This window comes from Pseudoduganella sp. GW821-FHT11H04 (assembly GCF_058807935.1).
In genome coordinates, this window is record NZ_JBXARE010000002.1 from 245,512 (window position 1) to 299,864 (window position 54,353).

The window sequence follows — 54,353 nt, forward strand, 5'->3', positions numbered from 1 at the left end:
AAAGTGGCCATGAAGGTCCAGCGCCGGAAATAGATCGGCAGGTAGCGGCTCATGTACTTGTTGTGCTGCAGGGCCGCGTGGCGCTCGATCACATTGCGTGCCGCGCTGACGTCCTTGAACAGCCAGTCAAAGAAGATAAAGCGGTAGAGCAGGGTCCGGAAAGGCATCGCTTCGGTCGTCATATGCGTCTCCCTTGGGTGCCTGCTTATATTATCATTGCCCGCATCGTTCCTGCGGAGACAAGTGATGACGGAATATTTGCGCGGCGGCTGCCTGTGTGGCGGCGTTGAATACAAAGCAGACAAGTCCACGGTGCGCAAGGCGAGCCATTGCTATTGCACCATGTGCCAGAAACAGCATGGCGCGGCCGCAGGCAGCTATACCAATGTCGCCAGCGACAGCTTCATTTTCGAAAAAGGCGCGGAGCTGGTGACCGAATTTCACTCCTCCGAACATGGCCGCCGCGGCTTCTGCAAGGTGTGCGGCTCCACGCTGACCTGGCGCAGCACCCAGACTCCCGACCGCATCGCCATCACGCTCGGCACGCTGGAGCCGGAATACGATTTGCCCGTGCCGGACGAATTGTTCGTGGAGAATAAACCAGCCTGGCTACCCACCAAGTGAGCGCAGTTCTTCCTCGCTGAAGCCGGCCTTGCGGCGCGCCTCGAAATTGAATGGGCCGCGCACCGAGGCCTTATACTGCTCCACCAGCTCGGCGTAGGTGGCTACCGGGTCCAGCCCGCGCAAGCCGCACAGGTGCCAGTACCAGCGGTTGCCGATTTCCACGTGGCCGATTTCGTCGCGCAGGATGATGTCGAGGATGGCCGCAGCCGCCTCATCGCCGGCCTGCGCCAGCTTGGCGCGCAGCGGCGGAATCGCATCAAGGCCGCGCGCCTCCAGCGTGCGCGGCACCAGGGCCATGCGCGCCATCACGTCGCCGGTGGTTTTCTCCACCATTTCCCACAGGCTGCCGTGCGCGGTGTAGTCGCCGTAGGCGAAGCCCAAGGTGGCCAGGTGCGTCGACAATAGCGAGAAGTGGTAAGCCTCTTCTTTCGCCACCCGCAGCCAGTCCGTGTAAAACTGTTCCGGCATGGCGGGGAAGCGCCACATCGCGTCCAGCGCCAGGTTGACGGCGTTGAATTCAATATGGGCCAGCGCGTGCACCAACATGGCGCGGCCTTCCATCGTCGCCATCGATCGGCGGCCGACCAGGCGCGGCGCCACCAGCTCGGGGCGGGCAGGGCGGCCGGGGATGGTCGCGGCAGGCGTCGCCAGCTCGGCCGTTGCATCGAGCATCAGCGAACCTTCTGCCCAGGCCTCGGCCATGCCTGCAACGGCAGCTACTTTGGCGGCGGGATCGGGTTCGACCAAGCATTGCAGCGCGACGCTGCGGAGTTCAGGCTTTGCTTCCATGATTCAATATTGCACACAAGGGCCGACAGTATAGTGCTTCCTGGCCTGAGCGGGCCAGCGTGAGCCAGCGCACCGAACGCAGGCGCAGGCCTGGCGCAGAATGCCTGCATGGATACCCGAACCATATTATTTTCTGCCTGCGTGCTGTTCGGTGTCGCCGCTGCCGGCGGCATTGTGATGGCTCTGATACGCCTGGGGAAAAAGACCAATCCGCCGCACTGGATCGCCATGCTGCACGGCTTTCTCGCCGCTGCCGGCGTGACCTTGCTGGCCTACGTGACCATCTTCTCGCACACGCCTGACACGGCCCACTACGGCCTTATCGCGCTGGTGCTGGCCGCCGCCGGCGGCGTGTGGATGAACCTGGGCCGCCATCACCGCAATATGCTGATCCCGCAAAGCATCATGGTGGGACACGCCTTGCTGGCGGTGGCTGGTGTTGCGTTGGTGCTCCTGGCGTTGTAGCCGGCGTCAGTTGTAGTGCTGGTAGACGCGGGACGAGCCGTCAGGCAGCACCAGGTAGACGTCGTACGCATCCTTGCGCGGCCCCTCCATGCCCGGCGAGCCAAGCGGCATGCCCGGTGCAGCCAGCCCCTTTGCCTTGGGCTTTGCGGCGAGCAGGCGCTTGATGTCCGCGGCGGGCACATGGCCTTCGATGGCATAGCCTTCAACGACGGCCGTGTGGCAGGAACCCATGCGGTCTGGCATGCCCATCTTCTCCCGCGTGTCGGATGGGTTGGTAACATTGTGCGCCTCAACCTTGAAGTCATTGTCGCGGAGGTGCTTGACCCATGCTTCGCAGCAGCCGCAGGTGGCGCTCTTGTAGACGTTGATAATCGGCGTGGCTGCCATCGCCAGAGCCGGCACGGCCAGCATCGCGGCCAGGATTGATTGACGGATCTTCATGAAGCCATGGTGCCACGTACCGCGGCAGGGCAGAAATGACCTGGGTCAAAAATACTTCTAGACGACTGGTCTATTTCGCTCTAGACTGTGCCGCATGACCTCTTCCCAATACGCCGACGTACGCCAGGGCATCATCGATGTAGCCATGCCGCTGTTCAGGCATAAAGGCTTTACCGGTGTCGGCCTGACCGAGATCCTGGCCGCCGCCAAGGTGCCTAAGGGCTCGTTCTACCATTACTTCGGCTCGAAAGAAGCATTCGGCGCAGCCGTCATCGACGACTATTTCGACCGCACGCTGGCCCGCATCGACGAACTGCTGGCGCAGGGCGATACAGGCCGCCAGGGCCTGCTGAACTATTTCGAAGACTGGCGCGACTGTCAGTTGGGGGAAAACAGCCAATGCCTGGCTGTGAAACTGGGCGCGGAAGTGAGCGACTTGTCGGAAGCTTTGCGTGCATCCCTGCACCGCGGGACCAGCGGCATTACCTCGCGCCTGGAGCGCTGCATCGAGCGTGGCGCTGCGGACGGCTCGCTACCGCAAGGCCTCGATGCCAAAGTGCTGGCGGTGGCGCTGTATCAAAGCTGGGTAGGCGCAAGCCTGTTGGCCAAGATCAATCATGACCGCGGGCCGCTCGATACGGCCATGGCGGGTACGCAGCAAGTGTTGAACCAGACATAGTAAGCATTTTTTGCCCACATTCTAGACGACTGGTCTAATATTGAAAGGAGAAGCAAATGACGCAATCTGCCACCACCAACCGCCGCATCGTCCTTGCCGCCCGCCCCAAAGGCGCGCCGACTTCCGACAACTTCCGCCTTGAGCAGGCGCCGGTGCCAGCGCCGGGCGAAGGCCAGGTCCTGCTGCGCACCCTTTATCTCTCGCTCGACCCGTACATGCGCCAGTTGATGGACGAAGTGCCGCCGGCCTATGCGCCGCGCGTCGAAATCGGCTCGCATATGGTGGGCGGCACCGTCAACCGCGTTGTCGCTTCGCGCCATGCCGGTTTCAAGCCCGGCGACCTGGTACTGGGTAACGCCGGCTGGCAAGACTACGCGCTGTCCGATGGCAGCGACCTGCGTCCGCTGGGCGAGATGAAGCAGCCCTCGCTGGCGCTGGGCGGCCTTGGCATGCCTGCCTTCACCGCCTATGTCGGCCTGCTCGATATCGGCCAGCCCAAACCCGGCGAAACCGTCGTGGTGGCAGCGGCCACCGGCGCGGTTGGCGCCATCGTCGGCCAGATCGCCAAACTGAAGGGAGCGCGCGTGATCGGCATCGCGGGCGGTGCCGACAAGGTGGCCTTCGCCCGGGAGCAGTTAGGTTTCGACGTGGCGCTGGACCGGCACGACCCGCAGCTGGCGGACAAGCTGGCGCAAGCCGCGCCGGACGGCATCGACGTCTATTTTGAGAACGTGGGCGGCGCGGTGTTCGACGCGGTCCTTTCGCTGCTGAATGTTGGCGCCCGCGTGCCTGTCATCGGCGTGATTGCGCAATATAACCACATTGGTGCGCTGCAAGGAGCGGACCGCTTGCCGGCTGTAATGACGGCCATCCTGCAAAAGCGGATTCGCATGCAGGGACTGGTCATTCTTGATCATTATGAAACCCGTTACGAGGACTTCGCCAGAGACATGGCGGCTTGGGTCGGTGAGGGCAAGATTAAACTGCTTGAAGATGTGCTGGATGGACTTCCGCAAGCACCTCTAGGCCTGATCGGTCTGTTGCAGGGCAGCAATTTCGGCAAGGTCGTCGTTCGGGTCGCTGCAAGCTGAAATATATGCAAGTTAGTGGTAGCCGGGGCAATTTCCACATGGCATAATTGTTTTAGTTCTTAACAATATTCCTGAACAATTCATGAATGTGATCAGATTGATTGTGGCCTCTACAATGGCCCTGGCTGCAGCGGCGGCATTTGCATCGACCCAGCAGGCGAGTACCTGGGATAACCTGGTCGGAATGAAGTACGCCAAAGCCCGCAAGGAAGTAATCGACGCGGGCTGGCGTCCGGAGCACAAGAATGCTGCCCAAGAGTGGGAGCGCCAGCTGCAAGGCCAGTTCCCTGAGCTGCGTTCCTGCGACGGCGCCAGCGGCTATTGCACCCATTATTTCGTGTCGTACGACGGCGTCTGCCTGAAGGTGGTTACCGAGGGCGAAACCGTTGCTTCCTTCAAGGTACGCAGCGTCACCCAAGGCTGTCCTAAGCAGTAAGCATGACGTTTCACTTGCGGCGAGCCGTGATGGCCGACATGGCCGAGATCATGCGGCTCGAACGCGCCGGTTTTGCCGAAGCAATCCAGGAAACCGAGGCGACCTTCGCCGAACGCCTCTCGGCAGCACCCGAAGCTTGCTGGGTGCTGGCTGGCGAGGCAGGGCAACTGTACGGCTATCTTTGCGCCGAATTCTGGCCGCTGCAAGACGGCTTCGATGCAGGCCGTTTCGCCCGCGACCACGCTGCGGCCAATACCCACTTCACCGATGGCGAGGAAGTCTACGTCTCCTCAATGGTGGTCGACCCCGCAATGCGCGGCACCGGCTGGGGAAGGCGCCTGTTCCGCAATGCCCTGGCCGAAATGTTCGACCGCCACCAAAGCCTGCGCAGCACCATCCTGATCGTCAATCCCGAATGGCTGGCCGCTCGCCAGATTTACCGCGCCGAAGGCTTTGCCGAAATCGGCGAGATTGAAGGTTATTTCGCATCGACGGATGACGGTAAGCGCCTGCCAGCGATCGTGATGCGCCGCGCCTTGCGCTAACGAATCTGTGCATAATGGTCGCCATGCGAGTTGCGACCTTCAATGTCAACGGAATTGGCGCCCGCCTGCCGGCGCTGCTGCAATGGTTGAATGAAACCCAGCCGGACGTGGCCTGCCTGCAGGAGCTCAAAGCCCCGCACGAAAAATTCCCCGAAGCGGCGATCAACGATGCAGGTTACGGCGCCGTGTGGCACGGCCAGAAAAGCTGGAACGGCGTCGCCATCCTCGCGCGCGGCACAACCCCGGTCGAATTGGGCCGCGCCTTGCCGGGCGATCCGGAAGATGTGCAAAGCCGCTATATCGAAGCGATGGTCGGCAAGCTGATGGTCGTTTGCCTCTACCTCCCCAACGGCAATCCCGCACCCGGCCCCAAGTTCGACTACAAGCTCAAATGGTTCGACCGGCTGATTGCGCGCGGCGAAGAGCTGGTGAAATCGAAGCATCCCGTGATCATCGCCGGCGACTACAACGTGATGCCGACCGAGCTCGATGTCTACAAGCCCGAACGCTGGCTGGACGACGCGCTGTTCCGCCCGGAGACGCGGGCCGCATTCGCGCGCCTGGCGGCGCAGGGCTGGACCGACGCCTTGCGCACCATGCATCCCGGCGAAAAGATTTACACCTTCTGGGATTACTTCCGCAATGCGTTTGGCCGCGACGCCGGACTGCGCATCGACCACTTGCTGCTTAATCCCGTGCTGGCCCCGCACCTGCGCGGCGCCGACGTGGACCGCATGGTGCGCGGCCGTGAAAAGCCCAGCGACCACGCGCCGACATGGGTTGAACTAGACGATCCCCTCTAATCTTTCGTTCGTTGCTATTTCTCCACGGTATATTGGCCTCACTCCAGAGTTTTTCGTTTGACTAACCAGAGGAGGCACCATGCGCCAAGCACGCAAAGTATTACGATCCCCAACCCACGCCGACGCAGAGCCGATGAACGAGCTCAACATGACGCCGCTGATCGACGTCATGCTGGTCCTGATCATCATGCTGATCGTCACCATTCCCAGGGCGAATCACTCGGTCGGCATGGATTTGCCGCGCGGGGGGCCGGCATCCGAAACGATTGCACAAAACCTGGAAGTGGATTTCGATGGCACGCTATGGTGGAACGGCGCCCAGCTCGCCAGCCGCACGGCGCTGGAAGAGAAACTGGCGGCATTAAAAGGCGATGACAGCGTTCATTTGCGCTCCAACGGACTGGCGCCGTACAAGGTGGTGGCAGGCGTGCTGTCCTCAGCTCAAAAGCTTGGCGTACGCAATATCGCCATGGTCGGCAACGAGCGCTTCCAATAGCAAAAAAATAGGGCGCCTCAGGGCGCCCTTGTGCTTTGGAGAAAGCGGAAACATGAGTGTAAGGAAAAATGTATTTAAAATCCATACAAATGTCTCAAAATGTAGAAATGTGTTGAGTTTTGGATACACGGTTGTCAAATTCGCCAGTTCAGGTTCACCCCAAGGCTGGCCAGCACGATCAGCGCAAAGCCGGCTAGTTGCCAGCCGCTGACCAAGTGGCCGTACACCGCGAAGTCCCAGCCGACGGCGGCCGCCGGATAGATAAAGGTCAGCACCGCGATGGCCGCCGTCTCCATGCGGGGCGTAGCGCCATAGATCATCACGTAAGCGATAGCGGTCGGCACCAGCCCCAGGGTGGCCAGCCAGCCCCACTGCGCCGCGCTCAATCCGCCCGCAGGAATTGAGCAGAACGCGCCCAGGAGTAATGCACCCGTCGTGCAGTGCACGAGCGCCGTCAAATGCGGTGGCGTACCGCGCATCGTCTTAGTGGTCAGGGTCACACCCGCATAGGCGAGCGCGCCGGTCAGCGTGCTTGCGATGCCGAGCAGGTAATTACGGTCCATCGGCTCATCGAAACGCACCCCGCAAGCCAGAGCCAGCCCGCCGAAGCCGAGTGCCACCCAGGCCAGCTTATTGGCCGCCAGCTTTTCGCGCAGGATCAGCGCCCCGAGCAGCAGCACCATGAACGGCTGCACATGGAACACGATTGTCGCGACTGCGATGCCGATGCGCCGGATCGCCTCAAAGAAGGTGACCCAGTTCACCACCATCAGCACGCCGCTGAAGACCGCCAGCCTGAACGCAAGGGGCGTCATATTTTCGCGCCTGAACATTCCCTTCCAGCCGCAATACAAAGCCAGCGCCGCCGCGCCGATGGCGCAGCGGAAGAACACGGTGGTAACAGGATCGAGACCCGCCTCCTGGACGTAGACGCCCAGGGTGCTCAACATGAGCATGGCGATGATGTAGGTGAAAACGGGTTGTCGCATCCACCGGATCATCGCATGAAAGTCGAAATTGAAAAAAGGGGACGTACCCCTTTTTTCACGGACTTACTGCACGGTGAGGATGACTTTGACGCTGTCGTCGACGGCGGATTTTTCGATGTAGCCGATGGCCTGGACGTCGGCGGCGACGGCCTTCTTCACCTCGGCGCTGGAGCCGTATTCTTTCGGCGCCGTGCCTTTGCCGGTGAACACCAGCTTCGACCACTGGGACTTGACCTGGCTGCTGTCCTTGCCCAGAACCTTGGTGCTGAACTCATTGCGCAGCGGGCCTTCGGTGTGTTCGATCGGCGTGAACAGGGTCGATTTGCCAAGGAAGAATTGGGCCGCCTGTTCGCTGAACATGCGCGACGCCGGATTTTTTGGATTGACGATCACCACGATTTCGGCCGCCAGTGCGGGAAGGGCGGCACACATCATCGCTGCAGCGAGCAGCGGCTTGATTCGCTTGTCCATGGCTGCCTCCTCAGAACACGAAGTCGAGAGCTACCGCATACACATTGACCGGGCCATTAAACGTCGGCTTTGGATTGACGAAGGCCCCGCTGCCATCCTTTGGTTTGATGCGGTCAACCTGCACCTTCAGCGCCAGGGATTTGTAGAAGTCCCAGCGCACGCCGATCGCATCTGCCGATTGCAGCGCGGCCTTGGCGGCGCCGTCGCGGCCATTGATGCCTGCGGTGATCGGCGCCAGCGGTCCGGTAGTGGGCAGGCCCGCTACGTTGCGCGGCGATTTCTGCGTGATGTTGCCGTGGTAGTAGTAGGGCAGGAATTTGCCGAAGCGGTAGCCGGCCATGGCGTACCACGAGTTGGTGTCCTGGACCAGCATGGTGTCCGTGCGGCGCTGGGCGTATTCGGCTTGCAGCACGATGTTCTTCCAATCCATGGTGCCGCCAACGGAGGTGAAGGTTCCCTTCACGTCTTCCAGAGGCATCATGTTAGCGACGGAGGACAAACTTACGGCGCGCAGCGTGGTCACCAATCCGGTAAGCCTTGGATTGTCTTTCAGCGTGAACTTGGCCTGGGCGCGGCCAAAGCGCAGTGTGAACGGTCCGTTTTCCGCCACCACGTGCAGCATCAGCATCTTGCGGAACTCGATGCTGCCGGTGGTCAGGTCGTTGTCGGCGCGGCCCGTGCCCAGTTGCACGCTGAGCGCGGTGTCGCCGAAGCTGTGCTGGTAAAGCAAGTCCACGCCGTCGAAGGAGTCGAGCGTGACCTGACGATAAACTTCAGCCGGTGGGCGCAGCATGGTGTTGGCGTAGCCCACGTTGCGGAAGTCCGAAATCATGTAGATTGGCGCGCCCATGCGGCCTACGCGCACATTCAGTTCATCGTTGACCTTGAATTTGGCGAAGGCCCATGCGGCCTGCGCGCGGTAATGGTCGATGGCGTCTTTGCGCGCCAGCCCCTGGCCCGTGAACGACAGCCAGTCATTGACCTTGATCGTGCCCTGGATGCCGAAATTGGAATCGACGCCCGTGCGCCAATCTTTCTTTACGCCGGAGACCTGGTTGGGCCGGGCGAATTCTGCATCATCGGTGTCGCTGCGGGTGAGGGCGGCAGTGCCAAAGCCGCTGATGGTGACGGTGGGGCCGCTCTCCTGGGCCCCGGCCTGGAGCGCCAGGCCTGCTGTTGAAAGTGCTGCGATTGCGCGACTGATTTTCTTCATCGTGCTAGCCCTCCCTGTTGTTGTTCGGGTGAGTGTCACAGATTGGGCGATTGAACGCCACATTTCGTCGTATGCGCGCAACAATAAAAAAAGCCCGCAGCTGCGGGCTTCCTTTGAAGAAGGGCGCGAATTACTTGGCTTTGCCCAGTTCCGAACGGTGGCGCGAGTAGGTGAAATACACGACCAGGCCGATCACCAGCCAGATGCCGAAGGCCATCCAGGTGACCAGGGACAGGAAGGCCATCAGCGACAGGCAGAACAGGATTGCCAGGCCAGGAACGACCGGCACGCCTGGGCAGCGGAAGGCGCGGTGCAGGTCCGGACGCTTCTTGCGCATGATGATCACAGCCAGCGACACCAGGCAGAATGCAGCCAGGGTACCCATGTTCACCAGTTCAGCCAGCACGTTCAGCGGCACCAGAGCGGCGATGAAGCCGAAGATCAGGCCCACCATCCAGGTAGCGAAGAACGGGGTGTGGTATTTCGGGTGAACCTGGGACAGCTTCTTAGGCAGCAGGCCGTCGCGGGACATCGCGAAGATAATACGGGTCTGGCCATAAGCCATCACCAGGATCACGGTGGTCATGCCCAGGATCGCGCCCAGGGATACCCAGCCGGCGAACCAGTTTTCACCAGCGTATTGCAGTGCCAGCGAAACCGGGTGGTCGATGCCCAGGAACTGCTTGTAAGGCACGATGCCGGTCATGATCGCAGCAACGATCACGTACAGGATGGTGCACACAGCCAGCGAGCCGATAATGCCGATTGGCAGGTCGCGCTCTGGACGCTTCACTTCTTCCGCAGCGGAGGTGACAGCGTCAAAACCGATAAAGGCAAAGAACACCAGTGCCGCTGCGCTCATCACGCCGGTGGCGCCGAATGGAGCGAAGGGCTGCCAGTTGGCAGGCTGCACGTGGCCCGCGCCAACGGCGATGAACAGGATCACCACGCCGATCTTGATCACGACCATGATGTTGTTCACGCGAGCCGATTCACGCACGCCCCAACCCAGCATGGCGGTCAGCAGGATCATGATCAGGAAGGCCGGCAGGTTGAAGAGGGTGGTCACGCCGGGAACGGCGCCCGGCGCCGCGGTCAGCGCGGCCGGCAGGTGAAGGCCGATACCGGCGATCAGCGATTGGAAGTAACCGGACCAGGCCACTGAAACGGCGGATGTGGCCAGGCCATATTCGAGCATCAGGTCCCAGCCGATCATCCAAGCCACCACTTCGCCCAGGGTGGCGTAGCTGTAGGTGTAGATGGAGCCGGCAACCGGAACGGTCGAGGCGAATTCGGCGTAGCACAGGGCGGCGAAACCGCAGGCCAGTGCTGCCACCACGAAGGAAATCGTCAGGGCCGGGCCGGCGGTCAACGCGCCAGTGCCAGTCAAGACGAAGATGCCGGTGCCGACGATGGCGCCAATACCCATCAGTACCAGGTCCATTGGACCCAACACTTTTTGCAGGCCGCCCGGGGTACGGGTAGCTGCTACCATGTCGTCCAGATTCTTAGTCCGAAAAATGCTCACTTGTCTCTCCAATATCTTCTCTTTTGGGATCGCCAAAAAAAGGCTGCCGCATATTAGCATACGGGTTTGACGGGGTATGTTGTAGGATTGTAAATTTACGTTGTTGACCGAAAAGTACTTGCCCCACAGATGAAATATATGATACTCGCCACGGCCTCTGCCGCAGCCGTTTTGGCCGCTTTGCCGGCCGCTGCCCAGCCTATGCCGCCGCAGCCGAATACCCCTGCTTACAAGGCCTGCATGGCGGAAGAGGGCGAGCTGCGCCCTGTGCGGCAAGCTTTGTCACGCCGTTTCCGGGAGCATGAGGCAGCACTGGCACGCACTTCGTCAGAACTTGCCGCCCACGAAGCCGCCTCCGGGCGGGTCGAACGTACTGACCCTGCGGCCGTCACCGCCTACAATGCGCGCCAGGATGAACTGAACGCCCAGGCCGCGAACCTGAACGTCGAAGGCGCCAGCCTGGAAAAGGAGCTGCACGCCTTTAATGCCCGCGTCGCCGCCGGCAATATCCGCTGCGGTAATATCCTGGCGCCTTACCACGTACGCAAGAAGGAAAAATAAATGCGCAAACTGTTTTCCGCCGCATTCGCGCTGAAGCTGGTCGTCGCCGGCGCCACCGCGCACGCGGCGCCGCTGCCCGCGCCGGCACGTGCCGAGGTCGCCGCCTTGCTGGCCCGCCTGCAGTCGTCCGGCTGCCAGTTCAACCGCAACGGCAGCTGGTACAGCGGCGCCGAAGCCAAGGACCATTTGCTGCGCAAGCTGGAATATCTTGAAAAGAAGGACATGGTCAAGAACGCCGAACAGTTCATCGACTTGGGCGCGGCGACCAGCAGCTCCAGCGGCAAACCCTATATGGTCAAGTGCGGCGCTGCCGCCCCGGTCGAAAGCAAGGCCTGGCTCACGAGCGAACTGAAAGCAATCCGCGCGCGCTGACTTATTCGCCTTATGTATAGTGGGGCAAGGAGGACGCCCCTTTATGCAGCATGAATTAGTCAGCATTGAAACGCCCGCCGGCGCCGTGGAAGGCGCGCTGGACCTGCCCAGCAGCGCGCGCGGCGTCGTTCTCTTCGCCCACGGCAGCGGCAGCAGCCGCTTCAGCCCCCGCAATAATTTTGTCGCAGGCGCCTTGCGCAATGCCGGCATCGGTACCTTGCTGATGGACCTTCTCACGCCGGCCGAAGATGAGATATACCGCACCCGTTTCAATATTGGCCTGCTTACCGAAAGGCTAGGCCTCGCCGCAGACTGGCTCGCCGCGTCGCCGGCCGCGCGTGGCCTGCCGCTTGGCCTGTTCGGCGCCAGCACCGGCGCTGCCGCAGCGCTGCAACTGGCCGCCCAACGTAAGAACACGGTCGCCACCGTGGTCTCACGCGGCGGACGTCCCGACCTGGCCGGCCAGGAAGCCCTGGCGCACGTGACGGCGCCGACGCTCTTCATCGTCGGCGGCCGCGACGAAGGCGTAATCGAACTGAATGAAGAGGCTTTCCTCCATCTGCATTGTAAAAAACGCATCGACGTCGTTGCCGGCGCCACGCACCTGTTCGAAGAGGCGGGTGCGCTGGAGGAGGTTGCGCATTTGGCAAGCGATTGGTTTACCCAGCATTTAAAGGCTGAATGGTGAGAATGCGTGCATTTTTAAGCCCCTTCTCATCGCTATAATTTTCCCCATCTTTTGGGAGAGTCTATGGCGCTGCATTTGAAGAAATCGATGGTGTGGAACTCTGCAATCAGCAGCGGTCTGTGCGTGGCTGCGGCCATCGGGATCGCGCGAATGACTGAAGTACCGGATCGATTGCTTTGGCTGGCCGTGCTGGCGGCAGGCGTTGCCCTGATCACTTTCCTGCGCAGCGCCGCCAGGATCCGCCGCAGCACGCTGGCGCCCTTGCTGCAGTTGGCCTCCTATATACGGATTGAACGCGACAGCCCCTTGGCGCGCAAACAGGTCGACTGGAGCGTGATCGACGATTACTCGGTGCAGCTGGAAGCACGCGGCTTCCGTCCACTGGGCGATTTCACCGCCTACCCGATGCCTGAATCGTTGATCGGCGTAGCTGCCATGTTCACCGATGCCGAGGGCAGCATCATGATCGAGATCCAGCAACTGAAATTGTTGCCGGTTGCGGGCCGCGAATGCATGCGCGATGGGATCTACTTCAGCATCATGTCCCTGGTGGGCGGCAATATCCGCGTCATCACCTGCAACCACAAGGCGCAAGCAGCCACCTACCTGGTGCGCGGCGAGCACGATGTGATGACCGCAGAACCGGGCAAAGGTTTGCTTGAGCTGCTGGCGCTGCACCGCGATTCGCTGGCGCGCCTGCAACAGCAGACAGGCAAGGCGCCGGCCGAAGGCTTGACGGTGGAGCGCTATGTGCTGTCCATCCGTGAAGCGCAAGCGCAGGCCGAGCGCCGCGTGAATGCCATGAGCGGCTACGCCATCGCCGGCGTTGTGGACCAGTTCGAGGCGGCCGGCGGTTCGCGCTGGGCGCCGACAGTGGCCGACCTGCAAGCCTTGCCACAGCGCGCGCTGCAAGAGCTGGACCGGGCTTTCGGCGCCTCCGGCCAGCCTCCTGTCTTCCATGAGTCGTTGGTGCAGCACGCCAGGTAAAGGAACCCATTATGAAAATCAGCAATCGACTGATCGTTACCCTGGCGATCGCCCTGGTCGGCCTGTTATTTGTCGGCGCCCAAGGCCTGTGGCAACTGCGCGATGCAGAGCAGCGCATGTCGCTGGTGCAGACTCGTTTGATCCCGAGCGTCTCCGCCATCAATGCCGCCAAGGCGGCGGTGAGCGACAGCCGCCTGGCCGGCTACCGCCTGTCCGTGTTCTCCAACCTGAGCGACAAGACAGCCTTGGATAAGGCTTACAACGACGCCCATACCAATTTCGACAAGGTGCTGGCCGACTACGCTGCGCATAACATCTTCGACGACACCGATCGCAAGATGCTGGAACAGGACAAGGCGGCCATGGAGACCTACCGCCAGGCGTTAGTGCCGTTTCTTAACGCGTCTCATGCCGGCGATATGGACGGCGTACGCGCCACGCTAGTCGCAGGCTCGCCGCTGGCGCTCGGCGCTGCCGGCGTGAAGAAAAGCCTGGACGACCACGTCGCATACAACCAAAAGCTGATCGAAAAGGTCAAAGCCGAGAGCGACGCCGACTACTCCAAGGCGCTGACCATCCTGGTGGCGGTCACCGTGGGCGTGCTGCTGGTGGTGGCTTATATGGGCTTCCAGTTATTCAGTGTGATCACTGGTGGCCTGGATAAGATGCAGGGCACGATGGAAGGCGTCAGCAGCTCGCTGGACCTGACGCACCAGGTGGACGTTGAGCGCATGGACGAAATCGGCCACGCCGGCGTGGCCTTCAACAAGCTGCTGGGTGAAATCGGCAGCGTGGTCGGTACCGCACGTTCGGCGGCGGATGCTGTCAGCACGGCATCGCGCCAGATCGCGGCCGGCACCAGCGACTTGAATAACCGCACCTCGGCGCAAGCAGCTGCGCTGGAAGAAACCGCATCCAGCATGGAAGAACTGACTTCCACCGTGGGCCAGAACTCCGATAACGCGCGCCAGGCCAACCAGCTCGCGCAGAACGCATCGCTGATTGCAGTACAGGGCGGTGAAGTGGTGAAGGAAGTGATCGACACCATGGATTCGATCAATGCTTCCTCGCGCAAGATCGTCGACATCATCAGCGTGATCGACGGCATCGCGTTCCAGACCAACATCCTGGCGCTGAACGCCGCCGTTGAAGCCGCGCGTGCCGGTGAACAGGGCCGCGGTTTTGCCGTGGTAGCAACCGAGGTGCGCAACCTGGCGCAGCGATCCGCCGCTGCGGCGAAAGAAATCAAGGTGCTGATCGACGACAGCGTGGTGAAGGTCGATTCCGGCACCAAGCTGGTGGTGCGGGCCGGCGACACCATGAGCGACGTGGTGGCCAGCGTGAAGCAGGTGTCCGACATCGTGGCCGAAATCAGCGCCGCCACCGCCGAACAGAATGCCGGCATCGCCCAGGTGCACCAGTCCATCACTTCGATGGACCAGGTCACGCAGCAGAATGCCGCACTGGTGGAAGAAACCGCCGCTGCATCGCAAGCCATGCAAGACCAGGCCGAGATCCTGGCGCGCGCAGTGAGCGCCTTCCGCATCGATGCCGGCCACTTCAAGGCCGCTCCGGCGCTGCGCAATGCCAGCCGCCCATCCACTTCGTCTTCGGTGGCCGTGCGCCCGGCGCGTCCGCGAAAAGTCGCGAATGCGGCAGCCTCGGAAGAATGGGAACAGTTTTAATTTGTTAAAATTTTTAGAGCACACACTTTAAGCGCGATTCATCTATTCGTCACAAATTGACGCTATCTTCTGGTTTCTTTTTCAACCAGGAGAGAACCAGATGAAACTGAGCACCATCGCTGCCAGCCTCGCGCTGGCAGCATCCGTTGTAAGCCTTCCCGCCCACGCATGGCAGCAGGAGACGCACCGCCGCATCGTGCTGGACGCCATCAATTACATGAAGGCCAATCCTGGTACCACCAACTACAGCAAGCTGCTTGCAGGTGTAACGCGCGCCGGCTACACCATGGACCAATTCGCAGCAGCGTTGGGCCAGGGTGCGTATGACGTCGACGATTTCGCCGACACCTATATTTGCGGCGCGACCACCGGCAATTGCCAGCTGGCTCCCGTATGGGGCGCAGGCGCCAGCATCGTCAAATACACATCGTACTGGCACTTCCAGAACCACACCTCCGGGGCCGACGTGCACGGCAACCCGTTCGGCGGCTACAACTACGCCAAGCTGACCGTAGCCGGCGACATCGACAACATGGCCGCAAGCTGGCTGTATGGCGACTACCTGGACGACGGCGCGGGCGGCCTGAAAGGCTGGTTCGGCGACAGCAGCAAATACAATGCATACGGCATCACCGAAGCGCATTACCGCCTGGGCGGCTACTCGACCAACACGATGTACGCCGACTTTGAAGCCGCACCATTCCAGCCGATCGACAACCTGGGCCAGTACTGGTTCTCGCAATTCCTTGCGCAGCCAACCGCACAATCGCTCGGCTTCGTGCTGCACACCACCGACCTGCTGCAGCCGCACCACACCTGGACCACCTCCGCGCATGACCATTCAGGCTGGGAGCAGTGGGTGTACGACTACTACGACAGCGAGCACCTGAACGACTCCGCGCTGGTGACTTCCGCGCTGGCGGACTTCACGCCAGTGGCGCCGACCGGCAATGACATCCGCCCACTGCTCACGCAAGGCGGCACGTACTCGTACGCAAATGGCGGCATAGTGCTGTCGTCTACCGCGTACGGAGACCGTGCAGTGGTGGCGAAAAAGATGATCCCGCACTCGATCGCCATGGTTGTCCACGTGCTGAACCGCGCCGCCGAGCGCCTGGCAAACTGATGGCAGCGCGCCGCATCCTACGCTTGGCCGCTCGCGCCGCCGCATCTGCCGCGCTGCTCGCGGCCATGGCTGCAGACGCGGCGCCCGCCGTATCGCCAGTCGCCGCCCGCATCGATGGCGAGCCGCTTTACGCCGCCACCGTTGACACGCTGTGGCAGCAGCGCCGCGCTACCAAGCCATCGCTCACACGACGCGCCGTGCTGGACGACCTGATCGACATTCGCCTCATGTCCGCGCGTGCCAACTCAGTTGCACCAAGAGCGCAGGCCGCCGCCATGACGGTAGCCTTCGCCCCGGACGTCCTGGTGGAGGAACGCCTGGTCGCCGCGCTCAACGAAGTGTACGGAAAAGATATCAAAGCAGCGGTCAAGGCGCTGCCCCGCGCCACGCTGGAAAGCCTGGTGGTTTCGCAAGCGCCGATGCCGAAGCCGCAGCTGGAGTCCATCTTCGGCCGCCCCGGCCCGCTGCTGCTGGAAATCGCCCTGACGGAAGACCAGCAAGCGCAAGCCGCCAAGCTCGAAGTCATGCGCTACCAGCTTCCCGGCGCCGAGCCGGCAAGCATCACCATGTACGACGTGTATCGCCGGCAGAACGTCCAGGGGCGCCTGGCGCTATCGCAGCAACCGGCCAGCATCGCCCTCCAGCAAGCACGCCATATCCTGGCCAACGCTTTCGTCCTGCATTGGGCCAGCCAGCGCTTCGGCGCCGAAGTCGTGGCCGATCTGCGCAAGGCCATTGCCGACGGCGAGTCAGTGGTGACGCTGCAGGCACAGTTTGGCGTAGGGCTCGACACCGACGCGGGCAGCCCGGTGCTGAACCGGCTGTCGCGCGAAACTGAGGCGTCTGAGATCGAACTGTATTACAAGCAGCACAAAGACCAGTTCACCCGCATCGAAAAAGTGCGCGCCCGCCACATCCGCCTTTTGGACGAAGCGCAGGCGCAGCGCGCGGTCAAAGCCCTGCAAGGCGGCGCCAGTTTCTCCGCCACGGCCCGCAGCATGTCGCGCGCCGCCGACGCAGCTCAAGGCGGCGACTTAGGCTGGATCGGCGCCGACGGCAACAAGGACTGGCTGGCCAGCCTGTCATTCAGCCAGGAACCCGGAACGCCATCAGCCCCAATCCGCGCCCCGGTCGGCCCGAATGAAAACGCCTATTGGGAAATCGTGCTGGTCGAAGAAAAGGTTCAAGGCGTGCACCCGCTGGATTCGGAGACTGTGCGCTACCAGGCCAGCCGCATGATTGCGCTGCGAAAGGCTATGATGCAGTTGGGTGAAATGATCGAACAAGCGCGCAAGTCGGCGCAAATTGAAATCGTGGAGGCGCAATGAAACCCGGACCGCGCATAGCAATTGCCATCGTCGCCGTGATCGCGGCCGCTATCGCGGGACAATGGTACTTCGCCATCACCCGCGAAGCTCCGCCAGAAGCGGGAGAACGGGCCACCCCGCCACCCGCGCCGGCTGCACCGTCAGCCGCACCAACGCCCGCGCCAGCAAGCGCCCCCGTCACAGCAACAAGTGAAGGCGATGGACTGCGCCGCGTCACCATCCCCCCAGTCGATACGCGCACGCCAGCCTGGATTTCGATGGCACAATCCCGCGAATCCGGCGACGACCGCGCACCGCCAATCCAGGGCAGCACCCAGGCAGAGCACCCCGACGCCAGCCTGCTAGCCGACCACGACGCCTACGCCGCATACCAGCAAGCCCAGAAACAGCGCCTGGCCGCAGCCTACGTCCAAGCCGCAGCCCCCGAGCTCTCCAATCTCCAGGCCGACCTAGAGCGCGGCCGCGAAGCCGGCATTCCACCCGAGCAACTCGCCCGAGTCGCCGAAAAAATCCGCCGCATCGAACAGCAACGCCAAGCCGCCGCAGCAACACTCTCTAAATAAAAGTCGGGGTCAGGTCGAGCTTCTTGAGGACCTTCGATTTGTCCATTTGCTCGACCTGACCCCGACTTTTAAAGTTATACCAGCAGGCTTGCGAGGGGCTGGATGACTGGGGCTGCGGTCCAGTAGGCGGTGTGGGAGAGGGGATTCCAGCTCTTCGTCATGAAGTCGAGGATGCCTTGGCCGGCGTTGATGGCGCGGTCTTCGACCAGCGTTTCGTAGCCGCCTTCCAGCGGTTGCAGCGGCCAGCCCAGCGCGTCGTCCGGGTCGTATAAATTGAGCCAGCTGAAGCCGGGATTGGGCTTGGTGATCGGTTTGACGTCCATGCGCTGGTGAGCGGCGACGAAGACTGGAATATTGCACCCGGTCGTGACGAACGTGCGCACCGTGCGGCATTGCAGGAAGCTGCGCTGCTCGGCGGTGAGGCTGTCGGCCATGCGGCCCGGTTTCCAGATGCCGGCTGCGACCGTGCCGCCGCCGGCGCGCTTTTGTGCGTCGTAAATGAAGCTGGACATGACTTGGCAGCCCAGCGAATGTGCGAGCAATACGATTGGCGTGCCGGGCCCGCGCTGTGCGTGGATCGCCAGCAGGGCGCGGGCGATTTCTTCTTGCGCGAGCTCGTATACGGAGCCGTCGTATTCCTTGCGGTTCTCGAGCCCGGCCGCGTCGGCAAAGCCGAACAGGATGAACTTGCGCAGCTGTTCGTAGCGCACCTTGGATCGTTCGCGCGTGCGGTTCCATACGTCCTGCTCATTGGGTTTGAGCAGGTGTTGGTAGTACACGCTGTGTACGTCGACGTTGACGAAGGTATCGCCCATCTGGTGTTGCAGCGCGCGCCGCATGTCGTCGGCATAGTCGAGCGGCTGCTCGCCCATGCCGTGGATCGTCAGTAAAGCTATTTTGCTCATGCCGTCGCCGTTGCTGGTTCGCCGCGGAAGCGGTAGCCGATGAACAGCACCAGCAGCCAGACCGGGATCAGGTAGACCGAAATACGCAGGCCTTCGGTCATGAACATGATCACCAGGATGCCGGCCAGGAAGGCAAGGCACAGGTAGTTCGTCAGCGGGTAGCCCCAGCTCTTGAATTCAGTTTCGTGGCCGTCCGCTTGCTTCTGGGCGCGGAAGCGCAGGTGGATCCAGCTGATCATGCCCCAATTGATTACCAGCGAGGACACGACAAGGCCCATCAGCAGTTCGAACACCTGGCCTGGCATGAAGTAGTTCAGTACTACGCAGATGCCGGTGGCGAGGGCGGAGGCGCCCAGCGCTGCCAGCGGTACACCGCGCTGGTTCACCTTCAGCAGCGATTTAGGTGCATTGCCTTGCTTGGCCAGGCCGTACAGCATGCGGCTGTTGGAGTACACGCCGCTGTTATAGACCGACAGGGCGGCAGTCAGCACCACGACGTTCAAGGCATTTGCGACCCAGTTGCTATTCAGGGCGTGGAAGATCATGACGAAAGGGCTTCCTCCAGTGGCGACTTTTTCCCATGGGTAGAGCGAGAGCAGAACGCCCAGTGCGCCGACATAGAAAATCAGGATACGGTAGATGGCCTGGTTGGTGGCTTTTGGGATGGTTTCCGACGGGTTGCTCGCTTCGGCGGCGGTAATGCCCACCAGTTCCAGTCCGCCGTAAGAGAACATGATGACGGCCATCGCCATCACCAGCCCCGATACGCCATTCGGGAAGAAGCCGCCGTGCTGCCACAGGTTGGCCACAGTGGCTTCCGGGCCGGCATTGCCGGAGGCGAGCAGGTAGCCGCCGTACAGGATCATGCCCACCACGGCCACCACTTTGATAATGGCGAACCAGAATTCCATCTCGCCGAAGGCACGCACATTGGCCAGGCTGATGGCGTTAATCACCAGGAAGAAGGCGAGGGCGCTGACCCAGGTCGGGATGCCGGGCCACCAGTACTGTACGTAGATGCCAACCGCCGTCAGTTCGGCCATGCTGACCAGGACGTACAGCACCCAGTAGTTCCAGCCTGACATGAAGCCGGCCAGGTGGCCGCAGTATTTGTCGGCAAAGAAGCTGAAGGAGCCTGCCACCGGCTCGTCGACCACCATTTCGCCGAGCTGGCGCATGATGAAGAAGGCGATGAAACCGGCGAGCGCATAACCAAGCAGCACGGACGGTCCGGCCATCTTGATGGTTTGCGCGATGCCCAGGAATAGGCCTGTGCCAATGGCGCCGCCCAGTGCAATCAGCTGGATATGGCGGCTTTGCAGGCCCCGTTTCAGTTCTGTCATGTATGGCGTCCCGGTGTGGATTTGGTTAAAGGCCCTGATTCTACATCCTCACACGGCAACAATGTCATTTTCGCACTGCCGGATTTTTCGAGGCTTCTCCTTGATCTGGATCAAACAAAATGTGCGAGGCCTTGGATATGCTGCAAATATGCTCACATTAAGATTCCTCGGCGCCACCGGCACCGTTACTGGCTCTAAATACCTGCTGCGCTTCGGCGATGAACAGGTACTGGTTGATTGCGGCTTGTTCCAGGGCTTCAAGCAGCTTCGCTTGCGGAACTGGGATGCTTTCCCAGTCCTGCCGGCGGCCATCCGCAGCGTGGTCCTGACCCACGCTCACCTCGACCACAGCGGCTTTTTACCGGTGTTGGTCAGTGCCGGCTTCCGCGGCAAGGTGTATTGCACTGAGGCCACGCGAGACTTGTGCGAGATCCTCTTGCCGGACAGCGGTCGTCTGCTTGAAGAGGAGGCACTGTATGCGAACCGCCACAACTTCTCTAAACATAAGCCGGCCTTGCCGCTGTATTCCGAAGCCGATGCCTTGCGCGCGCTGGAGCACCTGGAAGTGATCCCGGTCGGCCAGGAGTTCTCGCCGGCGCCGGGCATGACGGCCCGCTTCCAGCTGGCTGGCCATATCCTAGGCGCGGCATCGGTGGCGCTGCGCTGCAACGGCCGCAGCATCATGTTCTCCGGCGACGTGGGACGGCCCAACGATCCGATCATGCGGCCGCCAACTGTGCTGGGAAAATGCGATTACCTGGTGGTGGAGTCGACCTACGGCGACCGTCGCCACGACCCCGCCGACCCTAGCGGCCAACTGGCCGATATCGTCACCAAGACGGCGGCACGCGGTGGCGTGACCGTGATTCCTTCCTTTGCCGTGGGCAGGGCGCAGGAACTGCTGTATGAAATCTGGAAGCTGAAGCAGGCTGGCGCCATCCCTGCCGCGCTGCCGATCTATCTGAATAGCCCGATGGCGGTGGATGCGACCCGTCTGTACATCAAGCACTGCGCCCAGCACCGGCTTGACGACTCGGCGTGCGAGGCGCTTGGCCACGTGGCCCATATCGTCAACAGCGTGGAAGAGTCGATGGCGCTGAACCGGCGACAGACGCCGATGGTCATCATTGCGGCCAGCGGCATGGCGACTGGTGGCCGCGTGCTGCATCATCTGAAGGCTTTTGCGGGTGATGCGCGCAACACCATCCTGTTCGCTGGTTTCCAGGCGGCGGGTACGCGCGGCGCTCGCATGCTGGCGGGTGAAACGTCGGTCAAGATCCATGGGGAATATATCCCGGTGCGGGCGCGTGTGGCGATGATCGCCAACCTGTCGGCGCATGCCGATGCCGATGAAATCATGGGCTGGCTATCGCATTCTGCCGCTTCGCCGCGCCAGGTGTTCATCACTCACGGCGAGCCGGCGGCGGCCGACGCACTGCGCAGGCGCATTTCGGAACAGCTTGCATGGCCATGCCGAGTGCCGGACTATCTGGAAGAAGTGGTGCTGGAGTAGGGGGGGATGTCGTGGCGGCCATGCTCGAAATTTCTCTCGCTGCATTGGCCAGCGCCTTGCTGGCGGCGGGGGTTACAGCCTGGTTAATGCTGCGCCGCGTAACGGGTATTTCGCGCTTGCTGCGCCAGCGTATGCGCAGCGCTGCTTCGCGCGAGCACCTTGTGGCCAAGGTTTTCGACGCTACTTCGGAAGGTATCCTTGTGGTTGATCGTGATATGCGCATCGTAGAGGCCAATCGGGCCTTCGCCTCCATGAGCGGCTATGAGCGCCAGAAGCTGATCGGCCAGCATCCGCGCATCATGCAGTCCGGCCGGCAGGATGCGGATTTCTATAAGAATATGTGGCAAGGCTTGCAGGGCAGCGGCCAGTGGCAGGGCAAAGTTTGGGACAAGCGCTGCGACGGCTCCTTGTTCGCCGCCCACCTGACCCTGAGCGCGGTGCGCGACGACAAAGGCAGGGTGCAGTACTACTTCGGCCTCTTCACCGACATCACGGAGGAATGCGCGCGCCAGGAGAAAATCGAGCAGATGGCTTTTATCGATCCGCTCACCCGCCTCCCTAACCGGCGTTTGATGGAAGACCGCTTGCAGCAGGCGCTGGCCTTTGCCGCGCGCACCGAAAAGCTGGTGGCGGTCTGTGTGATGGACCTGGACGGCTTCAAGAGCGTCAACGATACCTTCGGCCATGAGGCGGGCGATGCGGTGCTGGTGGAAGTGGCGGGCCGCTTGCAACAAGTGGTGCGCGCCAACGATACCGTTGCGCGGTTGGGCGGCGACGAATTCGTGCTCCTGCTGGCGGGCCTGAGTGACGTCGGGGAAGCGGAAGAAATCCTGGAACGGGCGCTGGCCGCCGTGCGCGCGCCGGTGCGGCTGGTCGACGAACAGCCGGCTTTCGTGTCGGCCAGTATCGGACTGGCCGTGTTCCCGCATGACGCGCAACTGGCGGAAGACCTGCTGCGGCGCAGCGACGCGGCCATGTACGCGGCCAAGCGGCAGGGGCGCGATCGCTGCAAAAGGGCGCAGGCCCGCTGCTGAAAACTACAGGCTTTCCATGACGGTGCGGCCGTTCAGCGGCTGGACCGGGCGGGCATTGTGTTTGTAGGCCTGGGCGAAACGCTTCAATTGGGACTCCGAAATCTCGACCGGCGTTTTCAGTACGAACCAGTTGACACCTTCGCTGCACGGCGGGGTGGTCAGCGAACCGGCGAAGTTGTAATAGCCCTGGCTTTCCGGCAGCAGCTTGCCGATATCGATGTTCACTCCGGCCACTTCCTGCGGCGCGCCTTTTTCCTTCGGCAGGGCATCCCACAAGGTCTGCACCAACTGGTTATCTGCTCCTTTGCGGAACAGCACCGCTACCACGGCCAGCTTGCCTTCTTCGTTCTTATGCACCAGGTGGGCCACCAAGGGATAGCTGCGGCCATTGATCTTTTCTTCGCTTGGCTTGTGGAAGTGGAATTGCAGCAGTTCGTGACGCTTGCCCTCGATCGTGAGGCTGCTGCCTGCGGCATAGTTCACCTGGATCGTGTGGCCGTTGTCGAGGATCGTCAGCGGCGACGAATTGTATGCAAATTCGAGCGCCGGCAGCTTAGCCTTGCTGGTCTTGCGGATGTCGATCGGCGACTGCTGGCGTCCCAGCTCGCAGGTGCTGAAATCTTCTTTGGCGAAGGCCGCGGCAGGCAGCAGGGCGGCGCATAGCAGGAAGGTGACGGCGTGTTTCACTGTGTAGTCCTCTCAGGTTGTCCAACGTTGAAAGCGGCAGATCGTAGCACCGCTTTCCGCCGCACGTTATTTCGTGAGATTGATACAGGTCATTCCCGGCGCAAGGACTATTATTTAGGCTGTTCGCAAGGAGCCAAAAGGAGCGAGATATGGGATACGCACTACGCGCCAAACGGCTTGGCATCGACACTTACCAGCAACCGGTGGCCTACCTGCGGCGCGACAGCGCGGTGTGCAGGGCGGAGGGATTCGAGGCGCAGTCCCGCATCGAGCTGCAATGTGGCGAGCGCGTTGTGGCCGCCATGCTGAACGTGGTCGATGGCGAGTTGCTGGACGGGGAGGTCATCGGCCTGTCGGAGGCGGCCTGGGAAGCGCTGGGCGCAGCGCCGGACATGCCAGTCACTGTGCGCCACCCGGCGCCGCTGGCTTCTTTCGCCGCAGTGCGCGGCAAGATCCACGGCCGCCCGCTGGACGATGTGGCGGCGCGGGAAATCATTGCGGATATCGCCGGTGGGCGCTATCCGGACATCCACCTTTCCAGCTTCATCACCGCCTGTTCAGGCAACCGCCTGGACCTGGCCGAAACCATTGCCCTGACGCGCGCCATGGCCGCCGCCGGCCAACGCATGCACTGGCCTTCACGGGTCGTGGTGGACAAGCACTGCGTCGGCGGCCTGCCGGGCAACCGCACCACGCTGCTGGTCGTGCCCATCGTCGCCGCTTGCGGCATGACCATGCCCAAGACTTCGTCGCGCGCCATCACTTCGCCGGCCGGCACCGCCGACACCATGGAAACCCTGGCGCCGGTGGCAATCGGCATCGACGCCATGCGCCGCGTGGTGCAGCAGGAAGGCGGCTGCATCGTCTGGGGCGGCAGCGTGACACTGAGCCCGGCCGACGATGTGCTGATCCGCGTCGAGCGCCCGCTGGAACTCGATAGCGACGGCTTGCTGGTGGCCTCGGTGCTGTCGAAAAAGCTGGCGGCCGGCGCCAGCCATGTGCTGATCGACATTCCGGTCGGCCGCACCGCCAAGGTGCGCTCCGAACAAGCGGCGCGACAGCTTGCGGCGCGGCTTGAAGGGGCCGGGAAGGCGTTGGGACTGGCCGTGCAATGCGTGCTAAGCGACGGCAGCCAGCCGGTCGGCGTCGGCATCGGTCCGGCGCTGGAGGCGATGGATGTACTGGCCGTGCTGCAGGGTGCAGCCGATGCCCCGCAGGATTTGCGCCAGCGCGCCCTGACGCTGGCGGCAGGCGTGCTGGAACTTGGCGGCCGCGCGGCACCTGGCGCCGGCATGGCGCTGGCGGAGCAGACCCTTGTTTCAGGCGCGGCGTGGAAGAAATTCCAGGCTATCTGCGCGGCGCAAGGCGGCATGCGCCAGCCGCCGGTCGCGGCCTGTTCGCATGTGCTGGAAGCGCGCCATGCGGGCCGCGTGGTGGCGGTGGACAACCGCAAGCTGGCTACTTTGGCCAAGCTGGCCGGCGCGCCGCGGGCGGCGGCAGCCGGAGTTCGCTTCTTTGCGTCGCTGGACAGCGAGCTCGAAGTGGGGCAGCCAATCTTAGCGATTCATGCCGACACGCCGGGCGAACTGGCATATGCGCTGGAATTTGCCGAGGCCCAGAGCAACCTGGTGACGGTCGAGCTTTAGCGGCGAGGGATGTCGTTGCGGGCCAGGATGGCGCGGTTCAGGCGCTCCATCGTTTCTGCCGGCACGTCGCGGCTGCAAACGATATAGCGTTTCAGTCCGGGCGGCATGTCGGGGAAGTCGATCAGCACCAGGGTTTGCAGTTCCGGATACCTCAGGCGCAGATAATTCCAATCCTCGCGATCGACGAACAGGTAATCGGCGCGGCCGAAAGCCACCATGCGGAACATGGCCGACGTCTCCACGGTGCGGCGCATGACGCGGTTTTCGCTGCTGGCGATCAGGGCGTCGAGTTCCTGGCCGTAGGACACGCCATCGATCACCGCCAGGGTCAGGGATTTGTCCGCTACCAGCGACTTCAAATTGGTATGGGACCTGATGCGGGGTACCACTGACGGCACGGCCAGTATGGCATGCGGCTGGTCGGTATGCATTGGCAGCGAATACTGTGCGACTGCCTCGCGCTCGGGCAGGCGGTACCAGCTGATGGAGCAGTAATTCTGGATGCCGTGGCTGAAATTGGCCCAGATACGCTTTTGCGGTTCGTTGACGAAACGTGCGGGTACTCCGGCGGCGGCGAATACCTGCTTCGCGCGATCGAGCATGAAGCCTTTCGCGACGCCATTTTCAAAATAATAGTAGGGTGGTTTCTCGCGCCAGGCCACGGTCAACGGCGCGTCTGCCACCGCGCTTGCCGTGCTCACTGCCGCAATCACTCCGATTAAATATTTCTGCCACATGCTGCCATTATAATAGGATCAAGCCCGCAGAAAGGAGTAGCACGATGTTCAGCCGTCCCCACGTAGCACCCCGCATGTTTGACGACCCTTCCGCAGCATTGGCCCAGGTCCGGGCGATATACGACGATAGTATCCGCTTTTTGCGAGAATCCCTGCAGCGCTTTGTCGAGGGCGAGACCCCCACCGAGCGTGTGCGCGCCTGTTACCCCTACGTTAGGGTGCAGACCGAGACCGTGGTGCGTGCCGATTCGCGCCTGTCGTACGGCTTTGTCGCCGGCCCAGGCGTCTTTGAGACCACGCTGACCCGGCCCGACCTGTTCGCGGGCTACTACACCGAACAATTGCGCCTGCTGCTGAAGAATCACGGCAAGCAGCAGATGCAGATCGAAGTGGGCCTGAGCGCCCAGCCTATCCCGATCCACTTTTCCTTCGCCGAGCATGACCATATCGAGGGCAGCCTGAGCGCCGAGCGCCGCATGCTGATGCGCGACGTATTCGACTTGCCCGACCTGGCCGCCATGGACGACGGTATCGCCAACGGCACGTACGAGGCGCCGCCCGGCGAGGCCCAGCCGCTGTCGCTGTTCACCGCACCGCGCGTCGACTATTCGCTGCAGCGCCTGCGCCACTACACCGGCACCTCGCCCGAGCACTTCCAGAATTTTGTGATGTTCACAAACTACCAGTTCTACATCGACGAATTCGTGCGCATGGGCCATGAGCTGATGGCGAGCCCGGATAACGATGGCTACGTCGCCTTCGTGGAGCCCGGCAATATCGTCACGCGCCGCGTCGGCCACGCCATGCAGCCGGGCGACGACCTGGGCGCCGCGCCGCCTCGCCTGCCGCAGATGCCGGGCTACCACCTGGTGCGCGCCGATGGCAGCGGCATCAGCATGGTGAACATCGGCGTCGGCCCGGCCAACGCCAAGACTGCGACCGACCATATCGCCGTGCTGCGACCTCACGCCTGGCTGATGCTTGGCCATTGCGCCGGCTTGCGTAATACGCAGCAACTGGGCGATTACGTGCTGGCCCACGGCTATGTGCGTGAAGACCATGTGCTCGATGAAGACTTGCCGCTGTGGGTGCCGATTCCGGCGTTGGCCGAGGTGCAAGTGGCGATTGAGTCGGCGGTGGCGGAAGTTACGCAACTGGGCGGCCATGACCTGAAGCGCGTGCTGCGCACGGGCACCGTGGCCAGCACCGACAACCGCAATTGGGAACTGCTGCCGCAACGCACGCCGGAGCGCCGCTTCAGCCAGAGCCGCGCCGTGGCGCTGGACATGGAAAGCGCCACCATCGCCGCCAACGGCTTCCGTTTCCGCGTCCCATACGGCACGCTGCTGTGCGTGAGCGACAAGCCGCTGCACGGCGAAATCAAGCTGCCAGGCATGGCCAACCAGTTCTACCGCGACCGCGTCGACCAGCACCTGCGCATCGGCATCCGTTCGCTGGAAAAGCTGCGCGGCCTGGGTTCGGATAAGCTGCACAGCCGCAAACTGCGCAGCTTTGCCGAGGTGGCCTTCCAGTAAGCTTAGCGGCGCAGCCAGTCGTCCAGGCGGATGGCGCCGAGCCGCGGCTTGGCGCCGATTGCCGGCACCAGGGTGGCGTGCGCCAGTTCGGAACCGAAGTAGCGGGCCTGGGCATCGGCCACGATAGGCCGCGCCTCGCCGTCCGCTTCCATGACGCGGCGCACCGCCTGCTCGATGGACATTTGCTGCGGCCCGGCCAATTCCACGGTGGCGTTCAGCGGCGCTGCCAGGGCAAGCCTGGCCAACGTCTCCGCCACGTCATCCGCCGCCACCGGCTGCATCAGCGCTGGCGGCAGGCGGATTGCGCCATCTACCTCGGATGCGTGGCCGATCACGTTTACGAATTCCATGAATTGCGTGGCGCGCAAGATAGTGTAGGGCACGCCGCTCTGCTTCGCCGCTTCTTCCTGCGCAAGCTTGGCGCTGAAGTAGATATTCTCCGGCAGCCGCTCGGTGCCGACAATCGACAGCACAACGTGGTGGCGCACGCCGGCTTCCTTCGCGGCCCTGGCTAGATTTCGGCCGGATTGCTGGAAGTGCTCGATCACCTCGGCTGCTGCATAGGAGGGAGAATTGCCCACATCGACCAGCACTTGGGCGCCCTCCAGCGCAGGGGCCAGGCCTTCGCCGCTGACCGCATTGACGCCGCTCGCCCGCGAAGCCGCCAGCACTTGATGACGGTTTGCCCGCAGCAGCTTGACCAGTTTCGCGCCAACCAGTCCGCTCCCTCCGATCACTACAATTTTCATGGTCTTCTCCAGCTTGTCGAAACATCGACAGTACAACCTGCCGAAAGCGCCAATCGGCGTACGTGGAGAATACCCTTTATCTCCTGCCAACTATGTTGGCGGCTTGGCGACGATGCGGCGCACCGCATATAGCCCGAGGATGTCGATCAGGGTGTGCGCCAGCATTGCTGCGATCAAGCCGACATGGGTGTACACCAGGCCAAAAACCATGCTCATGCCGAAAACGCTGCCAGCCTGCAGCAAAGCCGCACGGTCGAAACGCCCGAAGTCGTAGGCGCTGGCGTGCAAGAGAAGGAAGAGCAGGGAGCTGAGCCAGATGCCGACCAGCGGTTGCAGCGCGGCGCGGAACAGCATTTCCTCGCCGATGCCGGCGGCCAGTGCAATCCATACTGGATTCAGGCCGCGCAGGTCGAGTTGCCCATAGCTGTCGGCGGTGCGTTGCACGGAGTCGGCGCCGGGCTTGCGCAGCGCACTGAGAAAGGAGGCTGCGCCCACGAGCAGGCCAAGTGCGGCGCCGATCAAAACTTGTTGCGGCCAAGGCAGGCCGGCCAGCAAGGCTTCTGGCAATGCAGCGCGTTGTATGAAACGGATCAGGAGCAGCGCCACCAGCATGATGACCAGGCAGGTCAACAGCTGACGGCGCAGGGGAATCAAATCATGCTTTCGAAGATGATCTTCCAGTCGCTGCCTTCGCGCGCCCAGTATTGGCGCTTGCGCTGTGTCGAACGGTTTTTGCCGATCTTCGATTCAAGGGTGAAGGTGCTGACCAGCATATCGTTGCGGCTTGGGTAGCGGAAGATGGTCACTTCGCTGAGCGAGACACTGAGGTTGTTGACGCTGGCCAGTGGGCGCATATCTTTTTCGTACCAGGTTTTCAGGTCTTCGCCGTTGGCGGACTTGAACTTGGACGAATAATTCTTCAGCAGGCGCTTGCTGTCTGCGCTCACCAGGTCGGCGCGCCAGGATTCGACCAGGCGGTTGGCGGTAAAGCGCTCGGCATCCCACTTGGCCTTGGTGATGAACTCCTGGTGGTCGGCGATCACCACCGGGGTCTTGCCGATATCGACCGTGCCTTCCAGCTTGCGCAAGTCTTCGTTGGTCAGCACCACGCAGCCGTCGGAAGCGAGCGGAGGGCGGCTGTAATTGTCAGCCGGCGTGCCGTGCAGGAAGATGCCGCCGCCGCTGCGGCCATTCAGGCGGTCCCACTCGTTCGGGTAGTTGATGCGCAGGGCGCTGGCGCCGTAAAAGTCCGGCAGTTTTGGACCGGCGACGCGGCCAGTGATGTAGTACACACCCAGGGGGGTTTTCTGGTCGCCTTCGCGGAATTTGTCGACACCCAGCTTGCCCTGGCTGACGTAGTAATCGGTGAGCAGCTTCAGTTGGCCGTTGGCATTCTGGTAGACGTACAGGCGCGACTGGGTGGCGTCGACCACCAGCACATGGCGCATGTCGGCGCGCAGCTGCAGCACGGAACGCGGCGCCAGTTCCGGGCCGGGACGCGCCACCAGGGTTTGCAGCCGCACGCGCGCTTCGTCGCGCAAGTCTTTCAGCTTGTCGGAAGGACCGTTGATGCCAGCGCCCATTTGGGCCACCGGCTGGGTGTGCATCAGCAGCAGGTCGCCGCGGATCATGTGCCCGACGCGGAAATTAGGATAGGCCTGCACCAGGGCGTCGGCTTTGGCCATCGCTTCCTGCAGCTGGCTTGCGCGCAAATCCTTGTAGATTTCGAGCAGCATGATTTCCGCATCCTGCCGGGCGCGCGGCGATTCGGCAGGATGGATCGATTTGGCCATGCCGATGCCGGCTGGCGTGAACAGGGTGCACGCTGCCAGCAGCGCTACAGCCGCGCTGATGCTGGCTCGCTTCGACTTCTTCATCAGCCCCCCGACTGCTCTTGCTTGATCAACCAGTTCTTGCCTTGCTTCTCGAGCACCAGGGTCTTGCGGCCGGTGGTGCTGAGACGGTCCGACACATACTTCTGGCGGAACTTCACGGTCGCGGTATTTCCGTTGACCGAGATTTGAGGCGACTCGACGGTCACCTTGATATGACCTTTGCCCTCGATGCGGGCAGTGCGGTCAGCTTCCCAGGACTTGCGGTTCTGGCCCTTCGGTACCTGGAAATTGCCACTGTAGGCGTTCAGGTAGCCTTTCATGTCCTGCGAGCTCCAGGCCTTGGCCCAGTTCTCTACAGACTTGATCACGTCGGCACCGTCGGTATCTTCTTTCTTGGGTGCTTCCGGCTTTGGCTCAGGTTTGCTTGCGGCCTTTGCCAATTGTACCGCCGGGGCAGGCGCAATGGCTGCCGGCGCTACAGGGATCGGTTTCGCTTGTGCAGGGGCCGGCGCAGGTGCAGGAGCCGGAACCTGTTTAGCCTGTGCCACGACAGGCGCCGGGGCTGGAGCAGGCTTCGCTGGCGCAGGCGCGGCCACTGGCGGCGGCATCACTTTGGCCGGTGCCGGCGCGGCTTGCGCGATCACAGGAGCCGGAGCAGGGGCGGGCGCAGGCGCCGCCTTGGCTGGCGCGGAAGCCGGCGAAGCTGCAGCCAGCAGCGTTGCAGGCTCTCCCTTGGGCGTGAGCGTGCGCACCATGGCCAGTTTCGACTTCTGCGGCGGTTGTTGCCCCGGGTCCGCCAACTGCATCGCCTTGTCATAAGACTGGCTGGCCAGCTTGGCATACACATCGCCCAGGTTTTCATGCGCCGTGGCGTAAGCCGGATTGGTGCGGATGGCGCGTTCCAGCGCGACGCGAGCCTTGTCGTAATTCCCGGCCGATGCATGCAAAACCGCCAGGTTGTTATAAGGCTCAGGTAATTCCGGATAATCTTCCGTCAGTTTTTGGAAAACATTAATGGCATCGGCGCTTTTGCCCTGTTCGGACAAAATCATTCCTTTGATAAAACGCAATTGAGCATCCTTGGGGTGTTGCGATAGTGCAACATCAACCTTGGCTAAAGCTGCGGGTAACTGCCCGGCGCGCATCATTTTACTGATGTCGGATACCTCATCTGCTTGCGCTGAAAAGCACGCTGCCAAGAGCGCCGCCCCTAGCGCAAGGGCTGTACGAGAGGAAAATTGCGATGCCTGCATTTATTAATTTGCCGACCGGAAATAAAGCCTAATTTTATCAAATATACGGTGGCTGAATATACTTAAGAAATGGAACTAAGCATTACACAGGAAGACGCCGGGCACACTGCGGAAGGTTTGCCGCTATTTATATTCACCCTTTGTAACCGGCACGGGATGGAAGTGCGCCTCAGCACCCTCGGCGGGGCCATTGCCAGCCTGCGGGCGCCAGACCGTCACGGGCGCCTGGCCGACGTGAGCGGCGCTGATGTGAGCGATTGCGGCATCCACCTGCTGCCAGCGCCGGGACGCGCCCTGCACCGGTTGCCCTGGCATGCCGTGCCGCTCGTCGAGGATGCCTCCGTGGGACTGCGCCTGGTCAGTCCCGGCCCGCAATCCGTGGTTGCCACCTATGTGCTTGATGACGCCAATGGACTCTTGTTGCATTGCCATGCCCCGGGTGCCGCGCAGTCGACGCTGAGCCTGCGCGCAGCCTTCAATGTGGCAGGCGAGGGCGACGCGGGGCGGCAATTGCTGATGATTCGCGCTGGGCGCGTGGTGCCGGCCGGAGCCCATGAGCAGGACGTAAAAGGCACGCCCTGGGATTGCCGTCTTCCGCGCCCGGTGAGCGATCTGCCGGGCCAGGCGCGTTACCTGCTGGACCCCGGGCGTGGTGAAAATGCTGCACTGCATTTGCTCGATCCGGATAGCGGCCGCCTACTCGAAATCTTCACCGATGCCGGCAGTGTGAGACTGGGAGCCAGTGATCCGCCATCGCAGTTTTGGCTGGAACCGCTGATGGCTGTGTCTGAGGGTAAGTTGCTGCTGCGTTGCAGCGCAGCAGCATGAGGTAAATACAATGTTACTATCTAGACTCTGCCATCACTGAGCCTAGCCCATGAGTATCGTGTTTTCCAGCCTGAATCATGCGCAGCGCGTGCCCCTTGCTGCCGAGATCCACTCGCGCCCCTTCCTGAAATTGGAGGCGCCAACCCTGCTGAGCCACTTCGCCGTGATTGGCGAACAGGAGCAGCAAGCGTTGCTGGCGGATCTGTGCGGCCATTTCGGCGTGGCGGCGCCGGCTGAGGGTGGAAAATATTTCAGCCACGACTTCGGCCGCTTCCGCCTGAAGTGGGAGCTGCATACCGAATTCGCCACCTTTACTTTCGCTGAAACCGTGAACAGCATGCCAATGCCGGAGGAGGCTTTCGCCAATATGCCGGTGCGCCACCTTCCAGAGCAGTGGCTGCTGCGCCTTAAGGGCAGGGTGCTGGTGGCGGCGCATGTCCTCTTGGGGCGCCCGGGAGGCAAGCAGCAGGCCTTTGCGGAGAGCCTGCAGCGCCTGTTCCAGGGTGCTCCGCTGGCGGGTAGTCAGGTAATGAATGGCGGCGAGATGTGGACCGATTTCGCTATCCACGCGGATGGCTTCAGCCGCTTCGTCATTTGCGACGCCGGCATGCACGAACAGCAGTCCGGCCGCCTGGTGCAGCGCGTGCTGGAAGTTGAAACCTATCGCATGATGGCGCTGCTTGGCCTGCCGGTGGCGCAGACGGCCACGCCCGAACTGAACGAGGTCGAGTCCGAGCTGGCGACGCTGGCCGGCGCCCTGGTGGAAGCGGATGGCAAGGTCGATGACGGCTCCACCGAGCAGGCACTGCTCGACCGCATTACCCACCTGGCGGCGCGTATTGAAAAGGTATCGGCCGATACCAGCTATCGTTTCGCTGCGTCCAAGGCTTACTTTGGTCTGGTCAACGCGCGTATCGATGAATTACGTGAGCTGCGCATCGAGGGCACGCCGACAGTGGAGGAGTTCATGGAGCGCCGACTCGCGCCTGCCATGAAAACTTGCGAAGCCGTGGCCGCGCGCCAGCAGGCGCTGGCAGTCCGTATCGCCAACAGCAATGACTTGCTGCGCACCCGCGTCGGCATTGTGCAGGAGGCGCAGAACCGCAAGATCCTGCAATCGATGAACAAGCGCGCCGCGCAGCAGCTGCGCCTGCAGCAGGCAGTGGAAGGCCTGTCGGTAGCGGCAATCTCCTACTATGTGGTGGGCTTGATCGGCTACACCGCGAAGGGCGCCAAGGTGCTTGGCGTGGGCGTGAATCCAGAACTGCTGATGGGCGTGATGGTGCCGGTGGTGGCGATTGGCATGTGGCTAGGCCTGCGCGCCATGCACAAACGCTTGCACCACGCATGATGCAGGCCGCCCGGCGCCTCCCAGCATTCGCACAAGCCGCCGTGCTTGGCGCAGCATTAGCCGCGACACTGACCGGCTGCGTCATCACGCCGAGCGCAGCCCCGGTCGGCCCGGCGCCGTCATCGGTTAGCGCGTTGCGCTTCATCGGCGAACAGCGCGTGCCGCACCGTGCGCTTTACGAAGGCACCATGCTGGGCGGTTTTTCCGGCCTCGATTACGACGCAGCCCATGGCCGCTGGGTGATTGAATCCGACGACCGCTGCGCGCACAACCCTGCGCGCTTTTACGAAGCGGAATTCGATTTTGACGCCAACGCCTTCCACGCCGTGCGTTTCGTCGGCGTGCATCACTTCATCAACTCGGACGGCATGGATTACGCCGCCAGCCCGGCCGGTTGCGCCCAGGCCGACGTCGAATCAATCCGCATCGACCCGCTTGACGGCAGCATCTGGTACGCCAGCGAGGGCGATCGCCGGGCCAACCTCGATCCATTCATCCGCCACGCCACGCGCGATGGCGGCTTTCTGGCCGACTTGCCGCTGCCTGAAAACTTCAAGGTCCACAAGAACGAAGAGCGCGGCTCCCGCTACAACGCCGTCTTCGAAGGCATCGCTTTCGCGCCTGATGGCCGCAGCCTGTGGGCCACGCTCGAATGGCCGCTGTATGAAGATGGCCCGATTCCGACCGCCCAGCACGGCGCACTGGCCCGCATGACGCAGTTCCAGCGCGACGGCAAAGTGCTGCGCCAGTTTGCCTATCCGGTGGACGCGATTCCCGCCGAACCCGGCCCGGGCAAGGAGGCCGAAAACGGCGTCACGGAAATCCTCCCACTGCCCGATGGCGAGCTGCTGGTGTTGGAGCGCGCTACCGTGCAGGGCGCCGACGGCGTGCACCGAAATTACGTGCGGATTTATGCTACCGACACGCGCGCTGCGAGCGACGTGAAGTCGCTTCCAGGCTTGACCGGCGCCACATTCACACCCGCCCGCAAGCGGCTGGTGCTGGACCTGGCCACGCTCGGCCTGCCGCGTATCGACAACCTGGAGGCAATGTCCTTCGGCCCGCGCCTGCCCAACGGCCACGCCACCCTGGTATTGGCAAGCGACGACAATTTCGGCAAGACCCAGGTCACCCAGTTCCTGTTGTTCGAAGTGCTGCCCTAGGAATTGTTCCGGATAATGGAATAGTTAATTGCCATTTGCGGTGATTCTAATCATCGCCAACATGGATCAAACTCTCATCATTACTTGAGAGGAGAATCCATGAAACTGTACTACCACCCAATTTCCGGCCACGCCCACCGCGCCCACCTGTTCCTGTCCCTGCTGGGCCTGGACTTCGAGCTGGTCGAGGTCGACCTGCTGAAAGCCGAGCAGAAAACCGAAGCCTTCCTCAAGCTCAATCCCTTCGGCCAGGTGCCGGTGCTGGAAGATGAGGATGCCGTGATCGCCGATTCCAACGCCATCCTGGTCTACCTGGCCAGCCGCTACGGCGATGCCGGCTGGCTGCCGAAGGACCCGGTCGGCGCCGCCGCCGTGCAACGTTGGCTGTCGGTTGCCGCCGGTGAAATCGCCAGCGGCCCCGCCACCGCCCGCATCATCAACCTGTTCAAAAAGCCTGTCGACCCAGCCGACGCCATCGCCCGCGCCCATCGCATCCTCGGCCTGGTGGACAGCAGCCTGGCCGGCAAAGCGTGGATCGCCGCTGCGCAGCCAACCATCGCCGACGTTGCCCTTTACAGCTACATTGCCCGCGCGCCGGAAGGCAATGTGGACCTGGCGCCGTACGCCAACGTCACCGCCTGGCTGGCCCGTGTGGAATCACTGCCGCGCTTCCAGCCCTTCATCAAATCACCAGTCGGGTTAGCAGCATGAGCGCGCCCTGGCACGCAGGTGAAATCGCGCTGCAAGCCACGATCGGCGCGGTCGAACGCATGGACGAAATCGGCCGCAAGGTGATCCGCAATTACATGCCGGAACAGCACCGCGACTTTTTTGCGCAGCTCCCGTTCGCCGTGTTCGGCAGCGTCGACGCCGAGGGCCGGCCCTGGGCCACCCTGCGTGCCGGGGAAGAAGGATTCATGCATTCGCCGGACCCGCAAAGCCTGCAGCTCTTGCTGCCGGCCGAAGCGGACGATCCGGCACAAGCGGGCCTGCGCGACGGCGCCGCCGTCGGCATGCTCGGCATCGAGCTGCACACGCGGCGCCGCAATCGCCTGAATGGACGGCTGCGCGCGCTGGGCGATGGGCGGTTTGAAATCGCCGTCGCCGAATCGTTCGGCAACTGCCCGCAATACATCCACAAACGCGATTATCGTTTCGAGCGTTTGCCGGGAGAGTCATCGGGCCTGCCGCCGCGCCGACTGCCGCAACTGGATGCGCTGGCGCGCGACCTGATCAGCCGCTCAGGCACTTTCTTTGTCGCCACTTACTCCGGCGAGGGCGACGAAATGCGCGTCGACGTTTCGCACCGTGGCGGCGAACCGGGTTTCGTCCGGCTCAGCAGCAAGGGCAAGCTCATTATTCCCGACTATGAGGGCAATCGCTTTTTTGCCACTCTCGGTAACATTCTGCTGAATGGCAAAGCTGGTTTGGTGTTCCCGGATTTCGACAGTGGCGGCCTGTTGCAAATGAGCGGCGCGGCGCGCGTCGTCGTGGAAGGCGAGGAAAGGCACTGGGAATTCGAGCCGCAGCAGCTTGTGTGGCGGGAAGATGCGTTGCCAATCAGATGGGCGCTGCTGGCAAAATAGTTCTGCTACCATCAGTGGCATGGACAGGGCTTCTCTCGCTTCGCCGGGAAGGACCAGGCTGGACGCATTCACTGCTGTGTATGAGGACAGCCCCAACTTGGCTTTCATGATGGACGCCGAAGGCATATTGCTTGCTGCGAATGCTCACGCACGGCGCCTGGCGGGAGACCTTGACGCTGGCCGCAAGGCCTTTGATCTTTTCCGCAACTGGTCGGCAGTCGAATTGCGCGACGATGCCATGCCGGAGGCCAGAGCACGCGGCATGTGGCGAGGCGAACTTGCCTTGCGTGAAAAAGAGGGCGACGGCAAGCCGGTTGCGCTGGCGATGGAATACTATGCCGGCCACGAAGGCCAGCCCGAATGCTTCCGCTGCCTGATCACGCCCTTGCCCGAAGCCGATTCCTACGGCTCCCGCCTGCGCTTCAAACGCTTGTTCGACTATCACCCGCATCCCATGTGGGTATACGACGTTGCCACGCTGCGTTTCCTGGTGGTGAATCGCGCCGCGATGACGGTGTACGGCTACAGCGAAGAAGAATTCCTCGAAATGACGATCGAGGACATTCGCCCCGCGCATGAAATCGAGCGGCTGCGCAACGACCTGTCTACCACGACGGCATTGGCGCAGCAATCCGCCGGCTGGACCCATCGCCGCAAAGATGGGCGCTATATTCAGGTGGAAATCTCTTCCCACCCGCTGCTGATGGCCGGCCACAAGGCGCGCTTCGTGTTCGCCCACGACGTGACCGAACGGCTGCGCATTGAAAGGGCGCTGCATGAATCGCGGGAAATGACACAGTTGGTAGTCGACCATATTCCGCACCAGATCTTCTGGAAAGATATGGACCTGCTGTACCGCGGATGCAATGACGTATTCCTGCTCGCCGCCGGCATGAATTCACAGGAAGACGTGGTGGGCAAGAGCGACTTTGATTTTCCCTGGGCGCACAATGCGGAGCGTATCCGCAGCGACGACCAGCAAATCATACGCAGTGGGATCCCGCAACTTAACCGCGAAGACCACCTGCTGTTTGCCGACGGCAGCGTGCACTGGTTCCTGATCAATAAACTGCCTTTGCATGACCAGGCCGGCAAGACGATCGGCCTGCTCGGCACCATCGAGGACGTGTCCGAACGCAAGCAGGTGGACCTGATGCTCCAGCTGCATAACCGCGCACTGGAATCGAGCGTGAACGCCATTGCGATCACCGCCATTCGTGACAGCAGCGACGAGATCGATTACGCCAACCAAGCCCTGGCCGAACTGACCGGCTACGCGGCCAATGAACTATCCGGCCGCAGCCTCGAACAACTGCTGGCTGACAATGATGATGCCGCCGCCCGCACTGCCCTCCATGAAGCCGTGCACGGACAGAGCGATGTGCAGCTGATGCTGCGCGGGCACCGCAAGGATGGCCGCGCCTATTGGGCGCAGTTGCATGTGGCGCCGGTCGGCGGCCTGCAGGGCCAGCACACGCATCGGGTCTGCGTGCTGACCGACATGACCTCCACCATGGATTACCAGGCGCAGCTGGAACACCAGGCCAGCCACGACGCGCTGACCGGCCTGCCGAACCGCAACCTGTGCGGCGATCGCCTGGCACAGGCGATCGGCTACGCCCAGCGTTATGGGCATACAGTGTGGGTGGCCTTCATCGACCTGGATAACTTTAAGCAGGTCAACGACAACCTTGGGCACGAGGCTGGTGATGAATTGCTGCGCACTGTGGCATCGCGCTTGCATGGCTGCATACGCGATACCGACACTGTGGCGCGCATGGGGGGCGATGAATTCGTGCTGGTGCTGCTGGATGGCCACGAAGCGACGCCATCGCAAGCGGTGCTGCGCAAGATCCTGGACAGCATTGCGGCGCCCATGCAACTGGCAGGGCGGGAGCATGCGGTCACCTGCAGCATGGGCGTTTCGCTTTATCCAGCGGATGCCACGGATCCGCAACTGCTGATGCGCTATGCCGATATCGCTATGTACCGCGCGAAGGAGAATGGCCGCAACCAGGTGCAATTTTACGAGCCGGCCATGCACGCGCGCATCGTGGAGCGCGCCGCCATCGAGAACGAATTGCGCGGCGCTTTGGTGCGCGGCGAAATGTTCCTGGTCTACCAGCCAAAGATGAACGTAGCCACCGGCGAAATTTCCGGGGTTGAAGCGCTGCTGCGCTGGCAGCACCCGACCATGGGGTTGATTCCGCCGGGCCGCTTCATCGGCGTGGCGGAAGAAACGGGCCTGATCGTGGCACTCGGCCGCTGGGTGATCCACACCGCCTGCGTGCAGAACAAGGCCTGGCAGGAGGCGGGCCTGAAGCCGCTGCGCGTGGCGGTCAACGTGTCGGCGCGGCAGTTCCGCGACAAGAGCCTGGCGGACGAGGTGGTGGAGGCCCTGCGCAGCACCGGCCTGCAAGCCCAGTACCTTGAACTGGAGCTGACCGAGAGCATGATGATGGAGAACCCGGACGAAGCCGTGGCCACCGTGCAGCGGCTGAAAAAAGTTGGCGTAGCGCTGTCGATTGACGATTTCGGCACAGGATATTCCAGCCTGGCTTACCTCAAGCTCTTCCCCATCGATTACCTGAAGATCGACCAGTCCTTCGTACGCGACATGCTGGGCGATCCCACGGTGGCCGCGATTGTGCGCTCGGTGATTTCGCTGGGCCACAGCCTGGACTTCCGCATCATCGCCGAGGGTGTTGAATCGGAAGGACAGTTGGCCTACCTGCAGCGCTATAACTGCGACGAAGCGCAGGGCTACCACCTCAGCAAACCGATCATGCCGGAAGCGTTCGCCTCCTTGCTGCAGCAAGAGCAATCGCGCCAGCCCGCGCTGAGGCCAACTGAACACCGGGCGACCTTGCTGCTGCTGGACGACGAGCCGAATGTGCTGTCGTCGTTGATGCGCCTGTTGCGCCGCGACGGCTACCAGATCCTGCCGGCCCACAATGCGCAGGAAGCGTTTTCCCTTCTGGCCACCCACGAAGTGCAAGTGGTCGTCAGCGACCAGCGCATGCCGGACATGAGCGGCACCGAGTTCCTGAGCCGCGTGCGCAAGCTTTATCCGCGCACGGTGCGCATCATCCTTTCCGGCTACGCCGAACTGGAGTCGGTGCTGAACGCCATCAACCGCGGCGAAATCTACCGCTTCTACACCAAGCCCTGGGACGACCAGGCCCTGCGCGAGAATATCCGCGACGCCTTCCGCTACCATGAGTTGATGCACGGCGGCGAAGGCAATGCCCCGACGGGCACTTAGGCGCCGGCCAGGGCGCTGAAGGCGTCAAGCAGGGTCCGGGCGCGGAAGGGTTTCAGGACGATGCGCGTGATGGCGCGTTCGCGCAATGCTGCCAAAAGCACATCGTCGCAGCGCGATGCCAGCACGGCGATCGGAATGCGCGGGCGGCTGGCGCTGTGGCCCTGGCGCACCAGGTCGAGCAGGGTGAAGTCATAGGCGTCGCCGGCGTCGATGGAAATCAGGGCGCCGTGGAAGGCGCGCTGGCCCAGGAGCTGGCGCGCCAGCGGGGCGTTGGCTGCTTCCTGCACTTCGGCCAGGCCCATTGACCGCGCAGTCAGGGCGACGGTTCGACGCAGCACGCTTTCCGGTTCCACCAGCAGCATTTGTTTGAGTTCAGCCACGGCTGTTCTCCAGTTCCTGGATCACCAGACTGCGCAGGGTGGAAAGGATGGCCAGCGCCATGGGGTCGAGCTTGCGAGGCTTGGTATCGATGATGCACAGGGTGCCGAGCGCCAGGCCGTTGGACAGGATCAGCGGCGCTCCTGCGTAGAAGCGGATATGCGGCGCGCCGGTCACCAGCGGGTTGTCGTGGAAGCGCATGTCGAGCAGGGCGTCCTCGATCACCATGATTTCTGCGCGCATGATCGCGTGGCCGCAAAAGGAAATATCGCGGCCCGTCTGGCAAGTGTCGCCCAGGCCCACAGCGGCCTTGAACCATTGGCGGTCGGTATCGAGCAGGGAAATCAGCGCGATGGGCACCTCGAATTCCTCGGCGGCGAATGCGACGATCTTGTCGAATCGCTCCTCGGGTGGCGTGTCGAGCAGCAGTAGTGCAAACAGGGCTGCCAGGCGCTCGGCCTCGTTCGATGGAGTGGGGGCGGCGATCATGGGAAATACTGTAGCACGCTTACAGTTGCACGCTTACACTTTTAGTACCCCTATTTTTTTGGATTTCTGGCAAGATTAACTCAACAGAATAAGAATGGGGTTGCCGATGGCAAAGCGATGGCTGAAGCGTCTTGCGCTAGGTTTGCTGGCGCTACTGTTGGTAGTGATTTTTGGGGTGTGGTTCTTCCTGCGCGGCAGCTTGGCCCAGCTGGATGGACGGCGCAGTGTTAGCGGACTGGCCGCCACGGTGACCGTGGCGCGCGATGCCAATGGCGTTCCTTCGATTACCGGCAGTCACCGCGATGACGTGGCTTATGCAACCGGCTACGTACATGCGCAGGACCGCTTCTTCCAGATGGACCTGCTGCGCCGCAAGCCTTCCGGCGAGCTTTCCGAATTGTTCGGCGATAAGACGCTGGAGATGGATCGCATCAACCGCCTGCATCGCTTCCGCGCCCGCGCCGCACAGGCAATCCAGGCAATGCCTGCGGCCGACCGGCGGCTGCTGGAACGTTACACCGCCGGTGTGAATGATGGCCTGAACGCGCTGGGCACCCGGCCCTTTGAATACGGCCTTGTGGGCATGACGCCGCGTCCCTGGGCGCTGGAAGATTCCTACCTGGTGGCATCGGCCATGTATATCGACTTGCAAGTGACGGGCATAGGCCGCGAGCTTGCGCGCGGCTGGCTGAAAGAACATGCGAGCCCGGCGCAACTGGCCTTCATTCTGCCGGAAACAACTCAATGGGATGCGCCGCTGGACGCCGCCAGCCCGCCGGCGCCCGATGCGCCGATTCCTCCCCGCGCGCCGGACTGGTGGGGCAAGGGTGTGGCGCCCGAGCCAGCCACGCTGGCCGCGGCATCCTTCGTCGATGGCGTGGGCAGTAATAATTGGGCGGTGTCGGGCAAGCGCAGCCGCAGCGGCGCCGCCATCGTGTCGGACGATATGCACCTGAACATCAGCCTGCCGGGAACCTGGTATCGCATGCTGCTGCATGTGCCGGGCCCGCATGGCAGCACGCGCCGCGTGGTCGGCGTCAGCATCCCTGGCGTTCCGGCAGTGGCGGCGGGCAGCAACGGCGACATCGCCTGGGGCTTTACCAATAGTTATGGCGACTATATCGACCTGGTGGAAGTGGCGACAGCAAAGGATCGTCCGGGCCAGCTCAAGCTGCCGGGCGGCTGGGAGACCCCGGTCGAGCACAACGAGATCATCCTTGTCAAAGGCAAGCCCTCGGTCGCCTTGAAAGTGCGCGAGACTTCGCTGGGCCCGGTGATGCGTGCTGGTAGCCGCGACTATGCCTTGCACTGGGTGGCGCATGACCCAAAGGCGGTCAACCTCACACTGCTGCATATGGAGGAGATGGAGAACGTGAACGAAGCGCTGGCGTTGGCGCCCAAGATCGGCATGCCGGCGCAGAACCTGGTGGTGGGCGACAGCAGCGGCAATATCGGCTGGACCATCGTCGGCCCGCTGCCGCAGCGGCCTGCAACGCCGGTCGATGCAAGTTTTCCTCTGGCGGCCAACGGCAGCACGCGCGGATGGCAAGGCTTGCTGCCGGCGGCGTCCTATCCATCGGTGCGCAACCCATCGAATGGCCAGTTGGTGACGGCCAATAACCGCCAGTTGCTTGGAGCCGATGCGCTGAAACTGGGCGACGGCGGCTATGACATGGGCGCCCGCGCCAGCCAGGTGCGCGATAGCGTGGCGGCGCTGGGCGACATGACCGACGAGCAGGGCGTCTACAGCGTGACGCTGGACGACCGTGCGCTGTTCATCTCCCAATGGCGCGACCGAGCATTGGCCGTGCTGGACGACGACGCGGTGAAGGGCAAGCCGCAGCGCGCCGAACTGGCCCGCCTTCTGAAGACCAATTGGACTGGCCACGCCAGCGTCGATTCGGTGGCATACCGCGCCAGCCGTTCCTTCATGTGGTCCCTGTATGAATTACTTTACGGCGGCGCCAATATCGAATTAGCGAAATTGAACAAGGATACAAATATGCGCGCCGCGTCCAGCCGCTGGCCGGTGGTGCTGGGCCGCTTGCTGGATGAGCGTCCAGCCGGCTGGCTGCCGCAAGGCTACGCCAGTTGGAAAGCCTTGCAGCTGGCGGCGCTGGACCGGACCATCGAGTACATGTCCAAGGAAGGCAAGCCGTTGGCATCGGCCACCTGGGGCGCACGTAATACGGCTAGCATCGCCCATCCGATTGCCGGTGCGATGCCGATGCTGAAGAAGTGGTTGAGCGTTCCGCCCGACCAACTGCCGGGCGACAGCAATATGCCGCGCGTGGCGGGACCGGCTTTCGGCCAGTCCGAGCGCATGACAGTGTCGCCGGGCCATGAGGAGCAGGGCTTGTTCAATATGCCGGGCGGCCAGAGCGGCCATCCGCTTTCGCCCTTCTTCCTGGCCGGCCATGCCGACTGGGTCTCAGGCAAGCCTACACCGTTGCTGCCAGGCCCAGTCGTCCACACCTTCACATTTACGAAGTAGCGGTCTTCTGCCGCAGGAAGTCCACGGTCCGCTGCCAGGCCAGCCTGGCAGCCGCTTCGTCGTAGCGCGGGGTGGTGTCGTTATTGAAGCCGTGCTCGACGCCGGCGTAGACATGGTGCTCGTAATGGGCGCCAGCGGCTTTCAGTGCTGCTTCGTAAGCCGGCCAGCCGGCGAGAATGCGGGCGTCGTTGCCTGCGTCGTGAATCAGCAGGGGCGCCTTGATCTTCGGTACATCGGCGGCCGAAGGCTGCTGGCCGTAGAAAGGCACTGCCGCCGCCAGGTCGGGCACCATCGTCGCGAGATAGTTGGCCATGCCGCCGCCATAGCAGAAACCCACCACGCCTACCTTGCCGTTGCTGGCCGCGTGCGACTTCAGGATTTGTTCTGCGGTGAGAAAATCGGCGCGGGTTTTGGCCTGGTCCAACTTGCCGAACAGTTCGCGCGCCTTGTCTTCGTCGCCCGGGTAGCCGCCGAGGGGGAAGAGGGCGTCCGGCGCAAACGCCAGGAAACCGTCGAGCGCCAGGCGGCGCGTAATGTCCTCGATATGCGGATTCAGGCCGCGGTTTTCATGCACCACCAGCACTGCCGGCAGCTTGCCCTTGGCGGCCGCAGGCTGCACCAGGTAGCCGCGCAGCGTGCCATAGCCGTTCGGGGAAGGATATTCCACATAGCCGGCCTTGATGCGCTTGTCGCCGGCCGCCGCCAAAGGCGCGGCGAAGCTTGGCGCCAGGGTTGCCAGCAAGGTGGCGCCGGTCGCTCCGGCCACCGCATAGCGCGTCGCGCGCGAAATAAAATCGCGGCGGCTCAACTGGCCATGTACATATTTGTCGAACAGCTCCAGTACTTCGGGATCAAAGTCCTTGGCGGTAAGGCGTGTCATCGCGGCATTCTCCAGGTAAATTAGGCTGTCAAGTCTACTCCGACCGGTGCATAATGGGAGTTCGACTCTAGCCAGAACTCGCTATTGATGAGGCAAGCAATGATGAACGATTTTGCAGCCGCTTCCAAGGCCACGATGCAATTCCTTCGGCAGCGCCTGGGCTTCAAGTTATGGATGGTCACCCGCAACGACGGCAAGGACTGGATCGTCCTCTTTGCCGAAGACCACGGCTACGGCGTCAAGCCTGGCCAGGTCTATAGTTGGGCGGAGACCTTGTGTTCACGCATGGTGGAAGGACAGGGGCCCCACATCGCGCCCGATGTGACGAAGGAACCCTCCTACGCCGAAGCTCCGATTACGCAGCAGATTGCCATTGGCGCCTATGTTGGCGTGCCATTGCGGCGGGCCGACGGCACGCTGTTCGGTACCCTGTGCGCCATCGATCCGGAGCCGCAGCCTGAGCGCATTCGAGAAGACAAGGACATGGTGGTGCTGATGGGCGAGCTGCTGGGCGGCTTGCTGGAGGCCGAACTGGCCGGCATCGAAGCCGCACGCAAGGCTGAACGCATTGACGTCGATATCACGCGCGACGAGCTGACTGGCCTGTATAACCGCCGCGGCTGGGACATGCTGGTCTTGCGCGAGGAAGAACGCTGCCGCCGCTATGGCCACCCGGCCTGCGTGGTATCGCTGGACCTGGATGACCTCAAGTTTTATAACGATACCCAAGGCTATGCTTCCGGCGATGCGCTGCTGATCCGCTGCAGCAAGGCCCTGAAGGAAGTCACGCGCGGCTCCGATGTGGTGGCGCGCATGGGCGGCGACGAATTTGCGATGCTAATGGTGGAATGCGATTACTTCGATGCCCAGGCCATGCTGCTGCGGGTTCAGGAAACGCTGGCCGGATACGATGTGGGCGCATCGATCGGGATGGCTATGCGCAAATCCGGCATCGACCTGGAGGAGGCCCTCGCCATTGCCGATGCCGAGATGTACCGCGCCAAACGGTCACGCAAGGTTTTGAACTAACTCTTCCTGTGCGGCAGGTTTGGCGGCTGCCGCTTTCCCCACGCCGAACAGCGGCTGCAGCAGCGGCACGCGGCGTACTACCTCGAACACGCCAAAACTGATCGCCAGGGTCAACACCGCAATCAGCAAGCCCTCCGTCACCGGCGGAAGGCTGGCCGCGCGTAAAGCCATGGCCAGGCAGATGATCAGCGTCTGGTGCAGGATGTAAACCGGGAACACGGCTTGTGTCAGGTAGCGGCGTTTGGCGCTGTCGAAATTCAGGTGGCGATGGCCGAAACCGCAGACAGCGACGATCCCGCCCCATTGGCACAGGGCGTAGATGACACGCGCCACGGGAAGCCAGGTGATCTGGAATGGTCCGTTCATCGAACCGAAGCAGACAACGGCAGCCCAGCTTGCAAGGAAGAAGCCAAACGCGGCAAAGCGCGCGTCGTCCAGCCGTTGCCAGAACTCGCCTCGGCGCGCCATCGCCGCACCCAACAGGAAGACCGGCAAGCTCATGGCGTGGTTATGCCAGTCTGCCACCAGGTTGTGGGTATGCGGCCAGTGCGACAGCAGCAGGATGCGGCCCAGGGCCAGCACGGCTACCGGGAGTACGAACAGTTTCCACCCATGCAGCTGGCGCAGCAGCCAGGAACTGGCGGCCTGCACGCGGTGGCTGCCGATGGCGGCCAGGATCAGGGTGTACACCCACAGGTAAGGCAGGAACCACAGGTGATTCCATGTCGGCAGGTCAAGGCAGCCATTGTGGTCGCAGAAGCCGTGGTGGGCCCGCACATAAAGCTGCATGAAGTCGAAGTAGCTGCCTTGGTAAGCGACATCGGAAACCACCTCGAAGTACGCTTGTGGAGGCACGATAAAGAACATACCGAAGATAAGCGGGATCAGCAGGCGTTTGCTGCGTTCCTTCGCCAGTCCCTTGCCACCGAGTTTTTCCAACAGGAAAGCAGCTGCCGCGCCCCCGATCAGGAATAACAGCGACATGCGCCAGGGAGAGGAAAGCATCATGAAAGGTTCAATGGCATCGCTGGGATGGGGCGTCTTTACATGCCAGTCCCAGGTCACGTAATACATGCCGGTGTGGTACAGCACCAGGAGGAAGAAAGCGCCGATGCGCAGCCAGTCGAGGAAGAACAGGCGTTTGTTTTGCATGATGGTTGGGCAAGCAGGGTTGGACATGCAGCCAGCTTAGGGGCGGGCGGCTTACCAGGCGAGCAATAGGTGGTGAACGGCATTTGGCTGGGGCGAACGGGCTTTTGAGCGGCCGGAGAGATACCTCCAGGGTCACCGTTCAGGAATTTCTTACGGCGCCACCGAGAGCGGTGATCAGTTCGGCTTTGTAGTTGCGGCCGAGCGGGACTAAGTCACCGTTGCGCAGGACGAGTTGGCCCTGCTGGTCGATCTTGTCGATCAGGGACAGGCGCACGGCGGCGCGGCGGTGGCAGCGCATGAAGTCGGCGCCCAGGCTTTCCAGCAGATCGGTTAGGGTTTGCCTTAGCAGCGGCGCCCCCTGCGGTGTGTGCAAAGCCACGTAGTTGTCGGCGGTCTCGAGCCATTGGATGTCGGCGACCGGCACCACGCGTGTGCTGCCGCGCTCGCTGACCAGCAATTGCTGAAGCGGTGCGCCTGGGAGCCCGGGCGATTTTGTGGCTTGCGTGGCGCGGGTTGCCATTCGGTCGCGCAGGCGCTGCATGGCGCGCTGCAGGCGCGTGGCGTCGAAGGGTTTAAGCAGGTAGTCGATGGCGTTGGCGTCGAAGGCTGGTACCGCGTATTCATCGAAGGCGGTGGCGAAGACGACCAGCGGCGCGGGCTCGGGCAGGGAGGCTGCCACCTCGAGGCCGCTGACCTCCGGCATCTGCACGTCGAGGAAGATGGCGTCGGGCGCAAAGCTTGCGACCTTCTCAAGCGCCTCCACGCCATCGCGTGCTTCTTCAATGGCTGTGATGCCTTGCTCTTGCACCAGCATCCGGCGCAGCTTGTCGCGCGCAGGGCGCTCGTCGTCGACGATCAGGATGCGCATGGGATCCTCATTTCGGCGCGCACGCCCGCAGGTTCGAGCTGCACCAGCGCCAGGCCGGCTTGCTCGCCATACAGAGCCTGGAGTCGCTCGCGCAGGTTGCGTACGCCAATCCCGCTGCTGCTTACCGAACCAGTATTCGCTGCGGCGGTCAGCCGGCCGGCATCATCGGCGACCGCGAGCACCAGCATGCCGTCATTGCGTTTCGCCTTGATGGCGATGTTTGTCACGCCGCGCCGCCGTTCGACCGTGTGCTTGAATACGTTCTCCAGCAAAGGCTGCATGCTCATCACTGGCACCAGGCACTCGCCGCAGCTTGCATCGATATCCCAATCAATCTTCACACGATCAATAAAGCGCTCTTCCATCAGCCGCGCATAGCCGCGCAGCAGCCGCAATTCGGTCGACAAGGGCGCCTGCTGCTGCCCGCTGACGTCCAGTGTCGCGCGCAGCACATCGGCCAGCTGCACCAGCGTGGCATCGGCACGGTCAACGTCGGAGTGCATCAGCGAAGAAATTGTATTCAGTGCGTTGAACAGGAAGTGCGGCTGCATCTGTTGCGTGAGCTGGTGCAGTTGGGCCGTGCGCAATCGCGCGTTGGCTTGTTCCGCGGCGCGGAACGACAGGATGCCAAAGGTGATCAGCGTGAAGATCACGACGAAGATCGAGATCTTGATGTTCTCGTACAGGAAGGTCTCGCCCCAGGGTTCGTGTCGATACTCCATGCCGAGCGCCGCATACACAGCGTGACGAATGCCGAATGCCAGAGGCGTGAACAGGATCCACCACACCGGCAGCCAAAGCGCCTGCCGCGCAAACCAGCTCGCCGGAGTTGAGAGCAGGCCATCGTAGCGGCGGGTGCTGAGGCGCTGGGTCGCCAGCAGTAGCGACGCCACGAGCATCGAAGACGTTTCCCAAAGAATGGGCTGCCAAAGCGGCCCATTGCCTTCGTGGCGCATGAACTCCTGCACCGCAGTGGCCACCATCATGGCCCAGAACAGCAGCCATGCAATGGCGAGCGAGAGCGTGGCGCGCCGGTTCATTTAGCCTGCTTCTGGTGGCGTGCTTCGACGAGGTCAATCTCGCGCACCAGCTTACGTGCCGTTTCGTCGGAAATATGGTGATGACGCGCCAGGTCGAAAATCGCCTGGCGCTCCGCTTCCATCGCAGCCAAACGCAGTTCGCGCTCAGCGCGGTCAAGCTTGCGGAAATGCTCTTTGTTCTGGTCTTCATCCGACCACGCGACATTCAGGCGGTACTCGTACAGCGCGATCACGCGCGCCGCAGCCTGTGGCAGAACGTCCGGATGATGTGCATCGGCCAGCGCCAGTTCGGCGCGCTCGATGGCCGCAATCGCTGCTGATGCCGCCTCGCGCCGCGCCATGTCTTCCTGCTGGCGCTCGGCAGGCTCCTCAGGGAAATACATCCCGCCCAGCAAACGAGGCAAACCAATGCTGGCCGCCAGCAGGGAGATCAAAATCACCGAGCTGGCCAGCAAGATGGTCAGGTCGCGCGCCGGGAACGGATCACCATTGGGCAGGACCAGCGGCAAAGTCAGCACGCCAGCCAGCGTGATCGCGCCGCGCGCGCCGGCAAGCGCTGTTGCCAAAAGCAGGCGCCAGTGCGGCCGTCCGCCATTGCCCGCTCCAGCTTTACGGCTGCGGCGATAAAGCGTAACGCGCAGTGTCGCCCACACCCACAGGAAGCGCAGCGCGATCAGCCCGAAGCTGATCGCAAACGCATACAGCACCAGCCACCACGAATTGATGTGGCCACTCTGTTCGAGGGACTCGCTGGCGCCGCGCAGGATGTCCGGCAATTGCTCGCCGAGCAGCACGAACATCACGCCGTTCAGCGTGAACTGCACCGTGTCCCACACGGCGGTGCGCTGGATGCGGGTGGCGGCGAGCGCCTGGCCGCCCAGCTCCACATAGCTCATGGTAATGCCGGCCGACACCGCGGCCAGGATGCCCGAAGCATGCATGCGTTCCGCTACGAGGTAGGCGCCGAAAGGAATCACCAGGCTGACCAGGATCGGTGACCCCGAGGGTTCGCCGTAACGTGAGGTGAGGCGGCCTTGCAGCCATGCGACGGCTGCGGTTACGGCAACGCCTGTAGCGATGCCGGCAGCGGCCAGCCAGACGAAGGTCAGCGATGCGCTGGTCAGCGAAAAGCTGCCGGTCAGCGCAGCCGCCACGGCAAAGCGGAAGCACACCAGGCCGCTGGCATCGTTCAGCAGGGCTTCGCCCTCCAGGATGTGCATCAGCCGTTTCGGGATCGGTGCACGCGAGGCGATTGAACCGACTGCAATTGGGTCGGTCGGCGACAGGATGGCCGCCAGCGCAAACGCCACCGGCAGCGGCATGGCTGGAATCATCCAGTGAATGAGGTAGCCCGCGCCAAGCACCGTGAAGATGACAAGCCCCAGAGCCAGTTCAAGGATCACGACGCGGTCGCGGAACAGGCCAGTGTTCGGGATGCGCCAGCCATCGAGGAATAGCAGCGGCGGAATAAACAGCAGGAAGAACATTTCCGGATCCAGCTGGATGCCGTGGCCGGACCAGGCGGCAATGCCGGCGCCCAGTCCGATCTGGACCAGGGGGAGGGGAATGCCGCCGGACAGCATCCGCTTCAGGTAGGCGCTGGCGATCACAGCCAGCAGCATTGCTAAAACTATCTCGATAGAATCCATGCGCGCATTATAGGGTGATGCCATTCGAAAAAGAACTTGTCACTCATAAAAGTGGCTGTCATAATAGCGCCTTCTGCGGGAATAGCTCAGTTGGTAGAGCGCAACCTTGCCAAGGTTGAGGTCGAGAGTTCGAGACTCTTTTCCCGCTCCAGAATTCTTGAAAGGACGCCATCGTGCGTCCTTTTTTGTTGTTTCTGCCTCTAATCGCTCCCGGATGTTTTAAAAACGCCGGTATACTGCCGAAACATTCCATACCAAAGGGAATGTCATTTAAAGCACATTGGAGCGATCGCGATGAATTCCGTTCAACAAGAAGTTGACGAGCGTAGTAACCTCACAAACTCCAACAAGTTCGAGCTGCTGCTGTTCCGCCTGGGCGTTGACAGCACCAGCGGCAATTCAGAGCTCTATGGCATCAACGTCTTCAAGATTCGCGAGATCGTTGCGATGCCGACCGTGACTGCAGTCGCGGGTTCGGAGCCGCATATGCTGGGCGTAGTCAACCTGCGCGGACAGATTATTCCTGTGATGGATTTGCCGGGCATTGTCGGCGTGAAGCCGAAGACTGGCCTGAACATCATGCTGGTGACCGAGTTCGCTCGCACCACCCAGGCCTTTGCCGTGGAGTCGGTGGACGAGATCGTGCGCCTGGACTGGAGCCAGGTGTTGAGCGCTGAAGGCAGTCACGGCGGCGGCATGGTGACCTCCATCGCGCGCGTCGACGGCGACGTGCAAAACACCCGCCTCGCCCAAGTGCTGGACGTGGAAACTATCCTGCGCAACCTGACCCCGAGCGACGGCAAGGACATCGACGAAAACACCGTCGGCCGCCTGCCACTGAAACCAGGCACCTTCATCCTTGCCGCCGACGATTCGGTGGTGGCGCGTAACCTGATCGAGCGCGGCCTGGAAGCGATGCACGCGCCGTTCGTGATGCTGAAAACCGGTAAGGAAGCCTGGGACAAGCTGAACCACATCGCCGAAGGCTGTAAGGCCGAAGGTATCCCGGTTGAAGACCGTGTGGCCCTGGTGCTGACCGACCTGGAAATGCCGGAAATGGATGGCTTCACGCTGACCCGCCTGGTGAAGCAGGATGCGCGCTTCTCCAAGATCCCGGTGGTGATCCACTCTTCGCTGTCAGGCAAGACCAACGAAGACCACGTGAAAGGCGTCGGTGCCGACGCTTACGTGGCCAAGTTCGTTGCGGAAGAACTGGCGGAGACCATCCGCCGTGTGATGACTAAGTAATTTCGCGTTAAAGTTCTTTTAATTGGCGACTGTGAAATCTCACATGGTCGCCAATGAAGCTCGAAATAAAGTAGTAGCCATGATCGTAGCCCGCATGCCGGCGCAGCTCCAAAGGCTGACCGGCGGCGCGACACGCATCCTCGAACACTCCCGGATATAACTGCTCCTCAAGGAACTTGTCGGCCAGGCCCTGGTCGATCAGGATGCCATTGGGGAAGGGCGCTTCGTCTTGCACGGACATCAGCGCGCTGGCGTCATGCTGCAGCCAGGTTTCCTTGTCCGATCCCAGATACCCGCTGAAGGCTTTCTGTCCCCATGGGCAGTGCACCGGCGCCGCGATCGGCGCGAAGGCCGATACGCTGCGGAACAGGTCCGGCCTGCGCAGGGCCAGCGTCAGCGCACCATGCCCGCCCATCGAATGGCCGAAGATGCCGATACGATTCGGGTCCACCGGCAGTTCATCGATCACCAGCTTGCGCAGTTCGTGAATATAGCTCTCCATGCGGTAATGCTGCGACCACGGCGCTTGTGTAGCATCGAGGTAGAATCCCGCGCCTTCGCCGAAATCCCAGCTCGCCGATTCACCTTCAATGCCAGCGCCGCGCGGGCTCGTATCAGGTGCTATGAGGATGATGCCTTCGCGCGCCGCATGCTGCTGCGCACCGGCCTTGATGGCAAAGGTCTCTTCGGTACAGGTGAGGCCCGCAAGATAGAACAGCGCGGGCAAAGGCCCCTGCGCTGCCTGCGGCGGAATGAAGATGGAAAAGCGCATTGGCAAGCCAATCGCTTCCGAATCGTGGCGATAGAAGCGCTGCATCCCGCCATGGCAAACGTGTTCGCTGATCATGTCCATGCATGTCATTGTAGCGGAGATGAGTGCGACGCGTTTTTCACAAATGCAATATAGTTCGGTTTGGAGGACACGTCTATGACCGATTTGTTAGTCATCTCTGACGAACTCGCATGGCCTTGCGCCATGCTGCTTGCCTGGCTCGCAGGTGAGTTCGTCCATCGCTGGACCAATCTGCCGCGCATCAGTGTGTACGGTTTAGTGGGCTTCCTGCTTGCGCAGGCTATGCCCGATCTTCTCGCGCCGGACGGCAGCAGCCAGGTAACCCTGCTTGCCAATATCGCTTTCGGCCTCATTCTTTTTGAGTTTGGTTACCGCATCAACCTGCGCTGGCTGCGGGTCAATCCCTGGATTGCGATCAGCGGCCTGGCGGAATCCGCGCTTACGTTCGCCGCGGTGTTCTTAATCGCTAACTGGCAAGGCATGCCGCCGTTGACGGCTTTGCTGCTCGCATCACTGGCCATGTCCACATCGCCGGCTGGCGTGCTGCGCGTGATCAATGAGGAACGCAGTTCGGGGCAGGTGACCGAGCGTCTGCTGCACCTGGTGGCGATCAATTGCGTGCTGGCCCTGTTTGTGTTCAAGGTGGTCGTGGGTTTCTGGGTATTCCAGACCTCCGGCAGCCTGACGCAGGCCGTGTCGCGCAGTGTGATTGAATTGCTTGCGTCGGCGGTGCTGGGCGCGGCGGCGGGCATGCTGGTGCCGGCTTTGCTGCGCAGCCTCGGTACGCTGGCTCGCGATGGTACGGTGGCTTTTGCCATGGTGGTCGTGCTGCTGGTGTCAATTACGCAGGCCTCGGACCTGTCGCCGGTATTGGCGACGCTTACCTTCGGCTTGACGGCGCGCCATCGCCGCGTGACCTTCACTCGCACGCAGCGCAACTTCGGCGCGATCGGCGAGTTGTTGACGGTGCTGCTGTTCGTGTTTGCCGTGTCCACGCTGGACTGGCAGCGCGTGGTGTTCGGCGCTTCGCTGGGCATCCTGCTGGTGGTGGTGCGCTTTGCCACCAAGACTATTGCGGTGGCGGTGTTTGCGCACGTCGCCGGTATTTCGTGGCGCAAGGGCGCATTGATTGGGGTCGCTTTGTCGCCGATGTCGGTGTTCGCCATCCTTCTGCTGGAGCAGACGCGCTATATGGGTATTGTGCTGGTGGATGAACTGGCCGCGCTGGCTGCCATGACATTGTTCATGGAAGTACTGGGGCCGATCGTCACGCAGCGTGCGTTGATCCGTGCGCGCGAAACGGCAAAAGAGGAGGGCTGATATGCCGTTGGAAGAATTCAAATCGTCGCAGCCGTTGACGATGGGTGTGGAGCTGGAGCTGCAGCTGGTCAGCCTGTCCGACTTTGACCTGACTGCGTCGAGCCCGGACCTGCTGCATCTCTTGGCGCGTAAGCCGTTCCCGGGACATGTGACGCCGGAGATCACCGAGTCCATGATCGAAATTAACAGCGACGTACACACCAATCACAACGAGCTGCTGGCCCAGTTGCGCGAAACGCGCGATACGCTGGTGCGGGCGGCCGACACGCTGAACATCGGCATCTGCGGCGGCGGCACGCACCCGTTCCAGCGCTGGTCGGAGCGCAAGATTTTCTCCAAGCCGCGCTTTAAGGAAGTGTCTGCGCTGTATGGCTATCTTGCTAAGCAGTTCACGATTTTCGGCCAGCACGTGCATATTGGCTGCAGCAGCGGCGACGATGCGCTGTACCTGCTGCACGCGCTTAGCCGCTATGTGCCGCACTTCATCGCGCTGTCGGCTTCATCGCCTTACGTGCAGGGCAATGACACCCTGTTCAACTCCGCACGCCTGAACAGCGTGTTTGCCTTCCCAATGAGCGGCCGCGCGCCGTTCATCCTGAAGTGGGACGAGTTTGAGCACAGCTTCTTCTCCAAGATGGAGCACACGGGCGTGATCAAGTCGATGAAGGACTTCTACTGGGACATACGACCAAAGCCGGAATACGGCACCATCGAACTGCGCGTATGCGATACGCCGCTGACGGTGGAGCGCGCCGCCGCCTTGGCTTGCTACCTGCAGGCCCTGTGCTCCTACCTGTTGGAGCGTAAGGAGGACCCGCCCGCCGAGGATGACTACCTGGTCTACAATTACAACCGTTTCCAGGCCTGCCGCTTCGGCCTGGATGGAACGGTGGTGCACCCGAAGACTTACGAAAGCCTGTCCCTGCGCGAAGACATCCTCACCACCCTGCGCCGCATGGACTTGCACGCCGAAGCCCTCGGCGGCAGCGCAGCCCTGAACCACCTGATGCAGGTGACCCACATGGGCAGCGACGCCCACTACCTGCGCGCGGAATTCGATTCATCGGGCAGCGTGGAAGGCGTCGTCGACGCGGCGATTGCCCGTTTCAGGGGGAATTGAGCGGATTCCGGGGCTTTTTCTTGTGATTGGCCCCGGGCAAGTCCGTCGTATAATCAGGCACGACCTTTCATTCAAACAGCTCATGAGCGATAACAGTGTCCTGGGGATTTACACCTTCGAAGGCGTTTTCGAGGGGAAGGCGGTGTATGAATACGCGTACCCGCAAGAGCATGCGCTGCACAAGTGCATGCTGTTCCTGCTGCAGGAAGGGGCGGATGCCCTGTGGGATTCGGCGATCATTGAATGCAGCAAGTTCGGTTTCGAGAATGTGGCGATGGATGCTTTCAGCATCTTGCAAGCCGATATGCTTGAAAAAGCGCCTTTCAAAGACCTGCACGCTCATATTGAAGAAGCCGCGTCCCTTGGTAGTTCATTGGTCTTCTACGCCAAGCCTTGAGTTCTTTCCAGCTGCACGGATTTGACAGTCTGCGAGGGCTGCTTGATGCAGCCCAGTGCGCGGAGTTGATCGCGCAGCTTCCTTCCATCAGCGGCGCCGGTTCGCGGGCTTTGCTCGCGCAACCCTGGTGTTCCCGCCTGGCCGGGCAACTGCTCGGCGGCCAAGCGTTGGCCGACATCCTTCCTG

The 54,353-nt window shown here is 62.2% G+C and carries 56 protein-coding genes and 1 tRNA gene (2 of these 57 only partly in view); 34 read left to right on the top strand and 23 right to left on the bottom strand.

Going from position 1 to position 54,353, the window contains the following annotated elements; genetic code table 11:
• A protein-coding gene (locus tag AC1RTP_RS04880) for a hypothetical protein (RefSeq protein ID WP_498605224.1) crosses the window boundary here: on the bottom strand, positions 1-182 show its 5' portion. Its footprint begins 148 nt before the window's first position; 182 of the gene's 330 nt are visible here — the first part of the coding sequence; it begins with the start codon at positions 180-182; the stop codon falls past the left edge of the window.
• 64 nt (positions 183-246) lie between these two features.
• Between AC1RTP_RS04880 and AC1RTP_RS04885 the strand changes: the two genes are divergently transcribed.
• The gene (locus tag AC1RTP_RS04885) at positions 247-624 is read left to right on the top strand and encodes a GFA family protein (protein WP_498605225.1); all 378 of its coding nucleotides are present in this window, start codon (positions 247-249) and stop codon (positions 622-624) included.
• Here AC1RTP_RS04885 and AC1RTP_RS04890 read toward each other — a convergent pair.
• Positions 610-1,413, bottom strand: coding sequence for a ferritin-like domain-containing protein (locus tag AC1RTP_RS04890; protein WP_498605226.1), 804 nt, complete (start codon positions 1,411-1,413; stop codon positions 610-612). The two genes, AC1RTP_RS04885 and AC1RTP_RS04890, sit on opposite strands and share 15 nt — an antisense overlap.
• A 108-nt stretch (positions 1,414-1,521) precedes the next feature.
• Between AC1RTP_RS04890 and AC1RTP_RS04895 the strand changes: the two genes are divergently transcribed.
• Positions 1,522-1,878, top strand: a complete 357-nt coding sequence (locus tag AC1RTP_RS04895) for a hypothetical protein (RefSeq protein WP_498605228.1) — start codon at positions 1,522-1,524, stop codon at positions 1,876-1,878.
• Positions 1,879-1,884: 6 nt separating this feature from the next.
• Here the strand turns inward: AC1RTP_RS04895 and AC1RTP_RS04900 are convergent, their stop codons facing one another.
• Positions 1,885-2,319 carry a DUF411 domain-containing protein gene (locus AC1RTP_RS04900; protein WP_498605230.1) on the bottom strand — a complete coding sequence of 145 codons (435 nt, stop codon included), beginning with the start codon at positions 2,317-2,319 and terminating at the stop codon, positions 1,885-1,887.
• 94 nt (positions 2,320-2,413) lie between these two features.
• Between AC1RTP_RS04900 and AC1RTP_RS04905 the strand changes: the two genes are divergently transcribed.
• The 6 genes from AC1RTP_RS04905 to AC1RTP_RS04930 all read left to right on the top strand — a co-directional run bounded on the left by AC1RTP_RS04905 (position 2,414) and on the right by AC1RTP_RS04930 (position 6,369).
• Positions 2,414-2,998 (top strand): TetR/AcrR family transcriptional regulator, encoded by a 585-nt coding sequence (locus AC1RTP_RS04905; RefSeq protein ID WP_498605232.1) that lies wholly within the window; start codon positions 2,414-2,416, stop codon positions 2,996-2,998.
• 56 nt (positions 2,999-3,054) lie between these two features.
• Positions 3,055-4,089, top strand: a complete 1,035-nt coding sequence (gene curA / locus AC1RTP_RS04910) for an NADPH-dependent curcumin/dihydrocurcumin reductase (RefSeq protein ID WP_498605233.1) — start codon at positions 3,055-3,057, stop codon at positions 4,087-4,089.
• A gap of 82 nt (positions 4,090-4,171) precedes the next feature.
• Complete coding sequence (locus AC1RTP_RS04915; RefSeq protein ID WP_498605235.1) at positions 4,172-4,525, top strand: hypothetical protein; 354 nt, start codon at positions 4,172-4,174, stop codon at positions 4,523-4,525.
• 2 nt (positions 4,526-4,527) lie between these two features.
• On the top strand, positions 4,528-5,070 hold the full coding sequence (locus tag AC1RTP_RS04920) for a GNAT family N-acetyltransferase (protein ID WP_498605236.1): 543 nt from the start codon (positions 4,528-4,530) through the stop codon (positions 5,068-5,070).
• A gap of 23 nt (positions 5,071-5,093) precedes the next feature.
• Positions 5,094-5,873 carry an exodeoxyribonuclease III gene (gene xth, locus AC1RTP_RS04925; RefSeq protein ID WP_498605237.1) on the top strand — a complete coding sequence of 260 codons (780 nt, stop codon included), beginning with the start codon at positions 5,094-5,096 and terminating at the stop codon, positions 5,871-5,873.
• A gap of 79 nt (positions 5,874-5,952) precedes the next feature.
• Complete coding sequence (locus AC1RTP_RS04930; protein WP_498605238.1) at positions 5,953-6,369, top strand: ExbD/TolR family protein; 417 nt, start codon at positions 5,953-5,955, stop codon at positions 6,367-6,369.
• 134 nt (positions 6,370-6,503) lie between these two features.
• On the opposite strand, the gene AC1RTP_RS04935 is transcribed toward AC1RTP_RS04930, so the two are convergent.
• The 4 genes from AC1RTP_RS04935 to bcaP form a co-directional block, all read right to left on the bottom strand.
• Positions 6,504-7,358 carry a DMT family transporter gene (locus AC1RTP_RS04935; protein WP_498605240.1) on the bottom strand — a complete coding sequence of 285 codons (855 nt, stop codon included), beginning with the start codon at positions 7,356-7,358 and terminating at the stop codon, positions 6,504-6,506.
• Between the two features lie 63 nt (positions 7,359-7,421).
• On the bottom strand, positions 7,422-7,829 hold the full coding sequence (locus tag AC1RTP_RS04940) for a type 2 periplasmic-binding domain-containing protein (RefSeq protein WP_498605241.1): 408 nt from the start codon (positions 7,827-7,829) through the stop codon (positions 7,422-7,424).
• Between the two features lie 10 nt (positions 7,830-7,839).
• Positions 7,840-9,042: a hypothetical protein gene (locus AC1RTP_RS04945; protein WP_498605242.1), complete on the bottom strand. Its 1,203-nt coding sequence runs from the start codon at positions 9,040-9,042 to the stop codon at positions 7,840-7,842.
• Between the two features lie 130 nt (positions 9,043-9,172).
• A complete protein-coding gene (gene bcaP / locus AC1RTP_RS04950; protein WP_498605243.1) occupies positions 9,173-10,570 on the bottom strand; it encodes a branched-chain amino acid transporter BcaP in 1,398 nt (465 codons plus the stop codon).
• 138 nt (positions 10,571-10,708) lie between these two features.
• Here bcaP and AC1RTP_RS04955 point away from each other — a divergent pair, with 138 nt between their 5' ends.
• The 8 genes from AC1RTP_RS04955 (at position 10,709) to AC1RTP_RS04990 (ending at position 17,880) form a co-directional block, all read left to right on the top strand.
• Positions 10,709-11,131, top strand: coding sequence for a hypothetical protein (locus tag AC1RTP_RS04955; RefSeq protein WP_498605245.1), 423 nt, complete (start codon positions 10,709-10,711; stop codon positions 11,129-11,131).
• A complete protein-coding gene (locus AC1RTP_RS04960) occupies positions 11,132-11,503 on the top strand; it encodes a YfeK family protein (protein ID WP_498605247.1) in 372 nt (123 codons plus the stop codon). It abuts the gene before it with no gap.
• Positions 11,504-11,546: 43 nt separating this feature from the next.
• Positions 11,547-12,191, top strand: coding sequence for a dienelactone hydrolase family protein (locus AC1RTP_RS04965; protein WP_498605249.1), 645 nt, complete (start codon positions 11,547-11,549; stop codon positions 12,189-12,191).
• Between the two features lie 63 nt (positions 12,192-12,254).
• The gene (locus AC1RTP_RS04970; protein WP_498605251.1) at positions 12,255-13,178 is read left to right on the top strand and encodes a hypothetical protein; all 924 of its coding nucleotides are present in this window, start codon (positions 12,255-12,257) and stop codon (positions 13,176-13,178) included.
• Between the two features lie 11 nt (positions 13,179-13,189).
• On the top strand, positions 13,190-14,863 hold the full coding sequence (locus AC1RTP_RS04975) for a methyl-accepting chemotaxis protein (protein ID WP_498605252.1): 1,674 nt from the start codon (positions 13,190-13,192) through the stop codon (positions 14,861-14,863).
• 100 nt (positions 14,864-14,963) lie between these two features.
• Positions 14,964-15,989 carry a phospholipase gene (locus AC1RTP_RS04980; RefSeq protein WP_498605254.1) on the top strand — a complete coding sequence of 342 codons (1,026 nt, stop codon included), beginning with the start codon at positions 14,964-14,966 and terminating at the stop codon, positions 15,987-15,989.
• Positions 15,989-17,317 carry a peptidylprolyl isomerase gene (locus tag AC1RTP_RS04985; protein WP_498605255.1) on the top strand — a complete coding sequence of 443 codons (1,329 nt, stop codon included), beginning with the start codon at positions 15,989-15,991 and terminating at the stop codon, positions 17,315-17,317. The genes AC1RTP_RS04980 and AC1RTP_RS04985 overlap by 1 nt, the downstream gene beginning before the upstream one ends.
• A complete protein-coding gene (locus AC1RTP_RS04990; protein WP_498605257.1) occupies positions 17,314-17,880 on the top strand; it encodes a hypothetical protein in 567 nt (188 codons plus the stop codon). Before AC1RTP_RS04985 ends, AC1RTP_RS04990 begins: the two co-directional genes overlap by 4 nt.
• A gap of 74 nt (positions 17,881-17,954) precedes the next feature.
• Here the strand turns inward: AC1RTP_RS04990 and AC1RTP_RS04995 are convergent, their stop codons facing one another.
• Complete coding sequence (locus tag AC1RTP_RS04995) at positions 17,955-18,785, bottom strand: hypothetical protein (RefSeq protein WP_498605258.1); 831 nt, start codon at positions 18,783-18,785, stop codon at positions 17,955-17,957.
• Complete coding sequence (locus AC1RTP_RS05000) at positions 18,782-20,128, bottom strand: amino acid permease (RefSeq protein ID WP_498605259.1); 1,347 nt, start codon at positions 20,126-20,128, stop codon at positions 18,782-18,784. Before AC1RTP_RS05000 ends, AC1RTP_RS04995 begins: the two co-directional genes overlap by 4 nt.
• A gap of 148 nt (positions 20,129-20,276) precedes the next feature.
• Between AC1RTP_RS05000 and AC1RTP_RS05005 the strand changes: the two genes are divergently transcribed.
• Both AC1RTP_RS05005 and AC1RTP_RS05010 read left to right on the top strand, forming a co-directional pair.
• Entirely contained in the window at positions 20,277-21,641 is a 1,365-nt protein-coding gene (locus AC1RTP_RS05005; RefSeq protein ID WP_498605261.1) for an MBL fold metallo-hydrolase RNA specificity domain-containing protein, read from the top strand.
• Between the two features lie 20 nt (positions 21,642-21,661).
• The gene (locus AC1RTP_RS05010) at positions 21,662-22,675 is read left to right on the top strand and encodes a diguanylate cyclase domain-containing protein (protein WP_498605263.1); all 1,014 of its coding nucleotides are present in this window, start codon (positions 21,662-21,664) and stop codon (positions 22,673-22,675) included.
• Between the two features lie 3 nt (positions 22,676-22,678).
• On the opposite strand, the gene AC1RTP_RS05015 is transcribed toward AC1RTP_RS05010, so the two are convergent.
• A complete protein-coding gene (locus AC1RTP_RS05015) occupies positions 22,679-23,362 on the bottom strand; it encodes a carbonic anhydrase (protein WP_498605264.1) in 684 nt (227 codons plus the stop codon).
• Between the two features lie 149 nt (positions 23,363-23,511).
• Here AC1RTP_RS05015 and AC1RTP_RS05020 point away from each other — a divergent pair, with 149 nt between their 5' ends.
• Positions 23,512-25,008, top strand: a complete 1,497-nt coding sequence (locus AC1RTP_RS05020) for a thymidine phosphorylase family protein (RefSeq protein WP_498605266.1) — start codon at positions 23,512-23,514, stop codon at positions 25,006-25,008.
• Here the strand turns inward: AC1RTP_RS05020 and AC1RTP_RS05025 are convergent.
• Positions 25,005-25,709: a substrate-binding periplasmic protein gene (locus AC1RTP_RS05025; protein ID WP_498605268.1), complete on the bottom strand. Its 705-nt coding sequence runs from the start codon at positions 25,707-25,709 to the stop codon at positions 25,005-25,007. The two genes, AC1RTP_RS05020 and AC1RTP_RS05025, sit on opposite strands and share 4 nt — an antisense overlap.
• 80 nt (positions 25,710-25,789) lie before the next feature.
• Between AC1RTP_RS05025 and AC1RTP_RS05030 the strand changes: the two genes are divergently transcribed.
• Positions 25,790-27,280, top strand: coding sequence for an AMP nucleosidase (locus AC1RTP_RS05030; RefSeq protein ID WP_498605270.1), 1,491 nt, complete (start codon positions 25,790-25,792; stop codon positions 27,278-27,280).
• 2 nt (positions 27,281-27,282) lie between these two features.
• Here AC1RTP_RS05030 and AC1RTP_RS05035 read toward each other — a convergent pair whose 3' ends face one another.
• From AC1RTP_RS05035 to AC1RTP_RS05050, 4 genes are all read right to left on the bottom strand, one after another.
• Positions 27,283-28,029, bottom strand: a complete 747-nt coding sequence (locus tag AC1RTP_RS05035; RefSeq protein WP_498605272.1) for an SDR family oxidoreductase — start codon at positions 28,027-28,029, stop codon at positions 27,283-27,285.
• Positions 28,030-28,119: 90 nt separating this feature from the next.
• Positions 28,120-28,683, bottom strand: a complete 564-nt coding sequence (locus tag AC1RTP_RS05040) for a CPBP family glutamic-type intramembrane protease (protein ID WP_498605274.1) — start codon at positions 28,681-28,683, stop codon at positions 28,120-28,122.
• Positions 28,680-29,906, bottom strand: a complete 1,227-nt coding sequence (locus AC1RTP_RS05045) for a L,D-transpeptidase family protein (RefSeq protein ID WP_498605276.1) — start codon at positions 29,904-29,906, stop codon at positions 28,680-28,682. Before AC1RTP_RS05045 ends, AC1RTP_RS05040 begins: the two co-directional genes overlap by 4 nt.
• Entirely contained in the window at positions 29,906-31,117 is a 1,212-nt protein-coding gene (locus AC1RTP_RS05050) for a L,D-transpeptidase Cds6 family protein (protein ID WP_498605277.1), read from the bottom strand. Before AC1RTP_RS05050 ends, AC1RTP_RS05045 begins: the two co-directional genes overlap by 1 nt.
• Before the next feature lie 156 nt (positions 31,118-31,273).
• On the opposite strand from AC1RTP_RS05050, the gene AC1RTP_RS05055 reads away from it, so the two are divergent.
• From AC1RTP_RS05055 to AC1RTP_RS05080, 6 genes are all read left to right on the top strand, one after another.
• On the top strand, positions 31,274-31,945 hold the full coding sequence (locus tag AC1RTP_RS05055) for an aldose epimerase family protein (protein ID WP_498605279.1): 672 nt from the start codon (positions 31,274-31,276) through the stop codon (positions 31,943-31,945).
• 49 nt (positions 31,946-31,994) lie between these two features.
• Complete coding sequence (locus tag AC1RTP_RS05060) at positions 31,995-33,296, top strand: DUF3422 family protein (RefSeq protein WP_498605281.1); 1,302 nt, start codon at positions 31,995-31,997, stop codon at positions 33,294-33,296.
• Positions 33,293-34,459, top strand: a complete 1,167-nt coding sequence (locus tag AC1RTP_RS05065) for an esterase-like activity of phytase family protein (protein WP_498605283.1) — start codon at positions 33,293-33,295, stop codon at positions 34,457-34,459. The genes AC1RTP_RS05060 and AC1RTP_RS05065 overlap by 4 nt, the downstream gene beginning before the upstream one ends.
• Positions 34,460-34,558: 99 nt before the next feature.
• On the top strand, positions 34,559-35,170 hold the full coding sequence (locus AC1RTP_RS05070; RefSeq protein WP_498605285.1) for a glutathione S-transferase family protein: 612 nt from the start codon (positions 34,559-34,561) through the stop codon (positions 35,168-35,170).
• A complete protein-coding gene (locus tag AC1RTP_RS05075; RefSeq protein WP_498605287.1) occupies positions 35,167-36,045 on the top strand; it encodes a pyridoxamine 5'-phosphate oxidase family protein in 879 nt (292 codons plus the stop codon). Before AC1RTP_RS05070 ends, AC1RTP_RS05075 begins: the two co-directional genes overlap by 4 nt.
• A gap of 106 nt (positions 36,046-36,151) precedes the next feature.
• Entirely contained in the window at positions 36,152-39,310 is a 3,159-nt protein-coding gene (locus AC1RTP_RS05080) for an EAL domain-containing protein (protein WP_498605831.1), read from the top strand.
• Here the strand turns inward: AC1RTP_RS05080 and AC1RTP_RS05085 are convergent.
• Together AC1RTP_RS05085 and AC1RTP_RS05090 are read right to left on the bottom strand one after the other, a co-directional pair.
• Entirely contained in the window at positions 39,307-39,690 is a 384-nt protein-coding gene (locus AC1RTP_RS05085; RefSeq protein ID WP_498605289.1) for a response regulator, read from the bottom strand. The two genes, AC1RTP_RS05080 and AC1RTP_RS05085, sit on opposite strands and share 4 nt — an antisense overlap.
• A complete protein-coding gene (locus tag AC1RTP_RS05090) occupies positions 39,683-40,177 on the bottom strand; it encodes a GAF domain-containing protein (protein WP_498605291.1) in 495 nt (164 codons plus the stop codon). Before AC1RTP_RS05090 ends, AC1RTP_RS05085 begins: the two co-directional genes overlap by 8 nt.
• 106 nt (positions 40,178-40,283) lie before the next feature.
• On the opposite strand from AC1RTP_RS05090, the gene AC1RTP_RS05095 reads away from it, so the two are divergent.
• The gene (locus AC1RTP_RS05095; protein WP_498605292.1) at positions 40,284-42,671 is read left to right on the top strand and encodes a penicillin acylase family protein; all 2,388 of its coding nucleotides are present in this window, start codon (positions 40,284-40,286) and stop codon (positions 42,669-42,671) included.
• Here the strand turns inward: AC1RTP_RS05095 and AC1RTP_RS05100 are convergent.
• Complete coding sequence (locus AC1RTP_RS05100) at positions 42,661-43,551, bottom strand: dienelactone hydrolase family protein (protein ID WP_498605293.1); 891 nt, start codon at positions 43,549-43,551, stop codon at positions 42,661-42,663. The genes AC1RTP_RS05095 and AC1RTP_RS05100 overlap by 11 nt on opposite strands.
• A 99-nt stretch (positions 43,552-43,650) precedes the next feature.
• Between AC1RTP_RS05100 and AC1RTP_RS05105 the strand changes: the two genes are divergently transcribed.
• Positions 43,651-44,580: a sensor domain-containing diguanylate cyclase gene (locus AC1RTP_RS05105; RefSeq protein ID WP_498605294.1), complete on the top strand. Its 930-nt coding sequence runs from the start codon at positions 43,651-43,653 to the stop codon at positions 44,578-44,580.
• Here AC1RTP_RS05105 and AC1RTP_RS05110 read toward each other — a convergent pair.
• The 4 genes from AC1RTP_RS05110 to AC1RTP_RS05125 form a co-directional block, all read right to left on the bottom strand.
• Entirely contained in the window at positions 44,560-45,732 is a 1,173-nt protein-coding gene (locus AC1RTP_RS05110; protein WP_498605295.1) for an acyltransferase family protein, read from the bottom strand. The two genes, AC1RTP_RS05105 and AC1RTP_RS05110, sit on opposite strands and share 21 nt — an antisense overlap.
• Positions 45,733-45,871: 139 nt before the next feature.
• Positions 45,872-46,600 carry a LytR/AlgR family response regulator transcription factor gene (locus tag AC1RTP_RS05115; protein ID WP_498605297.1) on the bottom strand — a complete coding sequence of 243 codons (729 nt, stop codon included), beginning with the start codon at positions 46,598-46,600 and terminating at the stop codon, positions 45,872-45,874.
• On the bottom strand, positions 46,588-47,640 hold the full coding sequence (locus AC1RTP_RS05120) for a sensor histidine kinase (RefSeq protein ID WP_498605299.1): 1,053 nt from the start codon (positions 47,638-47,640) through the stop codon (positions 46,588-46,590). Before AC1RTP_RS05120 ends, AC1RTP_RS05115 begins: the two co-directional genes overlap by 13 nt.
• Positions 47,637-49,289 (bottom strand): Na+/H+ antiporter, encoded by a 1,653-nt coding sequence (locus tag AC1RTP_RS05125; protein WP_498605301.1) that lies wholly within the window; start codon positions 49,287-49,289, stop codon positions 47,637-47,639. Before AC1RTP_RS05125 ends, AC1RTP_RS05120 begins: the two co-directional genes overlap by 4 nt.
• A 75-nt stretch (positions 49,290-49,364) precedes the next feature.
• Between AC1RTP_RS05125 and AC1RTP_RS05130 the strand changes: the two genes are divergently transcribed.
• Both AC1RTP_RS05130 and AC1RTP_RS05135 read left to right on the top strand, forming a co-directional pair.
• Positions 49,365-49,440, top strand: a tRNA-Gly gene (locus AC1RTP_RS05130).
• A 143-nt stretch (positions 49,441-49,583) separates the two neighbouring features.
• Complete coding sequence (locus AC1RTP_RS05135) at positions 49,584-50,537, top strand: chemotaxis protein (protein WP_498605302.1); 954 nt, start codon at positions 49,584-49,586, stop codon at positions 50,535-50,537.
• Positions 50,538-50,544: 7 nt separating this feature from the next.
• Here AC1RTP_RS05135 and fghA read toward each other — a convergent pair whose 3' ends face one another.
• Positions 50,545-51,399 carry an S-formylglutathione hydrolase gene (gene fghA / locus AC1RTP_RS05140; protein ID WP_498605303.1) on the bottom strand — a complete coding sequence of 285 codons (855 nt, stop codon included), beginning with the start codon at positions 51,397-51,399 and terminating at the stop codon, positions 50,545-50,547.
• A 66-nt stretch (positions 51,400-51,465) separates the two neighbouring features.
• Here fghA and AC1RTP_RS05145 point away from each other — a divergent pair, with 66 nt between their 5' ends.
• The 4 genes from AC1RTP_RS05145 to AC1RTP_RS05160 form a co-directional block, all read left to right on the top strand.
• Positions 51,466-52,650: a cation:proton antiporter gene (locus AC1RTP_RS05145; protein ID WP_498605304.1), complete on the top strand. Its 1,185-nt coding sequence runs from the start codon at positions 51,466-51,468 to the stop codon at positions 52,648-52,650.
• A 1-nt stretch (position 52,651) separates the two neighbouring features.
• Positions 52,652-53,770: a YbdK family carboxylate-amine ligase gene (locus AC1RTP_RS05150; protein ID WP_498605306.1), complete on the top strand. Its 1,119-nt coding sequence runs from the start codon at positions 52,652-52,654 to the stop codon at positions 53,768-53,770.
• Positions 53,771-53,852: 82 nt separating this feature from the next.
• The gene (locus tag AC1RTP_RS05155) at positions 53,853-54,167 is read left to right on the top strand and encodes a hypothetical protein (protein ID WP_498605308.1); all 315 of its coding nucleotides are present in this window, start codon (positions 53,853-53,855) and stop codon (positions 54,165-54,167) included.
• Positions 54,164-54,353, top strand: partial view of a phytanoyl-CoA dioxygenase family protein gene (locus AC1RTP_RS05160; protein WP_498605310.1) — the start only. Its footprint extends 500 nt past the window's final position; the window shows 190 of its 690 coding nt (coding positions 1-190); its start codon is at positions 54,164-54,166; its stop codon lies beyond the right edge, outside the window. Before AC1RTP_RS05155 ends, AC1RTP_RS05160 begins: the two co-directional genes overlap by 4 nt.

Coding starts and splice junctions, on each gene's coding strand:
- AC1RTP_RS04885 (WP_498605225.1), top strand. CDS start 247: ATGACGGAATATTTGCGCGGCGGCTGCCTGTGTGGCGGCGTTGAATAC.
- AC1RTP_RS04890 (WP_498605226.1), bottom strand. CDS start 1,413: ATGGAAGCAAAGCCTGAACTCCGCAGCGTCGCGCTGCAATGCTTGGTC.
- AC1RTP_RS04895 (WP_498605228.1), top strand. CDS start 1,522: ATGGATACCCGAACCATATTATTTTCTGCCTGCGTGCTGTTCGGTGTC.
- AC1RTP_RS04900 (WP_498605230.1), bottom strand. CDS start 2,319: ATGAAGATCCGTCAATCAATCCTGGCCGCGATGCTGGCCGTGCCGGCT.
- AC1RTP_RS04905 (WP_498605232.1), top strand. CDS start 2,414: ATGACCTCTTCCCAATACGCCGACGTACGCCAGGGCATCATCGATGTA.
- curA (WP_498605233.1), top strand. CDS start 3,055: ATGACGCAATCTGCCACCACCAACCGCCGCATCGTCCTTGCCGCCCGC.
- AC1RTP_RS04915 (WP_498605235.1), top strand. CDS start 4,172: ATGAATGTGATCAGATTGATTGTGGCCTCTACAATGGCCCTGGCTGCA.
- AC1RTP_RS04920 (WP_498605236.1), top strand. CDS start 4,528: ATGACGTTTCACTTGCGGCGAGCCGTGATGGCCGACATGGCCGAGATC.
- xth (WP_498605237.1), top strand. CDS start 5,094: ATGCGAGTTGCGACCTTCAATGTCAACGGAATTGGCGCCCGCCTGCCG.
- AC1RTP_RS04930 (WP_498605238.1), top strand. CDS start 5,953: ATGCGCCAAGCACGCAAAGTATTACGATCCCCAACCCACGCCGACGCA.
- AC1RTP_RS04935 (WP_498605240.1), bottom strand. CDS start 7,358: ATGCGACAACCCGTTTTCACCTACATCATCGCCATGCTCATGTTGAGC.
- AC1RTP_RS04940 (WP_498605241.1), bottom strand. CDS start 7,829: ATGGACAAGCGAATCAAGCCGCTGCTCGCTGCAGCGATGATGTGTGCC.
- AC1RTP_RS04945 (WP_498605242.1), bottom strand. CDS start 9,042: ATGAAGAAAATCAGTCGCGCAATCGCAGCACTTTCAACAGCAGGCCTG.
- AC1RTP_RS04955 (WP_498605245.1), top strand. CDS start 10,709: ATGATACTCGCCACGGCCTCTGCCGCAGCCGTTTTGGCCGCTTTGCCG.
- AC1RTP_RS04960 (WP_498605247.1), top strand. CDS start 11,132: ATGCGCAAACTGTTTTCCGCCGCATTCGCGCTGAAGCTGGTCGTCGCC.
- AC1RTP_RS04965 (WP_498605249.1), top strand. CDS start 11,547: ATGCAGCATGAATTAGTCAGCATTGAAACGCCCGCCGGCGCCGTGGAA.
- AC1RTP_RS04970 (WP_498605251.1), top strand. CDS start 12,255: ATGGCGCTGCATTTGAAGAAATCGATGGTGTGGAACTCTGCAATCAGC.
- AC1RTP_RS04975 (WP_498605252.1), top strand. CDS start 13,190: ATGAAAATCAGCAATCGACTGATCGTTACCCTGGCGATCGCCCTGGTC.
- AC1RTP_RS04980 (WP_498605254.1), top strand. CDS start 14,964: ATGAAACTGAGCACCATCGCTGCCAGCCTCGCGCTGGCAGCATCCGTT.
- AC1RTP_RS04985 (WP_498605255.1), top strand. CDS start 15,989: ATGGCAGCGCGCCGCATCCTACGCTTGGCCGCTCGCGCCGCCGCATCT.
- AC1RTP_RS04990 (WP_498605257.1), top strand. CDS start 17,314: ATGAAACCCGGACCGCGCATAGCAATTGCCATCGTCGCCGTGATCGCG.
- AC1RTP_RS04995 (WP_498605258.1), bottom strand. CDS start 18,785: ATGAGCAAAATAGCTTTACTGACGATCCACGGCATGGGCGAGCAGCCG.
- AC1RTP_RS05000 (WP_498605259.1), bottom strand. CDS start 20,128: ATGACAGAACTGAAACGGGGCCTGCAAAGCCGCCATATCCAGCTGATT.
- AC1RTP_RS05005 (WP_498605261.1), top strand. CDS start 20,277: ATGCTCACATTAAGATTCCTCGGCGCCACCGGCACCGTTACTGGCTCT.
- AC1RTP_RS05010 (WP_498605263.1), top strand. CDS start 21,662: ATGCTCGAAATTTCTCTCGCTGCATTGGCCAGCGCCTTGCTGGCGGCG.
- AC1RTP_RS05020 (WP_498605266.1), top strand. CDS start 23,512: ATGGGATACGCACTACGCGCCAAACGGCTTGGCATCGACACTTACCAG.
- AC1RTP_RS05030 (WP_498605270.1), top strand. CDS start 25,790: ATGTTCAGCCGTCCCCACGTAGCACCCCGCATGTTTGACGACCCTTCC.
- AC1RTP_RS05035 (WP_498605272.1), bottom strand. CDS start 28,029: ATGAAAATTGTAGTGATCGGAGGGAGCGGACTGGTTGGCGCGAAACTG.
- AC1RTP_RS05045 (WP_498605276.1), bottom strand. CDS start 29,906: ATGAAGAAGTCGAAGCGAGCCAGCATCAGCGCGGCTGTAGCGCTGCTG.
- AC1RTP_RS05050 (WP_498605277.1), bottom strand. CDS start 31,117: ATGCAGGCATCGCAATTTTCCTCTCGTACAGCCCTTGCGCTAGGGGCG.
- AC1RTP_RS05055 (WP_498605279.1), top strand. CDS start 31,274: ATGGAAGTGCGCCTCAGCACCCTCGGCGGGGCCATTGCCAGCCTGCGG.
- AC1RTP_RS05060 (WP_498605281.1), top strand. CDS start 31,995: ATGAGTATCGTGTTTTCCAGCCTGAATCATGCGCAGCGCGTGCCCCTT.
- AC1RTP_RS05065 (WP_498605283.1), top strand. CDS start 33,293: ATGATGCAGGCCGCCCGGCGCCTCCCAGCATTCGCACAAGCCGCCGTG.
- AC1RTP_RS05070 (WP_498605285.1), top strand. CDS start 34,559: ATGAAACTGTACTACCACCCAATTTCCGGCCACGCCCACCGCGCCCAC.
- AC1RTP_RS05075 (WP_498605287.1), top strand. CDS start 35,167: ATGAGCGCGCCCTGGCACGCAGGTGAAATCGCGCTGCAAGCCACGATC.
- AC1RTP_RS05080 (WP_498605831.1), top strand. CDS start 36,152: ATGATGGACGCCGAAGGCATATTGCTTGCTGCGAATGCTCACGCACGG.
- AC1RTP_RS05090 (WP_498605291.1), bottom strand. CDS start 40,177: ATGATCGCCGCCCCCACTCCATCGAACGAGGCCGAGCGCCTGGCAGCC.
- AC1RTP_RS05095 (WP_498605292.1), top strand. CDS start 40,284: ATGGCAAAGCGATGGCTGAAGCGTCTTGCGCTAGGTTTGCTGGCGCTA.
- AC1RTP_RS05100 (WP_498605293.1), bottom strand. CDS start 43,551: ATGACACGCCTTACCGCCAAGGACTTTGATCCCGAAGTACTGGAGCTG.
- AC1RTP_RS05105 (WP_498605294.1), top strand. CDS start 43,651: ATGATGAACGATTTTGCAGCCGCTTCCAAGGCCACGATGCAATTCCTT.
- AC1RTP_RS05110 (WP_498605295.1), bottom strand. CDS start 45,732: ATGCAAAACAAACGCCTGTTCTTCCTCGACTGGCTGCGCATCGGCGCT.
- AC1RTP_RS05115 (WP_498605297.1), bottom strand. CDS start 46,600: ATGCGCATCCTGATCGTCGACGACGAGCGCCCTGCGCGCGACAAGCTG.
- AC1RTP_RS05120 (WP_498605299.1), bottom strand. CDS start 47,640: ATGAACCGGCGCGCCACGCTCTCGCTCGCCATTGCATGGCTGCTGTTC.
- AC1RTP_RS05125 (WP_498605301.1), bottom strand. CDS start 49,289: ATGGATTCTATCGAGATAGTTTTAGCAATGCTGCTGGCTGTGATCGCC.
- AC1RTP_RS05135 (WP_498605302.1), top strand. CDS start 49,584: ATGAATTCCGTTCAACAAGAAGTTGACGAGCGTAGTAACCTCACAAAC.
- fghA (WP_498605303.1), bottom strand. CDS start 51,399: ATGACATGCATGGACATGATCAGCGAACACGTTTGCCATGGCGGGATG.
- AC1RTP_RS05145 (WP_498605304.1), top strand. CDS start 51,466: ATGACCGATTTGTTAGTCATCTCTGACGAACTCGCATGGCCTTGCGCC.
- AC1RTP_RS05150 (WP_498605306.1), top strand. CDS start 52,652: ATGCCGTTGGAAGAATTCAAATCGTCGCAGCCGTTGACGATGGGTGTG.
- AC1RTP_RS05155 (WP_498605308.1), top strand. CDS start 53,853: ATGAGCGATAACAGTGTCCTGGGGATTTACACCTTCGAAGGCGTTTTC.